This is a genomic window from Pseudogracilibacillus sp. SO30301A (assembly GCF_037072025.1).
GTDB lineage: Bacteria > Bacillota > Bacilli > Bacillales > Amphibacillaceae > Pseudogracilibacillus.
Genome location: NZ_JAXHDD010000017.1, coordinates 1 through 57,671, shown reverse-complemented (window position 1 = coordinate 57,671; position 57,671 = coordinate 1). Strand labels below are relative to the sequence as shown.

Annotated in this window: 58 protein-coding genes, 5 pseudogenes and 1 riboswitch; of the genes and pseudogenes, 43 read left to right on the top strand and 20 right to left on the bottom strand. The window is 33.8% G+C overall.

The window, feature by feature from the left end; all coding sequences use genetic code 11:
- The first annotated feature begins 102 nt into the window (after positions 1 to 102).
- The 4 genes and pseudogenes from SPD89_RS10440 to SPD89_RS10425 all read left to right on the top strand — a co-directional run bounded on the left by SPD89_RS10440 (position 103) and on the right by SPD89_RS10425 (position 2,438).
- Positions 103 to 964 (top strand): annotated as a pseudogene (locus SPD89_RS10440) (hypothetical protein).
- Positions 965 to 1,413: 449 nt separating this feature from the next.
- Positions 1,414 to 1,650 (top strand): thioredoxin family protein, encoded by a 237-nt coding sequence (locus tag SPD89_RS10435; RefSeq protein ID WP_336261887.1) that lies wholly within the window; start codon positions 1,414 to 1,416, stop codon positions 1,648 to 1,650.
- A 170-nt stretch (positions 1,651 to 1,820) separates the two neighbouring features.
- Positions 1,821 to 2,117, top strand: a complete 297-nt coding sequence (locus tag SPD89_RS10430; protein ID WP_336261886.1) for a hypothetical protein — start codon at positions 1,821 to 1,823, stop codon at positions 2,115 to 2,117.
- 21 nt (positions 2,118 to 2,138) lie between these two features.
- Positions 2,139 to 2,438 (top strand): hypothetical protein, encoded by a 300-nt coding sequence (locus SPD89_RS10425; protein WP_336261885.1) that lies wholly within the window; start codon positions 2,139 to 2,141, stop codon positions 2,436 to 2,438.
- Between the two features lie 75 nt (positions 2,439 to 2,513).
- On the opposite strand, the gene SPD89_RS10420 is transcribed toward SPD89_RS10425, so the two are convergent.
- The 4 genes from SPD89_RS10420 to SPD89_RS10405 form a co-directional block, all read right to left on the bottom strand.
- A complete protein-coding gene (locus SPD89_RS10420) occupies positions 2,514 to 3,617 on the bottom strand; it encodes an MFS transporter (protein ID WP_336261884.1) in 1,104 nt (367 codons plus the stop codon).
- Positions 3,572 to 3,769, bottom strand: a complete 198-nt coding sequence (locus SPD89_RS10415; RefSeq protein ID WP_336261883.1) for a hypothetical protein — start codon at positions 3,767 to 3,769, stop codon at positions 3,572 to 3,574. Before SPD89_RS10415 ends, SPD89_RS10420 begins: the two co-directional genes overlap by 46 nt.
- Positions 3,770 to 3,870: 101 nt before the next feature.
- Positions 3,871 to 4,419 carry a thioesterase domain-containing protein gene (locus SPD89_RS10410; protein ID WP_336261907.1) on the bottom strand — a complete coding sequence of 183 codons (549 nt, stop codon included), beginning with the start codon at positions 4,417 to 4,419 and terminating at the stop codon, positions 3,871 to 3,873.
- A 24-nt stretch (positions 4,420 to 4,443) separates the two neighbouring features.
- Positions 4,444 to 4,878 carry a phosphopantetheine-binding protein gene (locus tag SPD89_RS10405; RefSeq protein ID WP_336261882.1) on the bottom strand — a complete coding sequence of 145 codons (435 nt, stop codon included), beginning with the start codon at positions 4,876 to 4,878 and terminating at the stop codon, positions 4,444 to 4,446.
- On the opposite strand from SPD89_RS10405, the gene SPD89_RS10400 reads away from it, so the two are divergent.
- Entirely contained in the window at positions 4,822 to 5,136 is a 315-nt protein-coding gene (locus SPD89_RS10400) for a 4'-phosphopantetheinyl transferase family protein (protein WP_336261881.1), read from the top strand. The genes SPD89_RS10405 and SPD89_RS10400 overlap by 57 nt on opposite strands.
- Before the next feature lie 301 nt (positions 5,137 to 5,437).
- Entirely contained in the window at positions 5,438 to 5,587 is a 150-nt protein-coding gene (locus SPD89_RS10395) for a hypothetical protein (RefSeq protein ID WP_336261880.1), read from the top strand.
- Positions 5,588 to 5,737: 150 nt separating this feature from the next.
- On the opposite strand, the gene SPD89_RS10390 is transcribed toward SPD89_RS10395, so the two are convergent.
- Entirely contained in the window at positions 5,738 to 6,316 is a 579-nt protein-coding gene (locus SPD89_RS10390) for a TetR/AcrR family transcriptional regulator (RefSeq protein ID WP_336261879.1), read from the bottom strand.
- 296 nt (positions 6,317 to 6,612) lie between these two features.
- On the opposite strand from SPD89_RS10390, the gene SPD89_RS10385 reads away from it, so the two are divergent.
- From SPD89_RS10385 to SPD89_RS10370, 4 genes are all read left to right on the top strand, one after another.
- Positions 6,613 to 7,287: an alpha/beta fold hydrolase gene (locus SPD89_RS10385; RefSeq protein ID WP_336261878.1), complete on the top strand. Its 675-nt coding sequence runs from the start codon at positions 6,613 to 6,615 to the stop codon at positions 7,285 to 7,287.
- A 103-nt stretch (positions 7,288 to 7,390) separates the two neighbouring features.
- Entirely contained in the window at positions 7,391 to 7,966 is a 576-nt protein-coding gene (locus tag SPD89_RS10380) for a TetR/AcrR family transcriptional regulator (RefSeq protein WP_336261877.1), read from the top strand.
- A 57-nt stretch (positions 7,967 to 8,023) separates the two neighbouring features.
- Positions 8,024 to 9,232, top strand: a complete 1,209-nt coding sequence (locus tag SPD89_RS10375) for a YhgE/Pip domain-containing protein (RefSeq protein WP_336261876.1) — start codon at positions 8,024 to 8,026, stop codon at positions 9,230 to 9,232.
- Positions 9,233 to 9,289: 57 nt separating this feature from the next.
- Positions 9,290 to 9,688 carry a DNA recombinase gene (locus tag SPD89_RS10370; protein WP_336261875.1) on the top strand — a complete coding sequence of 133 codons (399 nt, stop codon included), beginning with the start codon at positions 9,290 to 9,292 and terminating at the stop codon, positions 9,686 to 9,688.
- A 112-nt stretch (positions 9,689 to 9,800) separates the two neighbouring features.
- Here SPD89_RS10370 and SPD89_RS10365 read toward each other — a convergent pair whose 3' ends face one another.
- Both SPD89_RS10365 and SPD89_RS10360 read right to left on the bottom strand, forming a co-directional pair.
- The gene (locus SPD89_RS10365) at positions 9,801 to 11,189 is read right to left on the bottom strand and encodes a sensor histidine kinase (protein ID WP_336261873.1); all 1,389 of its coding nucleotides are present in this window, start codon (positions 11,187 to 11,189) and stop codon (positions 9,801 to 9,803) included.
- A 2-nt stretch (positions 11,190 to 11,191) separates the two neighbouring features.
- Positions 11,192 to 11,902 carry a response regulator transcription factor gene (locus SPD89_RS10360; protein WP_336261872.1) on the bottom strand — a complete coding sequence of 237 codons (711 nt, stop codon included), beginning with the start codon at positions 11,900 to 11,902 and terminating at the stop codon, positions 11,192 to 11,194.
- A 161-nt stretch (positions 11,903 to 12,063) separates the two neighbouring features.
- On the opposite strand from SPD89_RS10360, the gene SPD89_RS10355 reads away from it, so the two are divergent.
- The 5 genes from SPD89_RS10355 to SPD89_RS10335 all read left to right on the top strand — a co-directional run bounded on the left by SPD89_RS10355 (position 12,064) and on the right by SPD89_RS10335 (position 15,792).
- Complete coding sequence (locus tag SPD89_RS10355; RefSeq protein WP_336261871.1) at positions 12,064 to 12,984, top strand: ABC transporter ATP-binding protein; 921 nt, start codon at positions 12,064 to 12,066, stop codon at positions 12,982 to 12,984.
- Entirely contained in the window at positions 12,981 to 13,736 is a 756-nt protein-coding gene (locus SPD89_RS10350; protein WP_336261870.1) for an ABC transporter permease, read from the top strand. Before SPD89_RS10355 ends, SPD89_RS10350 begins: the two co-directional genes overlap by 4 nt.
- Before the next feature lie 17 nt (positions 13,737 to 13,753).
- On the top strand, positions 13,754 to 14,485 hold the full coding sequence (locus SPD89_RS10345; protein ID WP_336261906.1) for an ABC transporter permease: 732 nt from the start codon (positions 13,754 to 13,756) through the stop codon (positions 14,483 to 14,485).
- 21 nt (positions 14,486 to 14,506) lie between these two features.
- Positions 14,507 to 14,866 carry a YxeA family protein gene (locus tag SPD89_RS10340; protein WP_336261869.1) on the top strand — a complete coding sequence of 120 codons (360 nt, stop codon included), beginning with the start codon at positions 14,507 to 14,509 and terminating at the stop codon, positions 14,864 to 14,866.
- 590 nt (positions 14,867 to 15,456) lie between these two features.
- The gene (locus tag SPD89_RS10335) at positions 15,457 to 15,792 is read left to right on the top strand and encodes a MarR family winged helix-turn-helix transcriptional regulator (RefSeq protein WP_336261868.1); all 336 of its coding nucleotides are present in this window, start codon (positions 15,457 to 15,459) and stop codon (positions 15,790 to 15,792) included.
- 64 nt (positions 15,793 to 15,856) lie between these two features.
- On the opposite strand, the gene SPD89_RS10330 is transcribed toward SPD89_RS10335, so the two are convergent.
- Together SPD89_RS10330 and SPD89_RS10325 are read right to left on the bottom strand one after the other, a co-directional pair.
- On the bottom strand, positions 15,857 to 16,006 hold the full coding sequence (locus tag SPD89_RS10330) for a hypothetical protein (RefSeq protein WP_336261867.1): 150 nt from the start codon (positions 16,004 to 16,006) through the stop codon (positions 15,857 to 15,859).
- A gap of 594 nt (positions 16,007 to 16,600) precedes the next feature.
- Positions 16,601 to 17,494, bottom strand: a complete 894-nt coding sequence (locus tag SPD89_RS10325; protein WP_336261866.1) for a LysR family transcriptional regulator — start codon at positions 17,492 to 17,494, stop codon at positions 16,601 to 16,603.
- A gap of 338 nt (positions 17,495 to 17,832) precedes the next feature.
- Positions 17,833 to 17,930: riboswitch (guanidine-I (ykkC/yxkD leader) on the top strand.
- Positions 17,931 to 18,003: 73 nt separating this feature from the next.
- On the opposite strand from SPD89_RS10325, the gene SPD89_RS10320 reads away from it, so the two are divergent.
- From SPD89_RS10320 to SPD89_RS10300, 5 genes and pseudogenes are all read left to right on the top strand, one after another.
- The gene (locus SPD89_RS10320) at positions 18,004 to 18,354 is read left to right on the top strand and encodes a DMT family transporter (RefSeq protein ID WP_336261865.1); all 351 of its coding nucleotides are present in this window, start codon (positions 18,004 to 18,006) and stop codon (positions 18,352 to 18,354) included.
- On the top strand, positions 18,354 to 18,668 hold the full coding sequence (locus SPD89_RS10315) for a DMT family transporter (protein ID WP_336261864.1): 315 nt from the start codon (positions 18,354 to 18,356) through the stop codon (positions 18,666 to 18,668). The genes SPD89_RS10320 and SPD89_RS10315 overlap by 1 nt, the downstream gene beginning before the upstream one ends.
- Before the next feature lie 650 nt (positions 18,669 to 19,318).
- Positions 19,319 to 20,131 carry a nucleotidyltransferase domain-containing protein gene (locus SPD89_RS10310; protein WP_336261863.1) on the top strand — a complete coding sequence of 271 codons (813 nt, stop codon included), beginning with the start codon at positions 19,319 to 19,321 and terminating at the stop codon, positions 20,129 to 20,131.
- 77 nt (positions 20,132 to 20,208) lie between these two features.
- Positions 20,209 to 20,556, top strand: coding sequence for a DUF4260 domain-containing protein (locus SPD89_RS10305; protein ID WP_336261862.1), 348 nt, complete (start codon positions 20,209 to 20,211; stop codon positions 20,554 to 20,556).
- A gap of 143 nt (positions 20,557 to 20,699) precedes the next feature.
- Positions 20,700 to 20,879: pseudogene (locus SPD89_RS10300) on the top strand (NAD(+)--rifampin ADP-ribosyltransferase); the annotation flags it as partial.
- Here the strand turns inward: SPD89_RS10300 and SPD89_RS10295 are convergent.
- Positions 20,873 to 21,159 (bottom strand): annotated as a pseudogene (locus SPD89_RS10295) (M24 family metallopeptidase); the annotation flags it as partial. The pseudogenes SPD89_RS10300 and SPD89_RS10295 sit on opposite strands and share 7 nt — an antisense overlap.
- An 859-nt stretch (positions 21,160 to 22,018) precedes the next feature.
- Between SPD89_RS10295 and SPD89_RS10290 the strand changes: the two are divergent.
- The 5 genes from SPD89_RS10290 (at position 22,019) to SPD89_RS10270 (ending at position 28,261) form a co-directional block, all read left to right on the top strand.
- Positions 22,019 to 22,672, top strand: a complete 654-nt coding sequence (locus tag SPD89_RS10290; RefSeq protein ID WP_336261861.1) for a DUF4097 family beta strand repeat-containing protein — start codon at positions 22,019 to 22,021, stop codon at positions 22,670 to 22,672.
- Between the two features lie 141 nt (positions 22,673 to 22,813).
- Positions 22,814 to 23,503: a CPBP family intramembrane glutamic endopeptidase gene (locus tag SPD89_RS10285; protein WP_336261860.1), complete on the top strand. Its 690-nt coding sequence runs from the start codon at positions 22,814 to 22,816 to the stop codon at positions 23,501 to 23,503.
- Between the two features lie 975 nt (positions 23,504 to 24,478).
- The gene (locus SPD89_RS10280) at positions 24,479 to 24,940 is read left to right on the top strand and encodes a DUF6323 family protein (RefSeq protein ID WP_336261859.1); all 462 of its coding nucleotides are present in this window, start codon (positions 24,479 to 24,481) and stop codon (positions 24,938 to 24,940) included.
- 215 nt (positions 24,941 to 25,155) lie between these two features.
- Positions 25,156 to 26,595, top strand: a complete 1,440-nt coding sequence (locus SPD89_RS10275) for a DUF6179 domain-containing protein (protein ID WP_336261858.1) — start codon at positions 25,156 to 25,158, stop codon at positions 26,593 to 26,595.
- 760 nt (positions 26,596 to 27,355) lie between these two features.
- The gene (locus SPD89_RS10270; protein ID WP_442961118.1) at positions 27,356 to 28,261 is read left to right on the top strand and encodes a DUF2268 domain-containing protein; all 906 of its coding nucleotides are present in this window, start codon (positions 27,356 to 27,358) and stop codon (positions 28,259 to 28,261) included.
- Between the two features lie 308 nt (positions 28,262 to 28,569).
- On the opposite strand, the gene SPD89_RS10265 is transcribed toward SPD89_RS10270, so the two are convergent.
- Positions 28,570 to 28,755 (bottom strand): hypothetical protein, encoded by a 186-nt coding sequence (locus tag SPD89_RS10265; protein WP_336261857.1) that lies wholly within the window; start codon positions 28,753 to 28,755, stop codon positions 28,570 to 28,572.
- A 141-nt stretch (positions 28,756 to 28,896) separates the two neighbouring features.
- On the bottom strand, positions 28,897 to 29,241 hold the full coding sequence (locus SPD89_RS10260) for a hypothetical protein (protein WP_336261856.1): 345 nt from the start codon (positions 29,239 to 29,241) through the stop codon (positions 28,897 to 28,899).
- 789 nt (positions 29,242 to 30,030) lie between these two features.
- Here SPD89_RS10260 and SPD89_RS10255 point away from each other — a divergent pair.
- Positions 30,031 to 30,708, top strand: coding sequence for a hypothetical protein (locus tag SPD89_RS10255; RefSeq protein WP_336261855.1), 678 nt, complete (start codon positions 30,031 to 30,033; stop codon positions 30,706 to 30,708).
- A 324-nt stretch (positions 30,709 to 31,032) separates the two neighbouring features.
- On the opposite strand, the gene SPD89_RS10250 is transcribed toward SPD89_RS10255, so the two are convergent.
- On the bottom strand, positions 31,033 to 31,581 hold the full coding sequence (locus SPD89_RS10250; protein WP_336261854.1) for a flavodoxin family protein: 549 nt from the start codon (positions 31,579 to 31,581) through the stop codon (positions 31,033 to 31,035).
- A gap of 127 nt (positions 31,582 to 31,708) precedes the next feature.
- Between SPD89_RS10250 and SPD89_RS10245 the strand changes: the two genes are divergently transcribed.
- Together SPD89_RS10245 and SPD89_RS10240 are read left to right on the top strand one after the other, a co-directional pair.
- A complete protein-coding gene (locus tag SPD89_RS10245) occupies positions 31,709 to 32,608 on the top strand; it encodes a LysR family transcriptional regulator (RefSeq protein WP_336261853.1) in 900 nt (299 codons plus the stop codon).
- A gap of 66 nt (positions 32,609 to 32,674) precedes the next feature.
- A complete protein-coding gene (locus tag SPD89_RS10240) occupies positions 32,675 to 33,079 on the top strand; it encodes a hypothetical protein (RefSeq protein ID WP_336261852.1) in 405 nt (134 codons plus the stop codon).
- A gap of 64 nt (positions 33,080 to 33,143) precedes the next feature.
- Here SPD89_RS10240 and SPD89_RS10235 read toward each other — a convergent pair whose 3' ends face one another.
- Genes SPD89_RS10235 through SPD89_RS10210 form a run of 6 tightly spaced genes read right to left on the bottom strand, consistent with a single transcriptional unit; the run spans position 33,144 to position 37,580 of the window.
- A complete protein-coding gene (locus SPD89_RS10235) occupies positions 33,144 to 33,749 on the bottom strand; it encodes a hypothetical protein (protein WP_336261851.1) in 606 nt (201 codons plus the stop codon).
- Positions 33,750 to 33,804: 55 nt separating this feature from the next.
- Positions 33,805 to 34,260 carry a hypothetical protein gene (locus SPD89_RS10230; protein ID WP_336261850.1) on the bottom strand — a complete coding sequence of 152 codons (456 nt, stop codon included), beginning with the start codon at positions 34,258 to 34,260 and terminating at the stop codon, positions 33,805 to 33,807.
- Between the two features lie 20 nt (positions 34,261 to 34,280).
- Positions 34,281 to 34,700 (bottom strand): DUF5082 family protein, encoded by a 420-nt coding sequence (locus tag SPD89_RS10225; protein ID WP_336261849.1) that lies wholly within the window; start codon positions 34,698 to 34,700, stop codon positions 34,281 to 34,283.
- A 24-nt stretch (positions 34,701 to 34,724) separates the two neighbouring features.
- The gene (locus tag SPD89_RS10220; protein ID WP_336261848.1) at positions 34,725 to 36,170 is read right to left on the bottom strand and encodes a T7SS effector LXG polymorphic toxin; all 1,446 of its coding nucleotides are present in this window, start codon (positions 36,168 to 36,170) and stop codon (positions 34,725 to 34,727) included.
- Positions 36,171 to 36,175: 5 nt separating this feature from the next.
- Entirely contained in the window at positions 36,176 to 36,466 is a 291-nt protein-coding gene (locus tag SPD89_RS10215; RefSeq protein WP_336261847.1) for a hypothetical protein, read from the bottom strand.
- On the bottom strand, positions 36,453 to 37,580 hold the full coding sequence (locus SPD89_RS10210) for a hypothetical protein (protein WP_336261846.1): 1,128 nt from the start codon (positions 37,578 to 37,580) through the stop codon (positions 36,453 to 36,455). Before SPD89_RS10210 ends, SPD89_RS10215 begins: the two co-directional genes overlap by 14 nt.
- A gap of 924 nt (positions 37,581 to 38,504) precedes the next feature.
- Here SPD89_RS10210 and SPD89_RS10205 point away from each other — a divergent pair.
- From SPD89_RS10205 to SPD89_RS10155, 11 genes and pseudogenes are all read left to right on the top strand, one after another.
- Positions 38,505 to 40,418 (top strand): beta-N-acetylhexosaminidase, encoded by a 1,914-nt coding sequence (locus SPD89_RS10205; RefSeq protein ID WP_336261845.1) that lies wholly within the window; start codon positions 38,505 to 38,507, stop codon positions 40,416 to 40,418.
- A 20-nt stretch (positions 40,419 to 40,438) separates the two neighbouring features.
- Positions 40,439 to 41,464 (top strand): lactonase family protein, encoded by a 1,026-nt coding sequence (locus SPD89_RS10200; RefSeq protein ID WP_336261844.1) that lies wholly within the window; start codon positions 40,439 to 40,441, stop codon positions 41,462 to 41,464.
- Between the two features lie 246 nt (positions 41,465 to 41,710).
- Positions 41,711 to 43,339, top strand: a complete 1,629-nt coding sequence (locus tag SPD89_RS10195; protein WP_336261843.1) for an extracellular solute-binding protein — start codon at positions 41,711 to 41,713, stop codon at positions 43,337 to 43,339.
- 130 nt (positions 43,340 to 43,469) lie between these two features.
- Positions 43,470 to 44,420, top strand: coding sequence for an ABC transporter permease (locus SPD89_RS10190; protein ID WP_336261904.1), 951 nt, complete (start codon positions 43,470 to 43,472; stop codon positions 44,418 to 44,420).
- Positions 44,421 to 44,432: 12 nt separating this feature from the next.
- Positions 44,433 to 45,328 (top strand): annotated as a pseudogene (locus tag SPD89_RS10185) (carbohydrate ABC transporter permease).
- Between the two features lie 30 nt (positions 45,329 to 45,358).
- A complete protein-coding gene (locus SPD89_RS10180; RefSeq protein ID WP_336261842.1) occupies positions 45,359 to 45,976 on the top strand; it encodes a YesL family protein in 618 nt (205 codons plus the stop codon).
- 46 nt (positions 45,977 to 46,022) lie between these two features.
- Positions 46,023 to 47,159: an amidohydrolase/deacetylase family metallohydrolase gene (locus SPD89_RS10175; protein ID WP_336261841.1), complete on the top strand. Its 1,137-nt coding sequence runs from the start codon at positions 46,023 to 46,025 to the stop codon at positions 47,157 to 47,159.
- Positions 47,110 to 48,198, top strand: coding sequence for a DgaE family pyridoxal phosphate-dependent ammonia lyase (locus SPD89_RS10170; protein ID WP_336261840.1), 1,089 nt, complete (start codon positions 47,110 to 47,112; stop codon positions 48,196 to 48,198). Before SPD89_RS10175 ends, SPD89_RS10170 begins: the two co-directional genes overlap by 50 nt.
- Positions 48,199 to 48,204: 6 nt before the next feature.
- Complete coding sequence (dagF, locus tag SPD89_RS10165) at positions 48,205 to 48,942, top strand: 2-dehydro-3-deoxy-phosphogluconate aldolase (protein ID WP_336261839.1); 738 nt, start codon at positions 48,205 to 48,207, stop codon at positions 48,940 to 48,942.
- 1 nt (position 48,943) lies between these two features.
- Positions 48,944 to 49,960 (top strand): sugar kinase, encoded by a 1,017-nt coding sequence (locus SPD89_RS10160; protein ID WP_336261838.1) that lies wholly within the window; start codon positions 48,944 to 48,946, stop codon positions 49,958 to 49,960.
- 7 nt (positions 49,961 to 49,967) lie between these two features.
- Positions 49,968 to 50,678 carry a GntR family transcriptional regulator gene (locus tag SPD89_RS10155; RefSeq protein ID WP_336261837.1) on the top strand — a complete coding sequence of 237 codons (711 nt, stop codon included), beginning with the start codon at positions 49,968 to 49,970 and terminating at the stop codon, positions 50,676 to 50,678.
- 974 nt (positions 50,679 to 51,652) lie between these two features.
- Here the strand turns inward: SPD89_RS10155 and SPD89_RS10150 are convergent.
- Positions 51,653 to 52,063, bottom strand: coding sequence for a hypothetical protein (locus tag SPD89_RS10150; protein ID WP_336261836.1), 411 nt, complete (start codon positions 52,061 to 52,063; stop codon positions 51,653 to 51,655).
- Between the two features lie 143 nt (positions 52,064 to 52,206).
- Here SPD89_RS10150 and SPD89_RS10145 point away from each other — a divergent pair, with 143 nt between their 5' ends.
- The 4 genes and pseudogenes from SPD89_RS10145 to SPD89_RS10130 form a co-directional block, all read left to right on the top strand.
- Positions 52,207 to 52,875, top strand: a complete 669-nt coding sequence (locus tag SPD89_RS10145; RefSeq protein WP_336261835.1) for an ABC transporter ATP-binding protein — start codon at positions 52,207 to 52,209, stop codon at positions 52,873 to 52,875.
- Positions 52,868 to 55,327 carry an ABC transporter permease gene (locus SPD89_RS10140; RefSeq protein WP_336261834.1) on the top strand — a complete coding sequence of 820 codons (2,460 nt, stop codon included), beginning with the start codon at positions 52,868 to 52,870 and terminating at the stop codon, positions 55,325 to 55,327. The genes SPD89_RS10145 and SPD89_RS10140 overlap by 8 nt, the downstream gene beginning before the upstream one ends.
- Positions 55,328 to 55,622: 295 nt before the next feature.
- A pseudogene (locus SPD89_RS10135) lies at positions 55,623 to 56,110 on the top strand (ATP-binding cassette domain-containing protein); the annotation flags it as partial.
- Between the two features lie 509 nt (positions 56,111 to 56,619).
- A partial coding sequence (locus tag SPD89_RS10130) for a hypothetical protein (protein WP_336261833.1) occupies positions 56,620 to 57,671 on the top strand: 1,052 nt, incomplete at its 3' end.

The window sequence follows — 57,671 nt, the reverse complement described above, 5'->3', positions numbered from 1 at the left end:
AATAACCATCATCGCAATAAAATTATAAAGCTATAACGGAGTGGATTAATATAAAATTGTTTTAGCCACTTAGAACAAAAAGATAAAGTATTTGCTGGGGCTATTAAGCAAGAACTTTCAAGACAACAAGATAAAATAGAACTGATTGCATCAGAGAACTTTGTTAGTCAAGCTGTAATGGAGGCGACAGGGACTGTAGTGAATTTTTCTGGAAAACACTATCATTTCTTTATCCCTCACGGTGTGATCAGATGATCAAGTGCGTAAACTTGCTCATAAACATCGGCATGGCATATCCACAGACAATCGAATTTAAGTTATTTGCTCAAATTTCAGCTGAAGTCGGAGCTATATTTTTTGTGGTTATGGCACATAATGCGGAAATTGTTGCTGCAGGATTGCATCCCAACCCTTTACCGCATGCACACTATGTTACGACGACAACACATAAAACATTGCGTGACCAAGAGGTGGTATCCATCGTGTGTCGTGAATCATGGGCACAAGCAATTGATAAAGCGATATTCCCTAGAATATTGCAGCAAAAGCTGTTGCGCTAGGCGAGGCGTTGCAACCCGATTTCAAAACATATATTGAAAGAGTTCTTGAAAATGCAGAAGTATTGGCAGAGACATTAATAAGTGAAGGACTAAACGTCGTTTCAGGAAGAACAGACAATCATATGGTGTTGCTCGATGTGCGTAGTATTGGATAATGGGAGAAAATGCAGAAACAATGCTCGATGAAGTCGGGATTACGGCAAATATAAACTCCATCCTCACGATTCGACAAGTCCGCTTGTAACAAGTGGAATTCGATTCGAACTCCTGCTATGATGACGAGAGGATTAGGATCTATGGAAATGAAAGAAATAGCCCAACTTATTGTACTTGTATTACAAAATCCAAATTGCTCAAATGTTAAAGAACAAGTTTTAAGAAATGTACATGAAATTACGAATTAGTTTCCTTTATACGAAGGTCTTCAATAATTTGATGCGGTGTAAATTCGGCACGCCATTTTTGAAAAAATACATCATCTTTTATGCCCAACTGGCTTAAGTTCAGCTGGGCATTTTTGTGTTTCTATTTTTTAAAAAAACTTCTTCTATATTTTTTTATTTAAAGGTTATGGTAGGAGAAATTTTCAACTGCCTTTTTTGGTTGAGAAGGGGAGTGATCACATTTAACATGTCTGGTGTAGAAATCGGTCAACTACTCGATATTCCATTTTGTGATTTTTTTGATTGTTAATTAAGACATAACTTCGATAGGAGGTAGAGTATGTTTTTGAAAAAATCAATTGGTTTTACCTATGGATATCATAGGTAAATTGGTATTGTTTACTGTTATCGCACCTTCTATACTTAATTTAAGTAGTAATGATACAAAAAATTATGGGGGAGATGCCTAAATGTCAAAAGCAATATTTTATCATGCGGGTTGTCCAATTTGTGTAGATGCGGAGCAAATGGTTCTTGATTATCTTGACAAATCAAAAATTACTACAGAAGTGGTGCATCTTGGCACAGACAAAAATCGTATTGAAGAGGCAGAAAAGAAGGGTGTGAAATCAGTCCCAGCATTGGCGATCGATAATAATATATATCATATCAACTTTGGTGCAAGTTTAGATGACGTTAAGGGATAAATTCTAAAGAAGGTGCTTTTTGGGCACCTTCCACCTTTTTTAAATAAGGGTAGAACTCGGACTTGGATTAGCTGTTTCTACCTTATAATATAAAAATAAGAAATAGGTACATCGCAAAAAGCTCTAAACAATTAATTCTTGCCATTTTTGTTCAATTCTTGGAGATAGGTTTGTTACCTAATTGTTTTATATATTTAAATAATGGTTTAAACATATATTATCCGCATCTAACTGAGTGGAACAATTGTCTAGCACGGGAAGTGACTATTGAACCAACTTTTGAACACGCTACATCCTACGGAGGAATCTTGCCTCTTCTTGATTATGTAAAGAAAATTCGATTGACTGACCATTTGGAGGATTATCTCAATGTTAGTAAACAAGGTGGAATCTTTCCATTACCTGAAGTTGCGATAGCTCTTATTTTAGGGCGCGTTTTAGGGATAGAAAGAATCTATCATTTTTAAGAAGTCGAGCAGGAAACCCTATTGAAACGCTTTTTTAAGTGGGAGAAATTGCCTGACAATACGACCTATTATAACGACCTACAACGGTTTGAAACTGCCGAAGATGTACATGGCTTAAAGGAAACAAATGAGGAGTTAACTAAACGGGTTTTATCCGAACAAAACCGCGTGATCCTTGATTTTGATTCATCAGTAAATACGGTTATGGAAATCAGGAAGGCGCTGAGGTTGGTTATAATTCGACTAATCCTGGAAAGAAGAGCATGCATCCCCTTTACGTTTTTGAAGGCTCTAGCCGTTTATGCTTATATGCAAAGCTAAGAAACGGAAAGGCCTATACATCTGATGGCATGATCGAAGCCGCAGAAGAAAGTTACTCCTCCCTAAGTTATTAATTTAATTTAAATATAATTTCCTTCCGAATAGAAGTGTTACTAAAAAGATAAGCGAAATTATACTTCCTGAAACAATTAGTAACGTTAAAAGTGTTACTCCTAAATGAAACAACCCTGATACCATCGCATGAGATACAGGAATCAATCCCATTGAAGCGGTCATTAAAAGGCTCATTAGACGACCTACTTTATCAATTTCCACTCTTTCTTGAAGCAAAGTATACATATATATAATCCCGGCTTGATCAAACACATTAGTAATAAAGAAAAGGATGATTGCGGGAATTAACAGCTGAACAAATCCGAGACCGATCACACAGATTCCCACAATGAGGAAAAAAATCATCGACAACATTGCTCTTTTCTTTTTTATTTTAATTAAGGCCGTCAATACGCCGCCAAGTAATGCTCCAAATGCGACCGATGTTTCTAAATAACTTAAATCCATAGCAGTCCCATGAAGTGTTTGATCAACAAAAATAGGTATCGTTACTGCTAATGGACCTACAAAAAATAAGTTGATAATGACAGCAAAAATGATAAACATTTTAATAAAAGAATCTTGTTTAACAACTTGAAGTCCTTCTATAAAATCTTCACGAACAGACCTTGATTCTTTTGCATCCCCACGTTTAATTGGATCATTAACAAAATAAATGAGACTTGCTGCGATTAGCAATAAAATGCTAAGTGTTGAAAAAACTGCTGCAAATGAACCAAATGTTAGTATTAGTCCTGCTAACATTGGTCCGAGAAGTAAAGCAATTTGTTGGGTGCTTAGAATAATTGAGTTAGCTTGAGTTAGTTGCTCTTTTTTTACAATCGTTGGAACTAATGATGTGTTAGCAGGCCAATAAAATGCATCTAAAATCCCAAAAAGTAAAGCGAAAATTAGCAATAGCCAAAAAGGAAGGTATTGTACTAACAAAAAAACGACCATCAAAAAAACCAATAAGCTTCGGATAATATCTGATGTAAATAAAATACGTGTTCTCCGTACCCGATCAGCCAAAACCCCCCCCAATGACATAAAGAACAATCGCGGCAGTGCTGTAACCATTAAAACAATTGATAATGACTCTGCCATACCCAAATGGCGAACCACATACCAAGATTCAGCCAATAAAAAAATGAAGTAGCTAATCCAGTAAAGAGTGTAGCAATCCAAACAAGAAGGAATGATTTCTGTTTGAACAAAGAAGTAGACTCTTCCCCCACTTTCTCTTGTTCTAATTTTAATAATGTTTTCTTGCCCATTTTTTTGGCTACCCCCTCTATATTTATAAACGAGATACTATTGTTTTCACTTCTTTTAGCATTCAGATGGAAATTAGCTCCATCTGAATGCTTAGCCTCTATTAAACTTTTATTGTAAATTTGTTAGCAAGGATATTATTAAGTAACTCTGCATTCTTTTTAAGGTGTGGCTCTATTAACATTTCATAATGTGTTCCACTTCCTTCATACAGACAATAGTCTTTATCATGCTCTTCCCAATGTTTAAAGTTTTCAGTTTCAGCAGTTTTTATAGCTTTCAATTGATGGATCGTAGCATCAACCATTTCAGTACTAAAGCTGTTATTCCAGTAAGTTAAATAGTTTTTAACATTTTCCAACAATTCCTCTTTTAATACATCATCAAAATATTTTTTATATACTTTTTGTGACGTAAAAAAGTCTACAGTAAACTGAGCTTCATTTATAATATCTTGTTCTGTTTCCAACCACTTTTTCATTCGTGCTTGAGCATCTAACATAATAATATCTGAAACAACATAGCCAGACTGTTCCATATATTTCGCAAGTTCAAAAGCTAATGTACCTCCAGCGGAGTAGCCCATAAATATATAAGGACCTTTCTTTTGAATACCTATAATGAGCTCCATATATTTCGCTAGTCGATCTATATGATCAATAAAATCTATACCGTATTATGTATGAGAATCGATATATGATGCGAGCTCGGAAAAGACAGTTCCATATCCAATAATTGGAGTAAAACAAAATATATTCCTACTTGTTACTTTATTCAATACAGTGATTGGCTCTGTTTTAATTGTTTGCAAACTTGTGTGTAAGTAACTTGCCATTTCAGCAATAGTTGGTTTTTGGAAAATAAAACGTAATGGCAGTTGTATATTTATTCTCTCCCGTATTTTACTTACTAATTCTAGAGCTTTTAATGAGTTCCCACCTGATTCAAAGAAAATATTTGTTATGCCAATTCCTTGGATTTTTAGAATTTCTCCCCATATTGTTACTACTTTTTTCTCTATTTTTGTTTTGGGAGCAATATAATCTCCCGTTGGATGATAGAGTTTTTTTCCAAGGATGAATACGTTTTTATTAATAGTAGACCTGACCAAGACAAACTCTCAACATTTTATAAATATTGGACTCTCAAGGAATCATACGTAAAAGCCATCGGAAAAGGTTTATCAATACCATTGAATTCTTTTACAATAGTAAACGATAACAATATATATTTTATAGAAGAAGAGCAAAACTCCAACTATTATTTATATCAACAAAAATTCAATTTTAATTATGCATTAGCAGTATGCACTCAAAAGCATATAGGAGATTTTAAAATAACCTATTTTAAATACAATAATTTAGTTTAATTCACAAAAGTTGAATCTACGTCAATATTCTATTTTATTTAATAGTTACATAAGTATAAAAATCATATTAAAATTTATTAATGCCAGAAAGATTAGATTCAAAGAAATTAATCACCGCTAACAGGTATGACGGTCAGTCATTAATTAGATTATTACATGAATTAATAAAAATAGTCAAGTTTTCTCCTTGACTACTTTGCAGAATATATAGTTTTTCTCTTAATTAACATATTGAAAAGTTGAAATTTATCCATCGTATATCCAACGTCAAAACGGAAGGGAAAAACACCAGGTTCGGACGATGAATCAACAAAGTTTTGGTTATTCCATCAAATCGATCCAGGCACGGATGCGGATGAAGGAAGAAAAGAATACCCAACTCAAATGGAGGAAATACCAAGACCGTTATGAAAAACGTTTAAAACAAAATGGACAACAAATGGCTTGTTAAATTTTTTTTCGACAAACATTCAATCAGCCTATTATTATGAACTTTTAATGTCGACTATTGTCGATAATCCCGTGATTTGTTACTGAACCGAAATTACTAAACTTCTCTACACTGACTGGATCAGTTTAGATGCAATAATCAAGTTTTTCATTAGTTAGAAAGTGACTTACTTAAAATTAGATTAATATTATCAATATAATCATCTATTGAAAGTGTCGAATGATAAATAAAACATTCATGTGCAACATGCTCCACCATTCCTTCAATTAATGATGCAATTATTTCCGTATTCAAATCAGCTCTAAATTCTCCAGATTCTTGACCGCTTTCGATTAAATTTTGTAAGAAATTACAATAAGGTAAACGAATTTCTTTTTCCACTTTCCACTGGTCTGTTTTAAAAGCACTAACTGCATTGAAAACCGGGAAAACATCATTATAGTTTTCCATTACATTAAAAGCGACTTTTATAACTTGAATTAACTCTTCTTGTTTACTATTCTGAGATCCGATAACCTTTTCTGTTTCAAGAAGGATCTTTTCCCGCATTTCTCGAACTAAAGCAATCACTAAATCTAATTTAGAGGGGAAATATAGATAAAATGTTCCTTTCGCAACACCTGCTTTTTGCACTACCTCCGAAACTTTTGTAGCGTCAAATCCCTTTTCTGCTAAAACACTACGTGCAGCAGTTAGAATTTCCATAAAACGTTCAGGTTTACCTACCAATTTTTTAGCCTCCTAAGCATGGTCTTTATCTTTATGAAGTTTATCATAAAAGATATAATATTGAAACCAAGTTTGTATTCATGGGAATACCTCTATCTCATCATTAAAATAGTAAAATAGGACTAATTTAGAAATACCACTTGACTAATTATTTTAAGTAGCTATAATTTGTCTTAGGTAACTGACCGTCAGTCATAAATGTGAATAAGGAGGAGAAAATTCATGGAAGTATTTAAAAAAGGCGGTAATGGTACTCCGGTTGTTTTTATATCTGGATTATTTGCTGGAGATTGGATATGGAAAATACAATTTCATACTTTTCTAGAACAGACTACACTATTATCCAGCAATCAGAAGCACTTGCTGCTTATGGAGGAAAAATTAGTGATTTACGTGAGCAATTATTAGAATTTTTTAATGAATCGATTGATGCTAAGGCAGTTGTTGTAGGTAATTCCATGGGTGGTTTACTGGCGTTAGAATTAGCTGCTTTGATTCCAGAAAAAGTAGAAGCGATAGTTGCAAGTGGAGCTCCTGGAATGGGTAGTATGAATCTTGATATTGGTCCACCTAAAAAAAGTAATAAAGAAGAAAGCAAAGAGTGGTTTCGGGATTTAAAGAAACAATTATTTGTTGATCCAAGCTGCGTTTCTGAACAACAACTTGAAAGTTTATCTGAATTTTTTAGTAATAGACGTAGTTTTTTAAATATGATTCCATTAGCTAAAGAGTCTGATAGATATGACGCTACAACTATTTTACCCAAGATTGAATGTCCAGTATTACTTTTATGGGGCGATCAAGATAAAGTTTCTCCGATTAATCCATGGGAAAATGTCCCCGAGCTTAATTCAAAAATTGAGATTGAAATGATCAAAGATAGTGGTCACAGTCCAATGATAGAAAAACCAAAAGAATATTGGAAATCTATTGAGGGGTTTTTAAAAAGTACAAGAATACAAGCTATGTGATTAAACATAGTAACAGTCGGTCAGTCAGCTTATTATATTTTCTTTACTAACTTAATTTATGGAATTAAAGGATTATTTGTATGAATTCGGAGGGGGGAGCTATTTGAATCTTTCAACAAAAGATAAAATTGTGGAAGCTATGGTAGAACTCGTTCATGAAAAAGGTTATAAAGGAGCAACCACAAGGGAACTTGCTGAAATGGCCGGTGTGAATGAAGTTACTATATTTCGAATTTTTGGTAATAAAAAGGGAATTGTTGATGCAATTATACAGAAATATGCTCTAATTGATTTATTCGAATCAATTTTTCAAGAAAAAGTAGTTTGGGACATTGAAAAAGATTTAAAAATGTTAGTAAGAGAATACCAGACTTTATTAGAACAAAAGAGAACAGTTATTTTGCTTAGCTTAAAAGAAGCAGGGCAATTTGCGGAACTGGATGAATTATTAAAACGAATTCCTCAAAGATATACTGAAATTTTAACGGATTATTTTACTAAAATGATGAAAAAAGAAAAAATGAATAAAGTTGACTCTTATGTCATAGCAACTAACTTTTTATTTATTAATTTTGGTTATTTTTTAATGAAAACAAAAATTAACACTGAAGCAGTAGAATTATCAATTGATGATTTTATTAATAAAAACATCAATTCCTTTATAAAAATGCTTCAGTAATTTTTTAAACAATATGAAAGTATGTACTCACTTTAACTGTATGAGGAGGAATTAAAAATGAAAGTTCTTCAAAGTTTTTTAAAAGAAAAAGAGACCCTATTAGGCATTGCTGCTGCAATTGCTTTTCAACTTATTTTCGTTATTGTCTGGTTAACCGGTTATGATGGTGTTTATGATCGAACAGATCAATTTTCCATTGGTATTGTAAATAATGATTCAGAACTCGGGGAAGAAATTGTAACGGAATTAAATGATAGAGATTTATTTCAAATAACAGTTTATGAGAAATTAAGTGAAGCAAAAGAGGAGTTAGATGAGCGTAACGTGAATATGCTTATTCACCTTCCAGACAATATGATGGAACAACTTCAAAACAGTGAAACGGTATCAATAAATTATTTTATTAACCAATCTGCCCCTACATTAACGAAACAAATGATGGAAACGGCAGCTAATACGTTAAATAATGAACTTAATCAACAAGTTCGAGAAAATATTAATGCTCAAATAGCGGATAAAATTCCACCATTGATAGCAGCAGAAGCTCCAAATGAAGAAATGGAAGCAATTATCAGGGAGGTAGCGAGTCAAGTAGTAGATTTGGTACAGGAAAATACGCAAGTGAATCCTTTGAACGCTAATATAGAAAAAACAAATGACAAAGAGGGATTTGCTATTACTATGGTTCCACTGTTAATTGTATTGGCATCTTATATCAGTGCTATGTTAATTAGTCAGTATTTACAGATTACAAATGGAAAATTAAAACAGGCGCATGGGCGGTTTTCCCTTTTCTTTGGCAGACAAATTATTAATATTCTACTAGCTCTTGGTATTTCACTATTAACCGTTTGTCTCATGTACCTATTTAATATTGATCTAGATTATAGTTTTATCTCTTTATGGGGATTCCAAGCAATATTGCTTTTTAGCTTTTTAGCTATCTCCCAACTTTTCGTAATGTTATTTGGAAACCCTGGAATGATTTTTAATATTGCGTTAACTGCAACACAATTGGTCAGTTCGGGGGCTATTGTACCCCGTGAATTATTACCATCCTTTTACTTTGAACTCGGAAAGTTACTACCTGCAACGTATGGAGTAAACAGCTATTTCAGTTTAATTTATGGTGGAGGAAATCTTGGTTCTGACTTAAAACATTTGACCATTATTATTGGTGTTTTGTTAGCTCTTGCTTTTACCATACAAATTATATTTTCTATAATAGACCGATTCAAAAATCAAAAAGCAACAATAAATAGTTAATCCCCCTACCCTTACAAAATTTATTTTTATTAGTAGAAGGAATCTAAACACATTCTTTTGGCTAAAAAAGAACCCTTCCTCTCAACCTTGCAGAAAAATATTGCTACTATATTTAATGAAGAAAATGATAATGCCACCGATGGTATTGATGGCAAATTGGAAGAATTACAACAACAGCTTCTTATCCAAGCAAAGTCTAAAAATGGCTATGAAGATGTGGCAGATGAAATTTGCCGCCTTCGAGAATTGAAGCAAAATGCACTGGTTGAGAATGCAGATCGTGAAGGAAAAAGGCAACGAATCACTGAAATGACTGACTTCTTGAATGAACAATCCTGCGAGTTGGAGGAATATGATGAGCAGTTAGTAAGGCGTCTTATTGAAAAGGTTACGGTGTTTGATGATAAGCTCACTGTTGAATTCAAGTCTGGGATTGAGATAGATATAGAATTATAAAATGAATTTAACCGCCGATTCAGGAGAAGTAACTTAAATCGGCGGTTTTCTAATTCTAAAAATTGATTTAAACTTTAGTGAATTAAATGATATTATCAAACTTCAACTTTTCTTAATCGGACATTATTGAGGGCAATACAATTTCTACTCTAAATCCTTTTCCAATATCACTATATAAAAACAAATGTCCTTGGTGTGCCTTGGCAATTCTTGCAACCATTGGTAACCCTAATCCGTGCCCGTTTTTGCGAGGATGTTTTCTTTTGGATGAAAATGGCAACTCCAGTAGGTCAGGAAGCTCATTTTGAGAAATTCCCTTCCCGTTATCAGCTATGATAAAACTACAGGTGTTATTACCTTCATTAAAGGATGTTAGCAGCCGTATCTGGCACCCGTCAGGATTATGGTTAATACTGTTTTGTATCAAGTTAGTAATAGCACGTGTCAATAATCGTTCATCTCCGTTGACTTGAGCGTTTTCATCTAAAGTCTCTATTTCTAGCGTAAAACGTTCATCTAATCCATTATTTAAAAATTCGGATGCTATTTGTCTAGCTAATGCTGATAATCGAATTGTCTTTTTATCAAGGGGCTGCATTTCATATTCTAGCATTGAAACAAGGTTTAAGTCATTTACAAGAGATCTCAGTTTTTCTGCTTGCTGCCGTATAATACCTGCTTGTTGCCTTTGTTCTGTTGGTATATTGCTATTTTCCTCCAAATCACTTGCATAGCCAAGTACCATAGAAAGAGGGGTTCGAATATCGTGTGAGATACCAGCAATCCAGTTGGAACGGGCTTCATCTCTGCTCTTTAAACTCTCGCTTTTTTGTTGTAATAAAGTTGAAGCGCGGTTCACACTTTGTGCAAGATTGGCTAAAACTCCTTTTGGCTCTATATATACCCCTCTATCCTCAGAAAGACCTTGTATGGCTTGAGTTAGTGGGCGGATGGAGCGAATCAATCTAGAGCCGATGAAAAGCGACAAAAGTAATGCCAATGCAATATTTCCAACGAGCAAGGAAGCTACTTTTAGTGGCAAGGAGGAAACCCAACTTATTGGAAGGATGTACTGATACTTTGCCAAACTATCTTTGGGATATCCAACAACTACCAGTCCTTCATCGTGCTCCCATACAAAAACGGGATAATCCATCAAGTAGTTTCTAGTAAATTTAGCTACATCTGCTAAAGAATATGTTTCGGGGAGTTCATCGGGGAGCATATAATTCCACACTACGTGTCCTGTATCGTCAACCAGCATTGCCCATGCGTGATTCTGATTTAGCATATCTGCTGTGGAAGAATCCAGAGAATAAGCATTGGACGATGGATGCAGACCCTCCGCTACGTTTTGAACAATAGCACTTGGAGATTGACCTTTATTCATACCTTTAAATACCCAGACACCTAACAACATATAATTTAAAATTAGCAGCAAGATGGAAATTATCATGGTTGCACTAATAAAGCGCCTTAAGATTCGTACCGTGCCCTCCATATTCACCCCTCCTTGACCATCAACTTGTATCCTAATCCTCTGACAGTCAGTAAATATTCCGGGATGGATGGGTTATCTTCTATCTTTTCACGGATACGGCGGATATGCACCATAAGTGTGTTTTCATAGCCATAATAATCATCACCCCATGCGGTTTGACAGAGGGCATCACTGGTTACGATTCGGTTCCGATTTTCATAAAGCTTAAACAGCAATGCATGTTCTTTTGCTGTCAAAGAGTATTCCATGCTGTCATCACGAACAATACCACCTTCAAGATCAATAATGCGTCCCCCTAATTGGAAGACAGGGCGTTTTTCCTGTTTTGGGGGTAAATAAACTCGTCTGAGGATTGCCATTAGCCGGAGAGTTAGTTCCCGTGGCAAAAACGGTTTTACAATGTAGTCATCCGCACCAAGCCCAAGCCCTAATAAACGATCCTCATCCTCACCTCTTGCTGATAAAAAAAGTACGGGCATATCTGAAATTTGACGCAAGGATGACAAAAGGGCGAAACCATCCCCATCTGGCAACATAACGTCCAAAATCGCAATATCAGGTTTTGTAGACATACAAACATCCAATGTCTCTGCACAATTGGAGGCTTGATGAATGCGCGTAAATCCCTCTTTACGTAAGAAACCATCTATCATATTCCTTATTTCACGCTCATCATCTACGATGAGAATTTTTTTGTTCTTTAAATCATCCATGTAAAATCACCCACTATAATTATACTACTTTTTATTTAATTTCAACCTAATAATATTCCTGTTTATATGATTTAAGGTTGCCGTAAGGTTATTGTCAGTTTGAAGAAAGGTTGCCTTGTTATGCTTTAACCTAAGAACACTACTTAAACAGATTGGAGAAAATGAATATGAATCAAATTATTTCTACGCATAATCTTTCAAAACGATATGGCGATACCTATCGAGTGAAAAGTGTAAATTTAACAGTAAATGAAGGAGATATTTATGGTTTTCTTGGTCCTAACGGGGCAGGAAAATCTACTACATTAAAAATGATTTTAGGATTAGCCCGACCTACTGATGGTAAAGTAACAGTCTTTGGAAAGGATTTAGGAGCAAACCGTCGTCTTATTTTAAACCAAACCGGATCTCTTATAGAATCTCCATCCTACTATGGACATCTCACGGGGCTAGAAAATATGCGTGTTATTCAGAGACTGCGGGATGTGCCGGATAAGAATGTAACAGAAGCACTGAAAATTGTTCGTTTGGAAAAACAAAAAGATAAAAAAGTAGGGCAATATTCCTTGGGCATGAAACAGCGCTTGGGTATTGCTATGGCACTCTTGTCTTTTCCAAAGCTTTTAGTTCTGGATGAGCCTACAAATGGTCTTGACCCTGCCGGTATCGGTGAAATCCGAGAACTAATTAAATCTTTGCCGCAGCGTTATGAAATGACAGTGCTGATTTCAAGTCATCTGCTTTCAGAAATTGAACAGATGGCAACCTCGGTCGGCATTATCAACGATGGAATAATGATGTTTCAAGGCAGTATGGAAGTTTTGAAGAACAAAAACCGTCCAACTATTATGGTAAAGACACAGAACAATAAGCTGGCACAGGAACTGCTTTTTCAAAAGGGGTTCTCTCCCACACAGCATGGAGACTTTTTGGTGTTTGAAAGCCTGACGGATGGGCAAGTAGCACAGGCAAATAGAAACTTAGTTTCAGCTAATATTGATGTGTTGCGCATTGAAGAACACAAGAAGAATCTGGAGAGTATTTTTCTGGATATTACAGGAAAGGAGCGTAACTTGTTATGAAAGCTATTAGCCTTGAACTGTACAAATTGCGCCATAAGCATCTGTTTTTGATGGTCACACTATTTTTAACCGTGGAAATCGCCTGGGCATTCATGGCAACCAGTATGTCGATTTCCCACAATCCAGATAATGCCGGATGGGAACCGCTTATTGCGATGTTGTCCTCTATGAATGGCCTGTTTTTACCTATTCTTACAGCTATATGCGTATCCCGCATCTGTGACATGGAGCATAAAGGAAACACATGGAAGCTATTGTTAACAGTTTCTATTAGGCGGAGTACGCTTTATGCGGCAAAATATATTTCTACATCTATTATCATGTTGGTAGCATGTTTACTGCAAGTCCTTGCCATCACAGCATTTGGAATTGTCAATGGTTTTGAGCAACCTGTACCATTACTTCTACTGATTCGATTCTTTATAGGGACAGTTTTAACCAATATGATCATTATAGCATTACAGCAATGGGTATCGATGGCAGTAAAAAACCAGGCTTTCGCACTATCTCTCGGCATGGTAGGTGGATTCATTGGCATGGCAGCGGATTTACTTCCGTTAGGAGTTCAAAGAATCTTTGTATGGTCATACTACACTGGTTTAAGCCCTATTACACAAAGCTATACAAATGAAAAAATGCAGTTTATTGTACGAGATTTGAATTCATTACTGCCTATGATGGTGGTGCTGATTGCGGCAGGAATTGGCATCTATCTGGCTGGATGCGTTCATGTATCAAGGCAAGAGGTATAAGGAGGGATGATGTGATTATGTTAAGACGATGTATTTCTGCCGAATGGGTGAAGTTACGTCATTCTCATATATGGATGATACTAGTGATTCTCCCCGTTATAAGCGTATTGATTGGCAGTGCTAACTTTTACATGAATCAAGGTGTATTAAAAAAAGAGTGGTACAGCCTATGGTCGCAAGTTGGTTTGTTTTACGGAGAATTTTTCTTTCCGATTCTTATAGCTATTCTTTGTGCGTATATGTGGAGACTGGAACATCTTAATAAAAACTGGAATATGATTATGACCGCACCCGTATCAGCGACTAGTATCTTTCTAGCTAAATTGATAGTAATCGGTGTGATGTTGATTTTTGTTCAGATATTCTTTTTTATATTGTATTTTTTAGGTGGGAAATTGGCAGGTATAACCTCTGATCTTCCTGGAGAACTAACTGGATGGCTACTTCGAGGTTGGATAGCCGCCCTTACAATCAGCGCCCTGCAATTAGCACTATCCATGCGTATCCGCAGTTTCGCAGCTCCTATTGGTATTGGTTTGTGTGCTGTTTTCTTTGGTCTTGGTATGTATGTCACACATTTGGGAATGTTTTTTCCACATTCATTGTTAACTATTGGGATGGGGGTACTCACTCAAACAAGCCTTTCATCTGGGGAGAGTATTTTATTTATCATAATGAATCTGGTATACATTGTGGTTATTAGTACAGTTGCAATACATCGGATGCGTAAATCTGATGTAGTAGCTTAAAACGTAAAAAGGAGTATTTTCATGAAAACTACAACAAAATTATTAGTTTCAGGTTTAATTATTATTATTTTAGTGGCGTTTTCAGTTTTCCTTTTTAATCATGATCAGCTTACACCGAAAAACCCAGAAGGGAAGACTGTATATTACACCATGATAGTCAATGATGACATAAAATCAAATAGTCAAAAACGGTATGAATATACATTAGATGCTTATAATGAGAAGGGTGAAAAGGAACCTCTTACTTTTACCAGTAGCAAGCAACTACGAGAGGGTGCATATTTAGAGTTGTATGTTGCATCGTTTCGTGGGGTTACCTATTGGCAGGAGATTCAGTTAAATGACTTGCCTGACCAAGTCAAGGATATCTATTCAAAATAAAAGCTAAAATACACTATAGAGGAAAATCTATGTGAGGTATGTTTTTTCTATAAATGATCTAAGATAGAAGGGTAAGCTTGCAATCTTAAATGTAAGCACCAATTACGGCAACCTAAGCCAAAAATCTATTGATATGTTCCCGTCTACCGATAGTGTAAAAAACGCAATGGATATGTTTCCGAGAACGGACATACTCAAATGACATTCATTCTGTCCTCTCGTGCCATGTGGAATTGGTAGCATACTTGGAAAAAGAATAAAAATTTTTGTTATGAATGAACAAGCAAGCTAGAAAGTCGTATTTTGGACTACTAGCTTTTCTTTATTTTAATATTGATTATAAGATTTAAGCCTATAGACAGGTAGGGGAGCCAGTCTCTCACCCCTGTTTTGACTTCTTGCTGAATTGAGTCTATAAAGAAAACATATTACTATGATACAAACAATGGTTTAAAAAATAGTTGCTTTTATATAGTATATATGAATAATGAAAATTTCTTTTTTACAAATCAAAGTGAGCGTATCGGTAAACTGACTTTACAACTGCAACGTTTGAACGAAACCTAAGGATGTTTGGGGATGCTGGAACATTGACGCCAAGTGAGCTCCATACAGCTGATGCGATAGGATTAGCTGGAGCTGTGCGCATGGGTCAGCTAGCAGAAAGATTGGGGATAACGAAGGGTGCAGTGACGCAATTAATTGACCGATTAGAAAAAAAAGAGCTCGTTTCGAGAACTTCTCATCCGTCCGATTCTCGTGCTGTACTTATCTCATTAACTAAGAAAGGAGAACTAGCTTTTCAAGCACATGAAGCGGTGCATCAGCAATTTTTTCAAAAGCTTAGCAAAGAGTTAGATAATAAAGAAATTGCTATCTTTGAAAAAGGCTTAAAAATCTGGTTCAGTAACAAATCGCGGGATTGACGACGTTATTCGACATAAAAACTTCATAATAACTGGTTGATCTAATCTTTGTCGAAAAGACTTTTTAACAAGCTGTTTGAGATTCATTTTGCTTTAAGCGTCGCTCATAACGATCTTGATATTTTCTCCAATTGAGTAAAGCAGTCTTTTCTTCCTTTATCTGCATCCGTGCTTGAATCGAGTTGATGGAATAACCAAAACCTTGTTGATTCATTGTCCGAACCTGGTTGTTTTTCCCCTCCGTTTTGGGTTGGATATGCGATATATAAAGCGATTAAGGATTTCGGGCAACCAGTTCCAAATCGTTTTCAACAGTTCTTGGAACGGTTCCAAGGAAAGAATCAAGCACCTTTTCCTCCCAGTCAACCAGAAGTTCCAAAGCTTCTTCCAAATCGTTACACCGATACAAAGCGCGAAGCTTTTATGGTTCGAGTTTTGGGGAAGGCCCCCATTGTGCTACCTGCCGTCTTGCAACTATTGAAACGCTACTTGAGGGATGTTTAATGGAACACGTTACAGAATTTGGAATATACGCAATGCAGTACTTGATAGATTTCATCCTTATCCTATGTACAAAATAAAAGAGGACTTGATCTTTTTAATTGGTATTGAATGCTGTGAACCGATTGCCGCAAAAATCAAAAGTAGGTGCAACTAGGACTACTCGAGCTTGGTGTAGGTACTATGTCATTCATTTAGTATCGAGTTCATTAATAATTTAAGAGAAATTGACCAGTCTGTTGACTTCGCTGATGTTGTGCTGAGAAAGTATTGAAAAGCAGAAAAGCACAAGAATTATTTCTGATAACTAAAAGCGTTCATCATTAATTGTTGTAATCAATTGTTCCATAAAAACACGGCTAGCCGCACATAAATGTTTATTCTTTCGATAAGCGATTCCAATTTGTGTGGTGATCACCGGATCTTGAATAGGAATCGTTTTAATTTGAATATTATCAATATAATCTAAGTAAGCTTTTGGTAGTATTGTGACACCGACGCCTTTGCTTACCATTTGGATGATAGATTCCATCGTCGTCATTTCAAGTACTGGTTTTGGTGCAAAATTCAGTGAACGACACTGTTCATTAATAACTTGTCGTAAGAAATAGGTTTCAGGTAATAAAATAGATGGTGTATCGTTTAAAATTTGAAGTGTAACAAATTCTTTATAAGCAAAAGGATGATCTATAGGTACAGCAAGAGCAAGGTTTTCTTCGTAAATCGGAATCGCTTCCAAATCTTCATGTTCGATAGGCAAAAAAACGATCCCCAAATCAAGTTCATTTTGCAATAGTCCTTTGTAAATATCACCCGTTCGTAACCCTTGTACAGAAAGTTCCACATTAGGGTAAGCATTATGAAACCCGATAACTGTTGGAGGAAGCAAGTAATTAACAACTGTGAGTAGAGAGCCTATTTTGAGGGTGCCTCTCTCTAATCCCTGAAGTTCGCTAATTGCCGCACGTGCCTGAGAAATTTCATGAAACACATTGTAGCTGTGATGGAGCAATGTTTTCCCTGCATCAGTAAGTATATTTTTTTTGCCAATGCGATCAAACAAAGGCATCCCTACTTCATGCTCTAACAAGCTAATTTGTTGACTTAGAGAAGGTTGGGCAATGCCTAGTTTCTCGGCTGCACGTGTAAAGTGTAGCTCTTGACATAATACTATAAAGTATTCCAATTGTTTTAGTTCCATTAGATTTCCTCCCCAAGTACTTATATTTAATAAATAGGTAATATCTATCATTTTATATTAAATTATTACAAAATTCTAATTGATAAAATTAATTGAAGAAACAATTAAAAGGAAGTTCTTTATATTTAACCATTTGGATGTGATATAATTAAATTGTTAATTATATTGGAATATGATACGATATACAAAGTAGCAGCACCTCACTTATTGGCTTGTTTTTTGTGGTAAATTAACAATACCCTATATTTGAGTGTGCTGCTATATTAAATTAGCTGAAAATATTTAGGTGAAATGGTTTTAAATGCCATCGCGATAGCGATTTTGTTCAATGAAAAATATAAAACGTTTTCTAGGGTTCCGCGATCATATGATTGGTCTGGTCCGAGAGAAAACTCACAGCTATGCTGTGCCACGGAGGGATAAAAGCCTGGGAGATAACTGTTAAACAGTTTCTCTTAGGCTTTTTTATTTTTTCTTTTACGTGAATACTAAAAAATGGGGTAATTTCGATGAGTAAAAACTGGATTAAGTTATTTGTTGCAGCCTTATTAGAAGTTTTTTGGGTAATTGGATTGGCTCATGCATATGATTTTTGGACTTGGACTGCTACAGTAATTCTGATTATATTAAGCAATTATTTAATGATAACAGTAGCACAAGTACTTCCTGCTGGAACGGTTTATGCAGTTTTTGTGGGATTAGGTGCAGGAGGTACTGTTATTGCAGAAATTATATTCTTTGGAGAACCATTCAAATGGGGAAAAATTTTTCTAATAGCAGTACTCTTATCAGGAGTTATTGGATTGAAATTAGTTACAGATGATAAAAGTGACAAGATTGAGAAAGGAGTTAGATCATAATGGCTTGGTTAACTCTAGTTTTAGCAGGTCTATTCGAGACTTTTGCTGTTGCTATGATAAATCAATTGTCTGTAAAACGTAATTGGCAAACAGTTTTTTTAATAATTTTTGGGCTTGGATCAGCCCTTGGTCTTCTAAGTTATTCATTGCAAACAATTCCTATGGCAACAGGATACGCAATTTGGACAGGGATTAGTGTTGTAGGCAGTTCCTTAATTGGAATGATATATTTTGGAGAATCAAAAGATTGGAAGAGAATGCTCTTTATAACTTTAATATTAGGTTCTGCAATCGGATTAAAACTTATTACTTAATTTAATATCGACAAATTGTATTAAATTACCAAGTCATTGGGTTTAGGTCTTGTCTTAGCCAATGGAAGAGTACTTGCAGAAGACAACAACCAAGTTGCGGAAAGTATCATACGCATCACTCGGAATTTGCGTTGATGCGATAAATAGCTAATAATATGACATTTGAAGAAAGAACTACGGTTACAGTATATACATCTGAGGATCATTGCGCTATATGTGCAACATGCTCTTGTAAATCAAGAATGTACCAATGTTCCTCTTACTTCGTTTAAACTATTATTCTTCTTCATGATTCATCAAAAAAACATTTCAGCAAATTGATAGGAATCGTAGTTGCTTTTACTTTAAGTATACTCATTTGGAATTTTACAATCTATATTAATGACTTATTTTCGGGAAAAGAGCATATAATCGCATCAGACAATTAGGTATTGCTTTAATTACGTCTATATTACCGGTTGCTCTCATAGAAATTGTACGTATAATAGATTGATAAGATATCTTGGAGACAACATGGAAAGTGTCTATTCGAACGAATATTCTTTCATTTTGTCTAGTGCCCCAACCTTGTTTGATTACCAGTAATCGAACTACTTTAACTACTTCACAAAGACTAACAGCCACCAATTGATTAAGAGAACAAACAGGAGGTGATTACAATAGGAAACTTATATGCAGGTTATGGTCTAGACTCGAATGGATTTATTATAAGCGATGTCAGTAAAGACAAAATCGATGATGTCTATGTACCTTGCATTCAAGAATCTATTGAGAGGCTTAAACATTTATTTCCTGAACCATTGCATAGTGTTTATGTATATGGTAGTGTTGCCCGGGGAGAAGCGATTATAAAAAAATCCGATTTAGACCTTATCGCAATGTTCTATACCAAACTTAGCCCTGTTAAGTTAGCCGAATTAAAGAAGATTGCTAAGGAACTATCCGAAAAATATCATACGTTAGTCCGGGAAGTTGGTATAGCTGTAGCATATTATGACTATGCGATTGACCCAGCAAATTATTATGAAAATGCATTTCTTAAAGAACTTTGTGTTTGTGTGTACGGAGAGGATATAGGTGAACGATTTGGCTCTTATAAACTTACATCCGATATAGCAATCCGTTTTAATGGAGATATTGATGATGTTCTTAATCGGACGTTAAAAAGGTTAGAAACAGCCTCTAAAGAAGATTTCAAAAGAGGGACACAAAATTTTGCACGTAAACTCATTCGGACATACTATTCAATGGTAATGGTACGTTCGCAGATTTGGACCACACGACTTCACGAGCAAAGTGAGGTGTTTAGTCGCTATTTTCAAGAAAAGGAATCAATAATTCGTACTTTGTTAGTTTGGATAGAAGAACCTCCTACAGACTACGAGATTGTGTATGCATTTTTTAAGAGAGAGGGTGAATGGGCTAGTGTGAACTTTTCAAATGAAGCCAAAATTCCTTATTAAATAAATGCATTATTGTTGACGATAGTCATGTTAAAAAATAAATAAGAAAAATCAATTCTAGAAAGTGGTGAAGATCCTTGAATAAAATTTTATTGCATCTTGAGGGACTAGCTATTTTGACAATAAGTACTTATTTTTACTTTTATCTGCAATTTAGTTGGCTTATGTTCATAATTTTATTATTCGCACCAGATTTGTCAGCACTTGGATACTTGAAAAATAACAAGGTTGGCTCGATAGTGTATAATTTATTTCACACATATACTATTCCAGTAGCAATCATAATCTTTAGTTTACTGATACAAAGTCATATTATTTTAATGATTAGTTTAATTTGGGTAGCTCATATAGGGATGGATAGACTTTTTGGCTATGGGTTGAAATTTCCTGAAAAGTTTCAAGATACTCATCTAAATCGCATCTAAATCATTTTCAACAGTGGGTACAATGTTTGAATAAAATTGAGCTAGAACGGTCAATAAGTTGAAAAAAAATAAGTGGGCATGAATTTGTTCTGAAGAAGTCCGAATGTGAAAAGGGTTACTTCATATAAAGTAATGGGTGCGTTGCCACACTAGAGGCTACTAAATGGGGTGCTGAATTAGCTCAACATCTAAATCAAAAGAAAGAATTTATATTGTAGACCATTAGGTGATTATGAAAATGATCTGAACGTAACGATAAAAGATTTCATGGAAACCCAACACGGTCTTATAGGTCTAAATCTCCTTTAAAAATAATACCTGACACATCAATATTAACAAGGTCTCCTTCTCGAATAGTTCGTTTCTTCGGAATCCCGCGTGCTACCTCTTCATTGACGCTAATACATGTATATCCAGAAAAATTATATTCACCTTTTGGTGCTGATTGAGCTTCTGCTTTTTCAAACATCTTCCAGCAATTTCATCGAGTTCTTTTGTAGTAATTCCAGGTTTGGTACAACGGACTAATTCATCTCGAATTGCCCCGCAAATTTTACCGATTTCTCTTAATCCATTAAAATCTTCTTCAGTCTTTGCAATCATCTTATATGATAAGTATTCCATTTAGATTCTAATATAAACGGAATAGTTTTTTTAGCAAAATTTCACTAATAATTTGTGAAGTCCTTCATCCTATTTTCAATCAATTTACTGCGGGCATATGGGGCAAAGAATACACCAATCCCTCGTCTTTTTTCCACAATGTCTTCATCTACTAAGTTCCCAACCCTTTTTGAGTAAATAGATCACTTAAATGGAATCCTGTTTTATGAGCGTATTAATAATAAAAAAAGTCCTTTTGAACTACCAGAAAACACCAAAAGTTTGTACTGAAATTCCACACATTGGGTCGGCTAAAGGAATGAATATGATTCCTTTTAGGATATGTTTATTTTTAACATGTATTTCTTAATCCTCATCCTTCTATGATGGATTGGTTGTTTTTTATCTTAATTAGGAAGAGGGGGACAGAAACGTGAGCTCAAATCAGAAAGAAAGTGGTTTATATGCTGAATCGATAGAAACTCAACTGCACATTCTTTGCCTTTAGAAAATAGAATTTACTGAATTATCCCTTACTTATTTACCAGATACACCTTACAATTTCCACAAGAATTTCCTAATTAAATTAATGATTTACTTATTACTTGAAAGTTACGTGACGTCATCTTGTAAACTTTTAATAAATTCATTTAATAAGGTTGGTGATTTCAATCAAAGAGGTAATAAAAGCAGAGGGACAATGACTACATTGCGCGATTATGACAACATAGATTAGTCTCTCTAGACGAAAGATAAAGGATTTACAAAGAAGTCACGGTTCAAATTATCCTGGATGAAGCTTGTTGTAAATCTAAATATATTAACAAAATGTAATATTCTTAAAAAAGGGGGAGTTTAATTGAAAAACTTACTATCTGTAATATTATTAGTCTTTCTTATTCTACTGTCGGGTTGTAATGCTAATGGAGAAGATAATGAATCAATTGATCTTAATAAGGTTGATACAATTTATATACATAATGGTAGTGTTAATGTACATTTAACAATTACAGAAGATACAAATTTAGAAGTATATCACGGTAATTATAAGCTTGACGTTAAGCAAGATATAAGTGAGATTATTTTAAATGTGAAAAAAAGTTGGTATCAATTTGGACCGAGAGTTAATTTAAATAAAAAATTTAAAATAGCCATTCCAAAAGATTTTTCGGGGAAAGTAATTTTGGAGGGAGGTTCGAGTAATATCACTTCAGACAAATTACAGGCAACGGACTTGGATATTAAAACTAGAAGTGGCGATGTCACAATTGAATATGACAATTTTCAAAGTAATCTTGAAGTAAACACTGTTAGTGGTAATGTTGATATTTCTTTAAACAATGATTCACCCAATATCAACTTGAAAGTAAATACTGTAAGTGGAAATCAAATGGTTGCAATTCCTTTAGACAAAATTAATGTGCAAAAAGAAAAAAGAATTGAAGGAACAGCTAGGGATGAAATCGATAATGTTCATGTAGAGACAACATCAGGAAATATTTCAATTAAGTGATTTAGTTATTCTCTTTATATTGATCTAGGCGCTAATTCATTTAATTAGTTCATTATTATTAGCTAGGTCATAGAAACTTCATTGCTTATTTTTAGAAAATCTGAATGTGGTATTTATATTCCTATTACAGAGGTGAATAAAATGAATTCTGATAATCGGACTTACGGGGAATGGAGTGGTTTAGATATCTGTATTGTGTTCGTTGCTTGGCTTATTCTCAGTACTGAAACACTATTTAATGGGGCAGGAAGAATATTTGATAAATTGTTTTCTTCTCCAGTAATTGCGGATTACATGGGAGCAATTGTTATTCATTTAGTCCAATTGATCATCGTAGGAGTTTTCGTTCTTTCTAAACACCAAATTTCTTGGGAAAATTTCGGATTTCGTTCGATATCAAAGCAAAATATGAAAAAATTATTTATATGGAGTATTATCGGATTAATACTTAATGCTACTTTTTTAAGCTTAACTGCACTTATGTGGTCTGGGGAGGCTTCTAAAACCGATACTATTCAAAGCACAGGATTCTTCTTATCGATAGTAATGGTGGCAATTATTGCCCCAATTGTGGAAGAAATTGTTTTTCGGGGAGTAATCTATAAATATTTTCGAGTGAAGTTAGGGGTTCCAATAGCAATTTTATTAAATGGTTTTTTATTTGGTATTAGCCATGCTCCTTCATGGGAACTGGTATTAAATGCAGCGGTCATGGGGGTGTTTTTTGCATATATTTATGAACGTTCCGGGACTTTATGGATACCTATTATTGTTCATGGCATTACAAACGCTACTGTAACAACTTTGTTCTTTTTATTTGTTGGAACATAACATATTTTCGATAGTTATCTAAGTACCTCGATGATATTCTTTGACGATTGGATTTTTGTATAGATTGAAGTTTCGCTTTTATAACATTTTACCGACATGTATTATCTATTAATCGTAATGCTTATCTTTCCTTTATTAATTAAACTGAAAAAAGGAGAATATGAAATATGTTTATTGCAGTAATTTACGGGGGAACTAGGCTAAAAGGCAATACAGAATTACTAAACCCTAAAGATAGGTTTTCTATTTCTGGTTGGTACATTAGAAACTATTCATGCTTCACAGTATGGAAAGCCAGAAGGAATTTTAGGAAACAGCAGGCGAATTAATGGCATCGACAGCTGTTCAAAAAAATAATTGGACAATCTCATTATTAAATATTCAAAGTACGGATAACGTCTTAGAAATATATGAAAGGGGCAACTGAAGAAACATCTAAAAAAATAGGAAAGGACATTGGTCGTTATTTAGAACAGGCAGGGTTTTCTAATATTAAAATGGAATTATGGTTTCTTTCTCGTTGGAACATGACCCATTAGTTCAGTTGCTTTTTATCAACTTGGTCATATACGGATGCTAGGAATCGTTGTAGGCCTAGGTGTAATTGGATTTCTTTGGTTTACATTAGGAGATATGAGCGCACAGTATGAATTGACGTTAGAGAAAGATAGGAACTTGATGATTGTTAAACTAAGTGAATAGAAAACCTGTTTACTTTAAAGTCTGTAAAACAAGATGCTTGTAATTGTATGCAAACTATTTTAATAGGTGGGTAATATGTGACAAAGTACGTAGGTATCCTGTTTTGTGTTTGAATATTCAGACTTTAATGAAGAGAAGTAGACGTTGACAAACGACGAAGAAAAGAGTAAAATATACACTTGCATAAAAATGAATGCACATAATTAATCATAACATTTTTTGAATCAAAAGTCAATGGTTTATCAAAATATTTTTAAAGGAGGAAATGTGTATATGTTTTTACCAAAAATGTTACATTCTCTAGATGCTACGATATTAGAACAATATACGGATGAAATAGAGGAGGTAACCCAAAAAGCAAAAGAATTTGGGCTTGTATTAACTCGGGATGAAATAAAAAATTTAATTGTTTCTAGAAATCAAGTCCTCCATAGCTATGGTCGAGTGGAATTAAGTGTTGATGTAACAAAAGAATTAGCCGAGGTTTTTTGTGCTTCTCCCTATGTTGATGATAAGAATTATGTATCCACTCTATATGAGCTGCAAGAAATATTTTATTACTTGAAAAATGAGACGGAAGATAAGATTGGCGACTCTCAATTGATTGGTATTATGAAGGATTACTTTGATGATATTTGTAGGGGTTCATTGGAACTTTTAAAAAGCAAACTTGATGAATTTGCGGAACGATTTAGAAGTGATGCCCGATTTAGGAAGTCTTTGCTTGGCAGTTAGGGAAGTATAATACTTTCCTACTGCATAATGTAACTTAGGCACTCGCGATTAATGCTTGCACTCTAAAGCATAAGTGCAACATCACCTCTGTCTTTCGCCAATCTGAGAAAGGCTGACTAAGAATAGGCTTTGCGCCTAACACCGACATACCCCTAGTGATGAGGGCATGTTTTCTTTAACGAAGGCCAAGTTTTCTAAAAAGGGGATGAACGATAGTGGAATCAGAAAAACGATCCAATGATCACTCTTTAGTGACACAAGGAAAGATGAAACAAGCTCATCTGATACAAAACCAATATACGATATCCATTTTGAATGAAGGGTTACGAGTAGGTTTACTAAATAGTGAAGATGTATACGGGACACAAAGGCAATTGATGTCTATATTAAAGAATTTGATTAGACGATACACCCAGGGAGAAAGTTCTTCTGTAACGTCTGAAACAGCTGTCAGTATATTATCTTCTGTTTTATATGCTGTAGATGCGTATCTGTTACATTTTAACGATCCAGAAAAAGCAATCGACGTCTTAAAAAACGGCAATATAAAAAACGGATATGACCAAGATATAGATTTGATCCGCCATTGTTTTGAGGGAACAAAACAACTCTATAAAGAGATCAACAATAATAAATTGGAGGTTGCAGTAGAAGCTTATAATATAACGATTGATGAATCAATCCCTGTGTTTCTAAAGAAATATGGTATCATTTTCGATGCACATAATACGATGGCAAGTATTGATTATCCGTTAGCGATCGATGATATGAACATTCAAGGTGTTTATTACCTTAAGCAATATGTAACACATTTAAAAATGGAAAACCAATTTTGCCTTTTGTTTAACAAAGATGATCTTCAACAGATTTTGGTTAACTATGGGAGAATATGTGGGTTCGACTATCGAATAGAACTATTCAATATATTTGAGTTAGTATTTAATAATGCAATTTTTTCCGTTTTATTAGGAGGACACGCCAGCCAAATAAACATCTCAATAAATCAATATAAACATTTAGAAGGTTTGTTTAATAATTTGGATGATAGTCAGATGCAGTCCGTTATTTTAAAAGCCGTCGATCGATTAAGCCATTATTTTAATATTAATGATCCACAGATGAATGGTTATTTGAACCAGTGTGGAATGAATCTAGTTCACAGGGTTAAAAGCGTTGTAAAAAATAACCGCCTTGATACAGTGGTGATCGTGGAAAGGGAACTGAAATCAAAATCCATAGTAACAACATTCAAAGCATCCGATAGAATGAGTGATATTCGTTTTCGGTTATTAATTGAAAAAATCATGAATTGTGAAAAGACAGTAGATAAGGTGGACATGATTCGGAAAAATTTTCATTCCCTTCATGATTATATCGATATGCTGAATACCGACTGTTTATTGAATGCTGAATATGAAGAACTTTTTAAGACTTTTGGCGATGTAGAAATTGCTATTTTGACAAAAATAGTGTTCTATGAGGAATTACGAAATGATTCAACGGATTTATCATCTCTCTATATCGAGGAAAAGAAGTATGAAAACGAATGGCAGAACCATTTTATTGAATTTATTAAAAGTATCGATATGAATAGAATGGGTGCCATTGAGAAATATGTTTATGATATTGATTATGAAGAAATTAGTTTTTACTAACATCGAATTGTAAAATAACTATAATAGCCTAGAAAATCAACTTTATACCCTAGACGGGCTCCAAATGGTTTTATTATTCAGTGCTTTGGCTCTTTATATAGGGATTGGATTAGGTGCATTTGTGGGGGATTACTCAGTACAAGTTTCGTAGACTATGTGGGCTTAATAAGTGGTATATTTATCGGCATTGCACTTATGATTTTTATTATTGTACAACAATTTTTTGTTAAAAAACAGCAAGCTTAACTAAGTGAATATTCGATCGTTTTTTTTAGGAATTAAAATAAACTTCCGAACCTAAATCTCTTTATTGCATAAAAGATTTCGTTTTTATTGGAAACTGAAGACTGCCCCTTTTTTAAAAATTGACATTAACGTAGCGTTATACCTTACCCTTGTAATAGGGAGGTGAATTACACTGTTTGCAACAGGGGAAGTCTCTAAAATGACTGAACTAATTGTACGTTCTTTATGATATATTTATTGAAAGCAAAAAAGAATGACAAAGATCAATTGGTTTTATTTAAGTCAGACTTAGAAAAAATGGTTCAAATCCTTGCTGCAAAAATGACAGGTTATAAACTTAAAAATTTAATAGAACGGCTACTTCATTAGTTATGATAAAAAAAGACATGAACCAAATGGGTGCAGAACTAGAAAATGTATTAATTTGGACTTAGTTTGCCTCTGAAGAAAATCTAAAAAAACATAAAGCTGCTTCTAAATTACATCACATATATTTGCGAAAGAGGTGATTGGAATGAGTATGACCTATAAATTGATTAATACAATAGAACAATACGAAGAATTACTTGCGATTACAGAATTAGAAGAAAGAAAAGAATACTTTCGTTACAAAATGATGGCCCCATTTAAGGAAATGTGGAATTCAATAAATGTTCCTATGAAAGCAAAACAGGAAAATGGTTATGACGTTTTAATGGCTACGAAAATGCTAGGTTATGCAGATATTTCTAACGATAAACAAATTCAACAAGGACTATCTATCTTAAAAGATAATAACGCCTTTGTGGTAGCAGATACTACTATCAAAACCTGTATAGAAAAAGCTAATATGGCAGGCTTGAAAGTGAAAGCCGATGAAATAAAATTTGGATTGTATGTTGCGGATCCATATAAATTGAAACTTCAGAAGGGCTATACAGGGTTTGGGGGTATTCCTGGGTTTATTACTGTGAATATTTTCCCGAATGATTACAATTTACCTAAAATTCCTGCTGTTATTGCGCATGAGTTCCATCACAACATTCGTTTTTCATATTTTGATTGGGATCATGGAAATGTAACAGTAGGAGATTATCTTGTCATCGAAGGACTAGCTGACTCGTTTGCAAAAGAACTATATGGAACAGAACAGTTAGGTCCATGGGTGACTAGTATGGATAAAGACGATTTAGAGTATTCGATCTATGTTATTGGAGATGCTTTAAACATAAAAGGATTTGCAGAAGTCAGTAGTTATATGTTTGGTGATGAGATTGCTAAACAAGAGGGATACCAACCTGTAGGTCTTTCTTTTTGTGCTGGTTATGCAGTAGGTTTTAAGGTTGTTCAATCTTTTATGAAGAAGCATAATAAAACGATATATGAAACTACGTTGCTTTCTAGTGATGAAATTATTCATGGATCTGGCATATTTTCATGAAAATTTAGTGAAGAATAAATTCGCCATTTTGTGTACATGAACATAGTCCAAAATATTACTCTGAGACTTCTAAGCAATTTGATTTTAATGGTCTGTTAAAAATGTCAATAATGATATAGCATCCCCACCAAAAACTATAAATGTCATTGAAAACCTTGATATATAAATGTAGGTTTTACAATTGCTACCATTAAAGTAGAGTAGTAGAAGGAGAGTTGCCTGTTTTCCAGCTCTCCTTTTCTATTTTCATTGCATTGTTATGCCTGATCTTTCGAATTGTCGTCGGCTTGTTCTTCTGTTTGATCCTCTTAGTCTATCTCTTTTGTTGCATCATCAAATGCTTCATCTTGTCTTTCCTCTGGGCTGTTATTGGTATCAGAAGCATTCGATGATTGATCTTCATTATCGTCGCTTGAACAAGCTCCTAAAGCGAACAACATACTTGCAAATAATATTAATGATACTGCTTCATGCTGAAACCTCATTCCATACATGTATTTTTTCCTAATACTACATTTAAATACTTTCATCTAGTTTGTCAACTTTGCTTTGAGAGCAAACTATTTAATCCATTAAATTAAAAGGTAAAAATAACAATGTGGGGATTAGAGAAGTTCAAGAAGTAGATTATTAATTTATTTATCAATTCTTTTTATAAAAAAGAGCACAGAAGCAAGCACGACCACTCCTATAATAGAGACATACATGCCATTAACATCATCATTGGAGACACTATAGATGATATTCATCAATAGGAGTAACAGGACAAGTATAGCAATAATATTAACGATTTTTGATCCTACTATAAACAAAGAGGAAACTAACATAACTATGCCTTTAAAAATATCTATCAAAGCATCCATTAAGAATGAAGTAATCTTATAAAAGATGTTTTCTTCTCTTTTTCGGTTTGCCACAGCCCGTTCTTTTTGTAATTTTCTTTGTTTAGCTAATTCTTTTTTTGTTTTTCTTTTTCCCAAGTTGTCTCCCTCCCTTTAACAGTGCATTGCCAATAGTCTTTTGAATAATTAGGAAAAGGGACGTTACTATTACTTTTCCTTGATTAATTCTAATCTGTGCCTAGTTTCGTATTCTCTTTTTTCGCTGATTCTGTTCCTACTCCAGTAAATCATGATGTCCCGTTTATTGTCAAAAGTTTTTCAAGATACGTTAAGAGGATGTTCAAAAAGTCCATTAAAAATGACACTGCGAATTTCTTCGTTGCATGTTTCTCCGCCGCTCATGTATCTAAATGCATACATTCCGCTGCTCGAAACTGCGCCACCTCGAACTTCTTGGTCCTTTTTATCCTCCTTTTTGAACACGCACGTTAAGGAACAGTTGGGAATCTGGACTATATACAAATGAACAAACAGAGTGAGGTTACTAAAGCTATTGTTAAATAGAAGGGCATAATTTAGTCTTTACTTAAGTACTCTCCATTTTTTCTTAGTCGATCACAATCCACAAATTAGTCATAAGAACCCTGTTTTATCAGGGTTTTTAGGACACCAATAATCTTTAAATATTTCAGTTAGTGTTTTTAAAATTCGCAACTCAATTAATTGTAATATTACCAGAAACGGTTAAAATGTTAACACTTAAAGGAACCATCACCTGATTTATTGTTTAATTTAGATTACAATTATTGTGACTAGTAGAAAACAATAAAAAGAAATAGTAGAGTAGATAGTAAAGCATATTTTAATTTAGTATTATTTTTTAAAAATAAATAATACATGATAACGATGAAAGTGAGAGATACAACCATGAAAAAGATACTATTAACAACAGTGATTACTCTACTAATTACAGGTATGTTTTTAATCGCATGCAGTGATGAGGGTGACTCTGCGGAGGGAAATGAACAGGATACTGAGAGTGAAACAACGGATCCAGTAGAGGAAACAGAAGGTAATATCGAAAATTCTACTGAAGAAGCAAAGGATATTGAAGCAGAAAATGATGATTCTTCAGATTCAAGCGATGGTCTTTTTAAAGTGATGGAAGAAGATCAAACAGATTTAAAGATTGGAGAAACTGCTACTGTCCAAACGTCAATTGGAACATATAAACTTACAGTCAATGCTGCAGAAATTGTTGGATCGGAGTTAGATGGCGTATCAACAGAACTTGAACAATTAATTGTGTTAGATTTAACTTTTAAAAATGTAGATGATAAACCATTGAACGCTGAAGACATTATGTCTAGTCTTGGAATCACCGATATGCTTGAAGGCTCAAATAATCATAATAATGCCGAAGCCTATGAAAGTATTGACGACTTTGAAGGTGAATTAGTTCCAGGAGAAGAAAGAAATACGCAATTCATTGCAGATGTATATACTGCTGAAGAATATTATTTCAGACAAAACCCAGGTGTTGTAGCGGCAGGAACAAGTAATGATGTAATGTGGACAATTACTGCTGAAGAAGCTAGAAAATAATGCTGGTGTTGAAAAAATAAAGAAATAGCGTGCAATATATAAAATGAATTGGCACGCTATTTTTTGTTCAATTATAAATTGTTTCTTAGAAAGGGTGGTTGCAGACCATTAGTTCTTTTAACTCTTTTCATTATTTTATCAAATGGATGCATAAAGTATTATAAACCTTTTAGAAATCAAAACAGAATCAAAACAGCCATAGCAAATTGATTTAAAAACAACTTAGGTAACTTGATTGGATATAGTATTCAATTGCTCTCTTTTCATACTAAATAGAAAATTTTTAACTAAGCATATGGCTAATCCTTTTAATATGGCTTTAAACTAGAGGTACGTTTGTAATGTATCACGAAGGTTTTTCGCCGTAGAAACTGCTCTTGGATCCTTAGTTACCTCATCTGTTCTGTTTGCATCCCCGATAATATATCCCTCAAATTGGATTCCAATAAAATCAAAAATATGTTGAAATTGTTGAATCATAGGTAACCCTTTAATATATGGATTATCTCCACCTACCGCAATGACAAAGGCTTTTTTTTGCTTCATCTGTTCCTTAAAATGCGGATAATTTTTATCCCTTAATGTTTGTGACCATCGGTCGATAAATTTTTTCATGGTTGCTGTCATGCTATACCAATAAATGGGGGTTGAAAAAATAATAATTTCATGCTTAAGAATGCGATCGATGATAGAGTTGTAATCATCATTTATTTCCGGAAATCCCTCTTCCGCATGTCGTTTATCGATAATAGGTTTAATGAAATATTTTTTTAGATACACCTCTTCCACCGATAAATTTTGTGTTACTAATTTTGTTAAAGTCTCTGTATTTCCATTTGGACGGCCACCACCGTGTATAACTGCGATTGTCATTGTTTATTCCTCCATGTTGTTGAATTGAGATTCCTCTAGTAATTATTATATAATGTACGCACGGAACAATAAAACGGATTATTTCGATTAAATCAATCAATAATATCGATTAGTGAGGTGAATATATTTGGATATCAAGCAACTGATTACTTTTAAAATAGCTGCTACTAATTTAAACTTTACTAAAACCGCAAAAATATTAAATTTTGCACAATCAAGTGTAACAGCTCAAATAAAAACGCTTGAGGAGGAAATTGGAAAACCTTTATTTGACCGTTTGGGTAAAAGACTGATTTTGACAGATGCCGGTTATCAATTCAAAGTGTATGCTGAAAAAATAATTCAATTAAGTGAAGAAGCCATTACATCAGCAAATGGAAAAGAAATTTCCGGTATTCTCACGATAGGTGCGCAAGAAAGTCAATTGACTTATCGGTTACCTGCGATTCTTCAAGAATTTAAGGCAGCATTTCCAAAAATAAAATTAGTATTTAAACCTGCACATTCAGATGATATGGCGAGAAGACAATTGATGGATGGGTTATTGGATGTCGCTTTTATTATGGATAGAAGAAAGCCTGAGGGTTCGCTAAAGGTGGAGGAACTTATTAAAGAAGATTTAAAATTGGTAGTAGCACCAACCCATCCGTTTCATTCGAATTTTTCCACGCGAGATCTGAAGGATGGGACACTCTTACTAACTGAGTCTGGCTGTTCTTATCGAAATATGTTCAAAGAAGCACTGCATTCTTTGGAGATATATCCATTGGATCAAATTGAATTTGCAAGTATAGAAGCCATTAAACAATGTGTGATTGCAGGATTGGGTATAGCTTTACTACCTGAAATGGTAGTAAAAAATGAACTTGAAGAGGGGAGAATGAAAACATTAGCGTGGAATGTTGCTTTATCGCCACTTTATACTCAAATTGCTTGGCATAAGGATAAACGGATGACACCTCCGTTAGAGGCTTTTATAGAATTAACCCGTGAAACATTTAAAGTGTATGAGGGAAATATAAGATGATTCCATAGAAAGGAGTGTATAATCCAGTATGTTTTAAAATCATTTTAATAGAAGGGAGTTTCAGCCATGGAAAATTGGGAATTATACTTTTTTCCGATTTTTTTCGGATTACTTATTTTTGCTGTCATCATTTTTTTCGTTATATATATTGTGAAAGAATCGAGAAAAAAGATGCACATTTCTACATATTTCGGTTTAAAAAGTGCAAAAGTGAAGTTTAAAATATTTGATACCTCCGTTATGCATAGTCTATTTGTATTTCCCAAAAGACAATATGAGGTAGTATATCGATTAGAAACAGAGGAAGGGAAGATTGCTTTCACTTTAGATGATCGACTAAAAGTAGAAACCAATTCTAGAAAAGAAGGTAGTGAAATTATCTCGTTTAGACGTTTTAAACCGATAATTTTTTTTGAAGGAAATAAAGCTAAAAAAGGGGAGTGTTCGGTAAAAATATATAGAAGACGCTAAAGGGAATGCAAAAACAGCCTCTCTACATAACATAGAGGGCTGTTTTATTCATAAGGAATATTTTTTATTCTGTCTCAAACTCGAAATCTTCTATTTTAACCACTTGATTATTTTCATCTATCTTTTTCAAAACTTCATCTTGTTCTGGTGTAATGGATAAGACTAATGGAAATGTACTATTAGGTTGTAACACGCCAGCTGTTTCTTCATCCATTGTAACATGTTGATTCTCAAAAACATATTCTCCATCTTCTGTTCCGAGAGTGTAATTAAATGATAAGTTTTTAATTGGATCAGGTAAACGATTAATTGCTAATAGAAGAAGTTTCGCATTTTCTTCGTCATCGTAAATTGCATTAACAACGAACACACTGAAATCATTCGCTACCCCCATATCCGGGTTATCTTTTACTATTTGATCTAACTCACTATAAATATTATGACCTTCTATTGTCTCTCCGTTTTCTTCATCTGCTTTTAGTAATTGTAGTGTGAGTGTCTCTCCATTATCATCTGCTTCGTCTTCAGCTTGATCATCATTTTCCTGTTGTGCTTCTGATGGTTCTGTTTTATCTCCAGTTGTATTTTCGTTCATATCATCTGTATTGCTACATGCTGCGGATACGATGATTAGTAGTACCATTAGTAGCATAAATCCTATTTTTTTCATTGAGAATTCCCCTTACTTTTTATTCTGTTCGTTACTTATGATGCTTAGACACCTTTTATTCAGTAGGATAAGCTATTTTTACATTTGCCAAAGTACCTGAAAGTTCCGTAGCTTCGTACACTTGTTTTTCGTTTGTTAATCCTTGAACTGGGACTTTCATATGTAAGATAAAGCCCTCATTCGGTTTAATTTCTCCTAAAAACGACGGTGGTAATTGTAGGGCGACACCTGCCAGCTTTGCGTCAGGTTGGTCTTTAACTTGGAATGAGAGATCCGCTTCTAGTCCACTAATAACGTGTTCTGCTTTATTAACGAAAACACCAACAACATTCAACGATCGCTCTATATGAGAATATAAACCTCTAATTAATACAAAATTAACTGTACCTTGTTTAAACAAAAAATCTCTCTCATTGAAAAACTTCTGAATGTCTTTTACCTCTCGTTGTATGTCAGACCTTTCGGCTTGCGCTTGATGGGCATTCGCTAATACAATGTTTATTTTTTTCATGCATATCTCCTTCAAAATGATTAATTTATGAGATTTTCGATTTTAGTTGTTAACCAATTTAACGATGATTTAATACTTCCAATGATTCCTTCTGTACTATACACTTCATTTTGCAAACGCATTAACTCATTATTCAGTTCATCTAAATTTGTATCTATGTTTTTAATATATGTGGTCATCCCATCATGAATTAGATTAGCTGCAAGTAAGCGTTCATATTCTCCAAACAACTGCCCTTGCCAATATTCATGAAATTGAAAAGTTTCCATCGTTAAATCTTGTTTTAGTTGATTTGCATCAGTTTTCAATGTAACGAATTCCTTTTTCAACGCTTCTAGTCGATTGATTCGGTCTTCTAAAGAGTTTAATTCTACATAACATACATTAAGTTCCGATTGTTTGGCAGAATATTGTTGTTGTAATTCGGCTCTTTCGCCCATCTACAAACTCCTCCTTAATCAATATTACCATGGCCATTTCAACTGTATAGTAGGTACAGATAACGAAGCTTTCAATCCAATAAATAATTTCAAATCAACATCTATTTCCGTTGCCCGAACATTTAACAAATTATTTGAATAGACTGTCTTACTTTGGAAATCAACGCCAGCGCCAACTTGTGGACCAATATTGACGCCTCCTTCTATACCTAACATCGATTTCTTATTAGTACCTTTTCCGTCCTCATATGAGTAACTAGGACTATCGACTTCAAATAGAGACAGACCGCCTTCAACACCTGCAGTTGCACCTTGAGCCTTCCCTCCGAGACCAATTTTAATATCGCCATCTTGATCCTCTGGTAAGGTGAAACGTGCATGCCCTTTCGCTGTTAAAGCTTCCGCATGACCTGAAACATATCCATTAAAGTTATCCGTTCCCACCATCGCTGATCCTTCTGCCTCTATTACCGCTACTTTTCCTTCAGCATCAAAACCGTCAGATCCAAAGTGGAAGTTGCCATCCGCTCCCAAAACTTGACCAGAAGCATCTAAATTTCCATACCCACCTAAAGTTTCCCCTTGTACACTTCCACTAAGTAACGCTGCTTCCCCTTGCCCATCTATACTAAATGGATCATTAGTTTTACTAAATATAGTACCAGACTTAGTTAATTCTCCCTCTGCTCCAACAGCATAACCTGAAGCAGCTATATAATTCGTATCACTTGTTCCAGCTACCCACTGTCCTTCTGCCATAGAGGCATGACCTGCATGATATACAAATGGATCATCATCTTGCATTTCTTGAAACGCATGATTATTTTCTACCGTGTACCACTCTTGATTTGGAATCTCATTTAATTTACTATATTTTATACCATTTTTATCTCGAAAAGTTTCACTTAATTCAAAAATATGTGTCTGCAATTCATAAACTCGGGTAATTAAATGATCAAGGTCTGCTTTTAAACTACTATCTGTTTCTTCCAACCCTGTCTTCGTTTTTTTAATATGGTCAAATATCTCCGTATAAGCAGTAGTAACATCGCTCGTACCTAAACTTGTCGTACTAATAAATTCAGAAGCTTTATATAATAGCTGTCCCGCCGTGTCATCTATATCTGTGAAACGGTCATTCATGCGTTTCATTTGTTTGTGAACATTATCTAGTGTCCCTGAACCTACAATACCATATGAAGCTGATTCAAAGTTAGAGAATTCCCTTTTCATTTTTTCCGCTACTTCAGTAATTTCTGCAATCACATTAATAATCTTTTGCGTTAAGTTAATATGAGAAACATTGATATACTCTTTCAATACATCCCCGGCTTTTCCGCGCAGATTAATCGTTTTAGAAAGCACCAAGGCTGTTTTATAATGCTCATAAACTGATAAAGATAAATTTTCTTTATATGTAGTTAATTGTTCTACTAATTTAGTTAACTCATCATTTACTAATCTTGGCATAGTTATCAATTCCCATTTATTTCATTTGAAAGATTCGTATCTTTTGTAACCCATTTTTCTTTTAGTGAATTCATTTCTGTAACATCTTTATTTGCTAAAGCTATATATTGATCTATTATACTTTGAAAAGTATTAATAATCGCAATCATCTGATACATTGAATCTAATATCGACTTCTCATTCACATTGATGACATCCTCTGATTTTACTGAAGCTATTCCTTCAATCTTTCCTTTAAATTCATCTACTTCGGCTGTAAATTGATCTGGATTAATTAAAATCTCATGAGACGACAAAATCTTTATCCTCCTTGTAATAACATACGAAGCCTTCTCGTATTTTATAATCTCTAACTTTTAAAAACTGATGTATGTAATTTGCGTCTATTTGTTCTAAATACGATAGACAATCAAAGTAATGTACTTGATTCACAAATAAACGACCGACTTTTTCCATGAATTGTTCTGGTTCTCTCTTAAGCTCTTTGTATAATCGTTGATAAATTCTTTTTTTGGAATCACGGACATTCTCATCTGAAATCAAGGCTCGAAAAGAGTCCTTTCGATGAGTTCCTTTTTTTTCATATACAATACTAGCATCTAATGGATCTACTTCTATCATGTAAGAGTCCTTTAGCATTAGATCTCCAATCAGATTTAGTACGACGTATTCCATTGCTAAGTCTGTTAATACTGGAACTCTTTCAAACTTCATACTTCCGCACCAATAGTTCCCTTTGCTTTGTTTCATATATTCTTGATCTTGAAGAAAATGATAGTTTTTTACATCAAATAAATTTGTCGTTGGATATTCTGATACGGATGGGATAGTGAGTTGTCGTAATTGTTTTTCATCCGCTTTCCCGTGACAGAATATAAACGTGTTATTAGGAACAAATAAATATTTTCTCATCGTTTGCACGGTTGAACTAGTCATATCCAATAAATCCTGAGATAGTTGTTCTAGCTGAAATGATTTATTTTGGTGGGAAAACTCTAGCATTTTCATCCGTCCACGGAATTCTAAATCTTTATAATTCTTTTTATATCTTTCAATCGTTGCCTGTTTCTCTGATAAAAGTTGTTGTTCATCAATCTGTTCACAATACAATTCATTTATAATAAACTGTAACTCTTTTACATACGTTGCTTTTGACGTCTTCCAAATAAAACTCGTCGATCTCATCGAAACAGTAGATGTTAATTGAATATCGTATGTATTTCGCACTCTCGTTTGGATATAATTTCCGAATATTTTCGCTGCTGCAGAGCCAATAAATAGATTGTCGTCATTAACGCGTATCCATCTAGGAGCAAAACCAACCCCGATTGTAACAGACGTATATATATCCTCTTGCAAATTTGCTTCATTGATACAAATTGTCAGATCTTCTAATTGAAATTGACGCAAACAGATCCCCCTCCCTTTATTTTTTCTCTATTGAGGATGTTCAAAAAGTCCGGTGATAATGACACTTCGCATTTGCTTTTCCGCTCCTTGAAAAAGGAAAGCAGTTTTCTGTGTGCTAGATGCGTTTCCTTGGAAAGAAGATCACTTTTCCTGCGTACCAGATCTTTGCTCATGTATCTAAATGCATACATTCCGCTGCTCGAAACTGCGCCGCCTCGAACTTCTTTGTCCTTTTTATCCTCCTTTTTGAACATGCACTTTAAAGAGCTATAGTTATTTAGTAATATTACCTTTTACTTTTGTGCGTTTATCATCCTACCAAAAGAATTTTGCTATTTCAAACGACTATATGCAGATTGAGTAAAATTGATTATTTATAACTAAATCGATAAATGAACAGCTGGTTCCTTTCCGTATAAAGAACTAAGAAATAACCATTACATATATAACTATTGCACTGTAATGTAGTGTTGAATAAAATTTGACGTTTACTTGGTTCTCATGTAATATTTTGAATTAATTGTTCCTAAATGTACCTTTAAGAGGATGTTCAGAAAGTTTGGTAAAAATGACATTTCATTAGGAGAACTTCGACTAAATATCGACAAGTCTGTGTCGAACGTCGAAGTCGCCACATTCTGTGGAAGCTCGTTGACTTGTTGCTCCGCTCTTCGGAAAAGAAAACCGCTTTTCCTTCGTTCGATGCGTATTCAGGGAAGCTTTCCTTGTGCTCGAAACGGCGCCGCTTCGAACTTCCGACGCACAGGACGTGCTAGTGTTGGCGTTGCAACAAATTTTTCGGTGGGACGAACTAAGCGCGAGTCCCAGGACGTCAGCGCTTTTAGCCGTCTTGATCCTTTTTATCCTCCTTTTTGAACACGCACTTTAAGAACAATGAAATTTAAGAAAAGAAGGTGGAAAAGGTTGAAGATTAAATTGACAGGAGATTTTACCGAAGTACTCAATGGAATAAACGAACTGCAAAAAAACATTCAGTTTGAGATTTCGGAGTCGGCAGATATTGAGTTGATTTGTAAGCGTACACAAGAAGAACATGATATCTCCATTGTTTACGAAAATGGGAAAGGTGAGATTGCTTATAGACATATAAATCAATTCTTTCGGGCATTCAGTATGGTAATCGAAAAAGTTCAAAAAGGAGAAACTGATTTTTCGATTAAGGAGAAAGGACAATTTAAAACGGTTGGTCCGATGTTTGATGTTTCCAGAAATGCTGTTATGAGGCAAGATAGTTTTTACGAAATGATTCGAATGCTTGCGATGATGGGCTTTAATTCTGCAATGTTATACATGGAAGATACGTATGAAGTGAAGGAAGAACCGTATTTTGGTTATATGCGGGGAAGATACTCACAGGAAGAACTGAAGCAATTGGATGATTATGCACACCAATTTGGAATTGAACTTATACCTTGTATTCAGACACTTGCTCATCTAGAAGAGTTTTTAAAATGGGATGCAGCTTACCGTTATAAAGACACTAGAGGAGCTTTACTTTTGGAAAGCGAAGAAACGTATCAACTACTTACAAATATGATTCACTCGGCTTCAAGTCCGTTTAGAAGCAAGCGTATTCATATCGGGATGGATGAAGCGGAAGAACTTGGTCGGGGAATATTTTTAAATAAACATGGATATAAGCCGAGGTTTGAATTAATGGCAAAGCATTTAGATAGCGTTTTACAAATAACAGATGAGTTTGGATTAGAAGCAGTAATGTGGAGTGACATGTTCTTAAAACTTGCTTCTGAAACAGGGGATAGGTATAGTAAGACGACTGAAATTCCAGATTATATTATTGAACAAACGCCAGAGCAAATCCAATTAATGTATTGGCAATATAATGCAACGGACATTGATCACTACAGACAAATTATGGAACAGCATAAAGCATTTAATAAAAAGCCTGCTTTTGCAGGAGGTATCTGGATTTGGAATACGTTTGCAACAAATTATCAGTTATCTTTACAAGCGAGCAATGCGGCGTTACAAGCTTGTAAAGAAAAAGAAGTTGAAGATGTTTTTGTAACGCTTTGGGGTGATGACGGCATGGAAAATAATCCATATACAGCCCTTTTAGGATTACAATACTATGCAGAGCATGCGTATACGGATGAATTAGACGAAGAAAAGCTTTATGAACGAGTGGCGTTTTGTACAGGGATATCTGCGGAGAAGTATTTGATGTTAAATAAATTAGACACACCTCCTGGAGTGGAAGAGGGGAATCTTGAACAAACAAATCCATCCAAGTTTTTACTATGGCAAGATGTATTGTTAGGGGTTTTTGATAAACATATTGAAGATCTTAATATGGATCGTTATTATGAGGAACTTGCAACTCAAATTCAACATAGTAGAAATAAAGCTGATAAACTTGATTATATTTTTGAAGTACCAGAAAAGCTTAGTAGAGTACTAGCTTTAAAAGCGGGAATTGGTGTAAAGTTAAAAGCTGCTTATGATAAACAGGATCAAGCTGAATTAAATAAAATCGCCAATGAAATTATTCCAGAAATTATGACTCGAGTGAAAGAGCTTAGAAGTGCACACCGTTATCAATGGTTAAAAATGAATAGACCGTTTGGATGGGAAGTAATCGATATTCGTTATGGTGGTTTATTAAACAGGCTTGATACGGCAACTATGAGGGTGAATGATTATCTAAACGGAGAAATTGATGTTATTGACGAACTTGAACAGGAACGCCTGTATTATTCGCCAGGGGTAAAAGATTCTACTAGTCTAGGTTGGTGTAGCTATTATTACCGTATGGCATCACCGAATGTATTCTTCCATGTACTGCCAATCTATTAATGAAGGAGTAAGTGAAAAAAATGTGTCAACAGCAATTTGATCTTTTCGTCGGGTGTTATGGTACCGAGACAGAGGAAACGATTCATTGGTTAAATTTTGATGCCCGATATGGAAAATTGAGAATAATAAATTCATTCAGTGGGATAGAGAATCCATCCTTCCTAGCAGTCAATAAGAAGAAAAGTCACTTATATGCTATTAGTGAGAAAACAAACGGTGAGGTAGTCAGTTTACAGTGGAGTGAACGTCTAGGAACACTCAAGGAAGTAAAAAGACAGCCAACTAACGGTGGACCATGTTATCTGGAAAACGGTGAACATGCTTTATTTACTGCAAATTATAGTAATGGAAGTGTAATCGTTCATTCCTTAAAAGAAACTGGAGAAATTGGAAACGAAATAAGTTTTTATAAAACTAACTCGCATCAGCAGTCGGCTTCCAAAGTACATGCAATAAGGAATATTCCTAATACACCTTATTTTATTGCAACAGATTTAGGATTAAATAAACTAAACTTTTTTAAACATAATCATGCAACAGGAGAATTAACGTTTCTTTTTGAAGAGCAAGTACCGGATGGATCTGGACCACGCCATATCGCTTTTCATCCAACGTTAAATGTTTTTTATATTGTGAATGAACTTAATTCAACGATTTTAACGTATTTGTATGATAAAGATCTGCAACATATAAAACTGTGTCAAACATTGCCGACGATATATGATAATTTCCAACATGCAAATTATGGAGCAGATATTCATGTAACGAAAACTGGAAAATTCGTATATGCTTCTAATCGGGGCCATGATTCGATTACAGCTTATAAAGTATTAAATGATGGGACTTTAGCATTCATTTCTCATACTAAAACGGAAGGGCAGTGGCCAAGAAATTTTACAATAATGCCTGATGATACATATGTTTTAGTCGCAAATGAACAATCCAATAATATTATGGTCTTTGAAATTCTAGAAGATGGTAGTTTACAACGAACTGGTCATCGATTTCATGTAAACAAACCAGTTTGTTTACACATAGTAAAATAAAAACATCGTTTTCTAGAAGAAAAAATAAAAATTTTCATTTATTTTTCAGTATTAACATTATAATGTTATAAGATAATGTTGATTTATTTTCAGAATAATAGTATTATAATATTCAAGATGAAATCGCTTACTGTTTTTCGCACTTAGACTTCATTTAAAAATTAGATGCAGGGGGGATGAGAAAGTCTTATTTTAAAAATAGAGAGAAGGTCGCACGCTAAATAATAATTTTAAGGAGGGTAATTTGTGAGATTTAAAAAGAATTTACTTATATTAATTGCTTTATTGGTCTTATTAGTCTTAGCTGCTTGTGGTGGAAATAAGGAAGCTGGATCAGATGCTGATGATAACGGTACCTCCGGAGACAGTAATGTAAACGCAACTGGTATGCCGATTGTTGACGAAGAAATAGACATGAAAATTTTCGCAAACAAACCTGCACAAAACGAGGATAATGATTGGAATGATATATTAATTTGGAATCATTATCGTGATATGACAAATATTAATGTGGAGTGGGAATCAATTAATCCTGATGCACTTGAGGAAAAAAGAAACTTATCACTTGGTAGTGGTGATTTGCCGGATGTATTTTTCTTATCACAATTGACGAATGCTGACTTATTAAAATATGGCGGACAAGGAACTTTCTTACCGCTTAATGATTTGATTGAAGAATATGCACCAAATTTAACTGAATTGATGGAAAATGATCCGAGTATTCGAAAAGCAATTACTTTCCCGGATGGGAACATTTACTCCATGCCATCATTAATAGAAGACGACTTTTTATCCCTACGTTTAAGTGCACGACCATGGGTCAATGAGGACTGGTTGAAAGAATTGGACATGGAAATACCTGAAACAACTGGGGAGTTTTATGAGTATTTAAAAGCAGTAAAAGAACTAGATCCGGTTGGTGACGGAAAAACAGTACCATATGGTGGTACTGATATTGCGGAGTTAGTGCAATGGTTAGCCGGTTCGTTTGGCGTCATGAATCATGGTCCGTCGAACACGAATATCGATTTAGATCCTGATGATCCTAGTAAAGTTCGTTTCTATGCAGTTACGGACGAGTATAGACAATTATTAGAATATATTCATATGTTATACGATGAAGGTTTAATCGAGCAAAATATCTTTTCAATCGAATGGGGTCAGTTTTTAGCCAATGCATCGGAAAACTTATACGGAAGTATGATTTTCTATGATCCTATTGAACTCTTTGGTGAAGAAATAGGTTCACAATATAATAGTCTTGCTGCTTTAGAAGGACCTGAAGGATATAAAGACTATAATAAACTTTCATCATCTGTTTGGGAAACATCAAGTTTTGTTATTACAAGTGAAAATGAAAATCCAGAAGCGGCGGTTCGCTGGATGGATTACTTCTATAGTGAGGAAGGCGCCAAGCTTTACTATATGGGTGTAGAGGGAGAAACATATGAAGAAGATGGCGGAGAAATAAAGTACATGGATCATATTTTAAATCCAGAAGGGGATATGACGTTCGAACAAGCTATAGCAAAACAGTTAACTTGGTTAGGCTCTATTAGTGGAATTATTAAAGCGGATTACTTCCAGGGAGGAGAAACTGCACCTCAATCGATGGAAGCGGCTGAGAAAATTGAACCCTATATACCAGATGAAATATGGCCAAGATTTACATTTACAGCAGATGAAAACAAAGTACTTGAAGCAACTGGAGCCGATGTAGATAAGTATATTGAAGAAATGCGTGATAAATTTATTAGTGGAGACGTAGATTTTTCAGAATGGGATAGCTATGTGGAAACAATTGAAAAAATGGGTGCTTTAGATGAATTAACGGAGGTTTATCAAGCGGCATTCGAAAGATATCAAGAAAATTAAATGGTAATAAAAAAAAGGGGGGGCTCCCCTCCCCTTATTTATTTGGAAAATTTTATAGTCTAATAGACTTGTGTAAGAGGGGGCTTGCAATCAGATGGAATTGCAACAAAAAAAAGAAAGTCTAAATCGAATGGAATTGCAACAACAAGAAAAGGAAAGTATAAAACGTAAAAGTAGAACGTATGCAATCAAAAAGAGTTTGTTAAGAAATTGGCAATTATATGTATTTCTTTTACCTGCTTTAACTTATTTTTTTATTTTTCATTATATTCCAATGTATGGTGTACAAATTGCTTTTAAAGATTACTTTGCAAACTTAGGTATATTCGGAAGTCCTTGGGTTGGTTTTGAGCATTTTGAGCGATTTTTTAATTCATATTACTTTTGGCGTTTATTAAAAAATACCATTATTTTAAATGCATATGGTTTATTGTTATTTCCACTTCCAATCATTTTTGCACTATCTTTAAATGAATTAAAAAATGGAGCCTTTAAAAAGTGGACACAAACATTAACCTATGCACCACATTTTATCTCTGTAGTAGTTGTTGTAGGGATGCTAATTGCATTTTTAGATCCAGTTACAGGATTAGCTAATCATGCGATTCGGTGGTTAGGTTTTGAATCGATTCCATTTTTAACTAGTCCAGATTGGTTTAGACACATATATATATGGTCTGGTCAATGGCAGACTCTAGGTTGGAGTACAATTATTTATTTGGCCGCTTTAGCTGGAATAAATCCTGAGTTACATGAAGCCGCTAAAGTTGATGGTGCAACAAGATTACAAAGAATATTACGCATTAATCTACCAGGCATTATGCCGACAATAGTTGTTTTATTTATATTAAATATGGGGAATTTCATGCAAATAGGTTTCGAAAAAGTGTTGTTAATGCAAAATACATTAAACTCCGAAACATCAGATATTATTCAAACATTTGTTTATGAAACAGGGCTATTAGAAGGCCGCTATAGTTTCGCTGCAGCTATTGGGTTATTCGAATCAGCAATTAATATCGTTTTGCTCATTACCGTTAATCAGATAGCTAGAAAGGTTAGTGAGAATAGTCTATGGTAAGGAGGAAAAAGGATGCGTAACTTTAGTTTGTCTGATAAAGCATTTGAAAGAATCAATTTTATTTTTGTATTAATGATCACTTTAATGATTGTTTATCCACTTATATTTGTAATTAGTGCTTCCATAAGTGACCCACATGCTGTAAATACAGGGAAAGTGTGGCTTTGGCCTGTCGATGTTACATTTGATGGTTTTATACGAGTCTTTCAAAATAAAGCAATTTGGATTGGCTATAAAAATACAATTATTTATACATTATTAGGTACAGCTATTCACTTGTTTATTTTATTGCCATGTGCGTATGCATTGTCAAGAAAAGAATTAATGGCAAAAAAGTTTTTTTATGGTTTATTTTATTCACGATGCTTTTCAATGGAGGATTAATTCCTACGTATCTTGTAGTAAAAGGATTAGACATGATAAACACCATGTGGGCAATTGTGGTCCCAGGGGTTGTAGGTGCTTGGTCCATCCTAGTTGCACGGTCCTTCTTTCAACAAACGATTCCTGATCAGTTAGTTGAAGCTTCCAAAATTGATGGAGCCAGTGACTTTTACTTATTTATTAGGATAGTATTGCCTTTATCGTTACCAATCATTGCAGTTATGGCGTTATTCCATGCGGTAGCTTTATGGAACCAATATTTTAATGCATTGATTTACTTATCAGATGAAGAATTATTTCCTTTACAATTAATCTTACGACAGATTTTAATTTTAAACGAAGTTAGTGCTGATAGTGCCGCATCTGCAGCAGGTGCTGCTCAATCATTTGCTGATCAAGTAAAAACTGCATCACTTGTTAAATATGCTGTCATTATTGTGTCTGCTTTACCATTATTAATTGTCTATCCATTTTTACAACGCTTTTTTGTAAAAGGAGTTTTAATCGGATCTGTGAAAGAATAATGTTAAGGATATGAATTAGGAGGAAACATCATGCACGGATTTATCGCAGGGTATTATAAATTTAGTGTTTGGGCAATGAAATTAGCGTATGTAAATTTACTGTGGACTATTTTTACGTTACTTGGCTTCGGTGTCTTTGGATTTATGCCTGCAACAGTTGCAATGTTTTCTGTAATAAGAAAATGGAATATGGGGGAAGAGGATATTCCGGTTTTCAAAACTTTTTGGGATTCTTACCGGAAGGAATTTTTTAAAGCAAATGGGCTAGGGATCATTTTATTTATAATTGGCTATATTCTTGTGATTGAATTTCAAATTTTAAGGCAGCAAGAAAATATCATATATTTCATCGTAAGCTTTGGTGTATTAGCTATTTTTATTTTATATGCCATCGTTTTAACATATTTCTTTCCGATATATGTTCATTTTAATTTAAAAATAACAGACTATTTAAAGTGGCCGTTCATTATCGGGGTTGTGCATCCGATATTAACTTTATTTATGATGGGCGGATTCGCTGCAATAGTTTATGTAACTTATATAACAATACCTGCTATTTTATTTTTCTTTGGAGGTAGTGTCACAGCTTATTTCATCATGTGGGGTGCTTCAAAGACCTTTGAAAAATACGAAATAACTGAAGCTTAAACATACTAATTGAATTGATTATAGCGGTACTAAAGGGGCACTAGACATGAAACAGATTATTAAAAATGCAAGATTACCAAACGGTCAAAAAACAGATATTGTCATAAAAAATGGAAAAATAGTAGAGGTTGTTTCCGATTGGACTGGGGAAGGAGAGATTATTCAACTACCTAAAAATGTATATGTTTCACCAGGATGGATCGATTTACATACTCATTCTTTTCCAAAATATGAACCGTATTGCGCTTTTCCAGACGATATTGGATACAAAACTGGTGTGACTACAGTCGTCGATGCGGGAAGCTGTGGCTCGAATGATATTGGTGATTTTTTTAAGATGTCTGAGCAATGTATCACTCGTATATTCGCTTTTTTAAATGTATCTTCAGTAGGCTTAAAAGTAAGAAACGAATTAGCTGATATGTCTAGATTATCTTTAGAGGAAATTTTAAAAGCAAATGAAAAATATTCTGATTTTATTGTCGGTTTAAAGGCGAGAATGAGTGCTAGTGTTGTTGGGAACAACGGTACAATACCATTAGAAATTGCGAAAAACTTTTCTAGGAAAATTAAGAAACCGTTAATGGTTCACATTGGGAGTGCTCCGCCAAAATTAGTCGATATAATCAGTCTGTTAGAGCAAGGCGATATTATCACACATTGCTATAATGAAAAAGCAGATAATCATATGTTTAACGATTCTGGCTTAATCAAAAATAAGATTAAAGAAGCAATTGATCGAGGTGTTTATTTAGATGTTGGGCATGGCACTTCCAGTTTTTCTTATCCAATAGCAAAAAGAGCAAAAGCGGAGAATATTAATTTCCATAGTATTAGTACGGACATTTATGAACGAAATAAAGTAAATGGTCCAGTTTATAATATGGCAACAACTTTATCGAAGTTTTTAGCTTTAGGATATTCATTGGAAGAAGTAATACATTCTGTGACGGAGATGCCTGCTAAAATAATCAATAAACGAGAAATTGGGGCGCTTCAAAAAGGTGTACTTGCAGATTTAACTTTTTTTACAGTGGAGAATAGTGAAGTAATTCTTAACGATTCAATGGGAAATGAATTACTCGCAGAAAACCTGGTGAAACCATATGCCGTTATGATAGGTGGGAAATATTATGAATGTAACTCAAATGAATTTAAAGAAGGTTATAAATGCCAGCGGTAAAATGAGTATACTAGGTGTCTCTACTATTTCAGATGACGTTTTGGAGGCAATGAAAATAGGGGCTTCGAATTATTATGAAATGGATCAGTTATATGAAGAATCAGGTAAAATTGTCTCGCAATATATGGGAACAGAAAATGCTGTAATTACCAACTCAGCATCAGCGGCAATTGCTCTTGCTGTTGCAGGCTTTGTAACGAAAGGAGATACTTATTCAGTAGAACGTCTACCATCATTACCCTTAACGAAAGAAATTATTATAATGAAAGGGCATATAATTGATTATGGTGCTCCAGTTAGTACGATGATACAATTAGGTAGAGGATTAGTAAAAGAAGTCGGATATGCAAATGGATGTAGTTTACAACAAATAGAGGCAGCAATTACAGAGCAAACTATCGGGATTATGTTTATAAAATCTCATCATACAGTTCAAAAAAATATGCCTAATTTACAAGATGTAAGTAAACTAGCTTATCAAAATCAAATTCCATTCATCTTAGATATAGCTGCTGAAGGCAACATAGCCGGATATGCTGAATTAGCGGATGTAATCATTGTGAGCGGCTCCAAGGCAATTGAAGGACCGACATCTGGAATTTTAGCGGGTAGGAAAAAATATGTTACGTTTGCAAAACAACATTTACAGGGAATAGGTAGAGCTATGAAAATTGGTAAAGAATCAATTTTAGGTCTATTAAAAGCGTTGGAAAATTTTACTGAACATAAAATGTCCGAACAAGAACAGCTGCTAATTTTAAAGTGGTTGATGGAGTTAGAAAAAATTAATGGTGTAAAGGTATCTGTTCATCAAGATGAATCAGGTCGTGAAATTTATCGTGCTCGAATTCATATCGATGAAACATCAACAAAATTATCTGCAGTAGAACTGACTAAAAGCTTGCGAAATGGGAATATCGCTATTTATACGAGAGATTATTATGCAAATATCGGATACTTTGATATTGACCCACGAGCATTATCAAGACAAGATGTTGAATATATTGTTACTAGAATAAAACAGTTATTAGGGGTTTGAGTTATTATGATAGATAAACGTTTCTACAATAATAAAATTTGCTTAAATGTTCTTGCAGGCAATGTAGATAATGCAAAAGAAATTTACGATATTACAGAAGGGCATGTAGTGATAGGTTTATTAGCTGCAAAATATGAAACTGTCGATCAAGCAGTGAAAGAAATGATCATATATAAAGAAGCAATTGATGGTGCTATTTCAATTAGTTTAGGTGCTGGTGATCCGAATCAATGGAAGAAAGTAGCGCATATTAGCCGAGAATTGGATGCCGAACATATTAATCAAATCTTTCCGGCAGTAGGGTATACGAGGGCAATGGCGAAAAATGAATCATCATTTATTAATTGTCTTGTAAACCCGTTAGATAAATTAGGGTATGTAAATATAGCAACAGGACCTCTTTCAACAAAAAAAGATCCTACGAAAGTTCATCTTTCAACTGCGATTGCACTTATTCGAGAAATGGGTGGAAATTCGGTTAAATTATTTCCAATGAATGGACTGCAAAACAAAGAAATGTATAAGGAAATTGTGAAAATTTGTGCTGATGAAAATTTTGCTATTGAACCAACAGGAGGGATTGATCTAGAAAATTTTGAAGAGATTGTTGTTATTGCTCTTGAATCAGGAGTGAAACAGATAATCCCACATGTATACTCTGCAATTATCGATGGTAGCACAGGTAAAACAAATGTAGAGGACGTCAAACAACTATATGAAATAGTAAAAAGAGTTGGGATATAATATGAAAGATAAAATTAAAGCTTTTGGAGAAGTTATGATGAGGTTGGAAGTACCAAATTATTTAAAATTGGAACAATCTCGATCACTAAATGTTTCTTACTCTGGCACTGGTGTTAATGTATTAAGTGCTTTAAGTAAATATGGACATCATACATCACTTATTACGAGGTTACCTGCCAATAGTCTTGGCGATGCGGCCATTGCCTCGATTAGATCATCAGGAGTATCAACAGAGGATATCGTTCGCGGTGGAGAATATGTAGGAATGTATTTTCTTGAAAATGGATTTAGTGTCAGACCATCAAAAGTAACGTATTCGAACCGAACGGAAAGTAGTTTTTGTACTGCTTCATTAACAGATTTTAATTTGGAATCTATCTTACACAATACAAAAATGATTCATTTTTGTGGAATTGCTTTGACAATATCGGAGCGAACGAGAACTAATGCACTGCGGGTTGCAGAAGAAGCAAAAAAGCTAGGAATACCAATTGTATTCGATTGTAATTATCGTCCTAAATTGTGGGAAAGTCAAAGACAAAAGGCAAAAGAAATATATGAAGCAATGTTACAGCTCTCAGATATTTGTTTTATGTCTGAAAAAGATGCAATCCTCTTACTCGGTATGGAAACGAATGAATTGGATCAACAGAAGCAAATTGAAGATGTAATGCCAAAGGTTGCAAGGAAATTTCACATGACTACAATCGCCGGGATCATTAGAAAAAATGATCAAAATGAAAATGAGGTTGTCAAAGGGTTTATTTATGATAATAATGGATTTACTTATTCTAGAAACTACATTTTCAAAATAGTTGATCGAATAGGGGCGGGCGATGGATTTACAAGTGGTGTAATGCATGGAATGTTAAAGAAGTTGTCTTTAAAAGATACAATTGAATTTGCAACTGCTTCAGGTGTTTTAGCTCATACTACATATGGCGATGTGCCAGTATGCTCAAAGGAAGAAGTGTGGAATTTAGTCCACAAAAAATTAGAGGCAAATTTAGAAAGGTAGATAGATGATGAAATTAACCCTAAAAAAAGGTCCACTTTATATACAGTTGGAGGAAATATTAAAAGAACGGATTATTAGTGGGAAATATCCGAAAAATACGTTAATTCCGTCAGAACAAGAGTTAAAAGATGAGTTTGGTGTAAGTATTATAACCGTTCGCCGAGCAGTGGAACAACTCTCACAACAAGGATATGTTGAAAAACGCAGTGGTATTGGGACAACTGTACTTGAAAATAATGCTATTTCTAAATTATCAAAGGGACAGCGTTTTTCAGAGTACTTATTGGATGAGGGTAATGAGTTAAGCAAAGAATTTGTTGAACTATCTGTTATTGACGGGTCTAGTCATTCTATTTTGAAGGATTATTTTGATGTGAAAATGAATTGTATAGAACGTCTTTACAAATTAAATGGTAAACCATACATTCATTTTAAACATTATATTCCACAAGATATCATTTTACCAGATAACCATGAGCATTTGCAAAACTCATTATATGAAATTATGTACCAACAAGGTGTTAGGTTTCACCGTTTTAAGGATGAATTTGGTGTTGGAACTCCGAGTGATGATATTGCTCAAATGTTACAAATCGAACAAAAGCCATTATTACAAAGATTTCGATTTTCATTCGATTTAAATGGAAATTTGGTCGAATATTCTGAGGCCTATTATAATACGGATGTTCATCGTTACGTTGTAAACTTTGATATGTAAAGCATATGAACAATATATTAAAACCGCTGGAGCAATGGATTTAAAAATTTTGGGGTTGGGCTTAAATGGACATATTGGATTTAATGAACCAGGTTCTGCCTTTGAATCTAAAACGCATGTCACTTAATTAGAACGGTCTACAATAGTTTTTTAAAAGAGTGGAAGATGTCCTTACGAAAGTGATCATGATGGGAATAGGAACAATTATGAAAGCTAAACAAATCCTTCTTCTTGTTCATGGAAAAAAGTAAGCAGATATACTGAAAAAAGCAATTTATGCGATGTAACGGAAGATATACCTGCATCTATCTTACAACGGCACTCAAATGTAAGATTAATTACGGACATTTCTATCTGAAATAATGTCTGATTTATCTGGTATGTTTTAATTTTTATCATGGTAAAAAAGATATTACTGCAGTGGGTAATTAATAATCCTTAACGATTGCAATATCTTGAGTTACTATATCTACTCGATTAGTCTTTGGAATTCCCATTTCAAGCATTTGACTCATAGCAACCATTCGTTTAGTCAAATATTTCTCATTATGAAATGCAAATCATGAAAAAACAAGCAATGAATTAACCCCCATGAAAATCGTAAAAGCTGAACAGATATTCTGCTCAGCTTTTATGTTATTCAGCGAATATTTGCATTGCCCTACACATGAATGTTGCCAATCCTTCAACGTATTGCAAAATCCCTTATGATTTTACGATAGATAAAATTCTAATCTTTCACTTTTTAGCACATTAACTAGAGATACCATTAAATTAGAATTATTCAAAGCATCTAAAAAATTCCCTACTTTTTTAATTTCTCTATTGTTATTGAAATCCAGATGAAAATTTAGAAAAGACACTTTCTTACTATCCTCATGAAGTTAGAGCATAATTTATTCAATTTTGTTACGCTTACAGAAACTTTCTATCCTTCTTGATAAAAATATAACCAACTAATAGAAATAGTAAGACTAATAGACTTTTGCATACTGTTTAATAGTTCCTGAACCTTTGACAGTAGCACCATAAGTTTTTCTGGTAGTTTTGTATACATTAACAGTATAGTCCCCTTTTTTTACAGTTCCAAAAGATATTGAATAGGAAGATCCATTTGCCAGTGTTGGAGTAATAGAGTACGAGGATAATCCTCTATTTAAAGATACTTGATAACTGTCTTTAGTTTTTATTATGTCGCCTGTATAATATGTATTTGCTTTTACTGTAGTTGTAGTTTTCTTTTTAGCCAACGAATGTTTTGTTGACCTCTTTACAGAAGAATTAATGCTAAATGAATAGCTACCACTATATGCATTTGTAATAACTGGAATATTTAACGCTAGCATTATTAATAGTGGTATTAAACTTTTTCTAAACCTTTTCAATTTAATCCCCTACCTTTTTATATTTAATATACTTGAGTTCCATTTGTGTCAAATATATACATTGATAGGAAAGATTGAGTTTTAAAAAATAAAGTGGTTTAATAAATGAAAAACGCAATATAATTGAGGGGGATTTTATATCTGTGTTATTAACTGCAAAGAGTATTAGCAAAACTTTTTCCAATGTGCATACAATTATAAAACAAGCAAATATTTCATTAGAAAAAGGAAAGGTTTATGTTATTGAAGGAAAGAGCGGTTCGGGAAAATCAACCCTCCTAAGTATGTTGGGAGGATTAGAACCTCCGACTTATGGAAAAATCATGTTCAAAGGAAAATCTTTTTATGATTTAGAGGAAGATGAACAGGCAACTATACGTGGAAAATCATTTGGTTTTGTCTTTCAATCTTTTAACTTAATACCAGAGTTAACAGTAAAAGAAAATATTGAACTGCCAATACATTTCATCACAGATAAGAATCTTATTTTGAACATACAAGACCTAACCAAGGTTTTAGAAATTGATAAAAAATTAAATCATAAACCAGCATATCTATCAGGAGGAGAGCAGCAAAGAGTAGCTATTGCTAGAGCTCTAATAACAAATCCAGAAATTATTTTTGCAGATGAACCTACCGGTAATCTAGATTATAAAACAACTAAAATAATTGTAGACTTGCTGTCTAAGCTAAACATAGAGCGCCAAATTACCTTAGTGATTGTAACACATGAAAGAGGACTAATAAATATACCACACACTAAATTCGAAATGAAAGATGGACAACTTAGGGTGGTACATCAGTATGATTAAATTAGGATGGAAACTCTTAGTATCACGAATGAAATGGTTTATGTTAATGTGTGCTACAATCTCACTTTTACTAGCTTCTATCACATCGATTTTTACAGCATCGATATCAATCAAGATGAGCTTAAAAGAACATGCTTATCAAGACTACGGCGAACAAACATTAGTTTTATTAGAAAGTGATCAATCGTATGCATCATTGAAAAACAAAAAGGATGTTGAAGCGATTGGTCAATTTAAATTATTAGGTACGGTAGATTTACATGATGGACATACTGCTACTGTTGGAACTATGAACAATGATGCTCAAAAACTCGGAAAATTAGAAACTACCGAAGGAAATTTTCCGTCTATCGAAAATGGTATTGCTATCGAGGCTACCTATTTATCACTTATAGACGAAAACTGGAAGCTAGGGGAAAAGAGAAAACTTATTATAAATGGTAAAAGTACAGATGTAACGTTAACTGGTATTATCAAAGATTATTCTGCGAAATGGACAGTCCCAATAGAGGTTGAAAAAGGAATAAATGATTTTCCTAATATAATAATATCTGAAAGTAATAGTCTAACAAAAAGTAGTAATACAAGGTTTTTAATTAAGTTAAAAGGGAGCATGAAAGAAAAAGAGCAAAGAGCACATACTTTTATTGAAGAGAATGGACAAGATGGGTTTATAAACGAGCAACTATTTTCCTTGGGCTTACAAAATTACGAGCATATTACAATGGTTTCTTTTATCTTTCAGATTTCTATATTAATCACTTCCTTTTTATGTATGTATAGTATTTTTTATTTCTTTTATAATGGGCAACAAAAAAAGTTTTCATTACTTGCAGCAATGGGAGCTAACGAGAAAGATTTATTTAAAATACTCCTTTCGCAAAATGTGTGTATTTTTTTTAGTAGCTTTATTATATCCATACCATTTATACTGCTCTTTCATTATGTGATCATTAATAAAACGTATCAATTTAGTCATTATTCTTTTTCCGACTCCGCCCAGACTTTTATTGTAGTGTTGATTTATATGTTGATTATTTTTTTAATTACCATTTGGAATGCTGTACATGAAATAAAACGATTAAAAAAATACACAATAAATGAGACCTTAAAGGGCGAACAAATCCGTCCATATAAAGAATTGAAATTTACTGATCGATTAAATAACTTTACTGTGAAACAAATTTTTTCTCAAACCCTGACCTATCCAAAACAATCATTATTAATAATATTAACAATAACTTTCTCAATCTTGATAATAATTTTTTCCATCTACGTTGAAAAAGAAACTATTGGTTTATGGGATGATAAACGATATCAATATTATTTAAATTCCCAAGAAATATATAGCTTTGATACAATCGATAATTTAACGGTTCTTACAAAACCTGGATTAACATTCTCAGCTAAAGATGTCGAAGACCTAGAAAATAAATCAGGGATCACTTTTGTCCAAAAGACACCTTTTCTAGTAGATTTACATCCACTATTAAACGAAAAATTCGTATCCTATTCTTTAGAAAATTGGATTAATCAACAGGAAGAAATACCGTTAACATATGATGGAAAACAAATCATTCCCAATGTTAAATATCTCTTACTGAATCAAAACGAGTTTTTAAAGCATTTTCCAGAAAAGGACTACAAGGAATTTAAGGATAAGACTATACTATACATCCCAAGTACGATTGATGATTCGAATGAGGGATTAGTTAATGAATCGATTACCTTTGTCAGAAGAACACATAACGCAAATGGGAATTATGAAACAAACAAATGGGAGTATAAAATTTTAGATGTTTATAATGAACCATTTATCATTGAATTAGATGATACTTATCAAATAGTAGAAGAAGATAATTTAATAATTCTTCTTGATGAGCAAACCGCAATGGATAATGGGATTTTTCAAGGATTTAATGAGCTTGATATTTATCTGGATGAAAAAATTACTTCTGAAAAGACAGAAGAAATTGAAGCAAGTATTCATAAACTGAATGCGATCACTCCAGGAAGTCTATACCAACATATTCCTTTAGATTTTTCAAACAGATCCAGAATTTCAGTTTTTATTGGTGTATTAGGTAAGTTATCTTTTGTTACATCAGTGATTTTATCTATATTAAGCATTACAGTGGTAGTATATAGTAAATATCACCTTAAAAAGAAAGAATGGGGAATATATCTTTCAATGGGTATGAAGAAAAAAGATGTCTATTTTTTACTTTATTACGAAATGATACTTTATTTTATCATTGCAAGCTTATTAGCACTTTGTGTATTTTCCTATACTATCTTGTTAACTCACACAGAGTATTCACTCATGTATTACTTACAATATATTTCTTTAACCGCGATATTCATTTTTTTTCTTATTTCTGTCGCAATGACTGTGATAATTGCTTTAATAAGAAAACAGTCCATTTTTTCACTATTAAGAGAGAATGAATAAGTTAATTCTGAGTTTGTGTAGCGAACAAAGCCGGCGCCTCGCCCATTTTATGATGGAGAGGTACCATTCGCTTAGAACAAATATTTCTCATTATGAAATGCAAATCATGGAAAAAACAAGCACTGGTTTAACCTCCCATGAAAATCGTAAAAGCTGAACAGATATTCTGCTCAGCTTTTATGTTGATCAGCATAGATTTGTATTGTCTCACACATGAATCCGTTTAAATGACTTTAAATTGTTGTAAACCTTTGACTGGCAAGGATTGTAACAGTTTGTCTCTATATACTCTTCTAATGGAGCAGGAAAAACTACATTAATGAAAATATTAGCAGGGTTGGAGCCATTTCAATCAGGTAGTATGTATTTGGTTGACCAGTTGATTAGTACAAAGTCATATGTAAAAAAGATTGACACCATTGGTTACTTAGCCCAAGACTTTATGGTATATCCAGATTTGACCACATATCAAGTACTGGCCATTTTGCAGTTCTACAGGGAATTAAGGTTTCAGTAACAGCAGGAATGATTAAAGACGTACTAGAAAAGGTGAATTTACAGGAACATGAGAAGAAAAAAATGAAGGAATTGTCTGGTGGGATGCGAAGGCGGGTTGGTATTGCCCAGTTGTTACTTCGAAAGCCATCTGTATTAATGTTTGATGAACCGACAGCAGGGTTGGACATTGAAGAAAGGGTTCGTTTTCGAAATTTGTTAAAGACACTAAGTAAAGAACACACTGTAATTATTTCCTCACACTTAGTAGAGGATATCGAATTCTTAAAAAGTGTAAATCGTTATCTATAATGAAGATGCGGTTCTATTTCTATTAGTTAGGAGTTATCGATCAATGTAGAAATTGGGAATTCTCTATAAAAATAGTAATAGTTGTGTCAGATTGGGAATTAGAAGAGGCTAGAATTGTTGTAATTTTATTTTTAGTAGTGAATTTTTGGGGGTTTTTAGGGTAGTCCCTAAAATTGCGTTGGAATATTAGGGATTCCCTTAAAATTTTTGTTGAAAAATTTAGGGTTTTTTTACGGAAAATACTGTAAAAAAATGTGTTATGATAGGGTTGAGCTAGAAAGACAATAAAAAGTTACTTGACAAAGGGAGAGATAAGTTGGAGACGGAGGTAAGCGAATAGATAAATTTTTTGCTTTTTGTTGGTATTCGACCTCTTCGTTAATATTTGTTGAAAAGACGAATGAATTGGAAGTTAAGGCATATGCACAAACCAACATATTTCAAAAGTTTTGAGATACAACCTTATGGAATTGGAGGTGATATAAATGAAAAGAATCTTAATTGTGTTAGTAATTATTGCTATTTTTTTCAATTTTCAATCAGCCCTTACGAAATATGATGATTTAATTTTAGAAAGATTCATTGATTATAATATTGATGAACAAAGTTTTACTTTCGCAATTAGTGGAGAATTAAATACAAGTGATATAAATGAATTTCAGCAAAACTTTGAACAATTGCTAGATAAATATAAGATTAATAGTTATCAAAGGCTATACGTAGATAATGAGCAAATACTATGGACGCATACGAACGATAAGAGTTATCTTAATAATGTTGCTTTTACAGAAGGAAAACTTTCAGCTATCAATAAAGGTGATTATTATTTTAGTAATGACGGAGATAAAAAAGGATTGATCTTTAATCCTATAAGAGATGAAAACTATAAAATCTATCATTTAGGGGATTTTAGTAATAAACATAAATCTATTTTTCATCCATACGAACTAGTTACATATGAAGAAGATCGTGACCTAGTTTTTAATAGCTTTGTTGATGAATTTCAAAGTTTATATCCTAGTTTTTCTGTTGAGGCTTTTTCAAGTGAATCGCATATTGAACCAATTACAGTAGACTATGAGGACGTCATATTAGCTATGCTAATGAGCTTAATGGTGGTTTTAGGTTTAAATATTATTATTATTAAACAAACCAAGAAAATTCAAATATTAAAACTAGAAGGTTATAGCAATTGGCAAATATATAGAAGTCAGATTTTGAAATATTTAGGATTAATTTTATTAGTTGAACTAGTGACCAATACAGTTATGTACTTCTATTATATTGATACTAGCTTTGAAAATGCCAAACCGTTTTTAATATATCTAATTGTGCCTGCACTTATTTTTATTACAAGTTTGTTTATATTCAGTATCATTTCGTTTATTACAATTTCATTAATCAATATTAACTCGGCTATGAAAGGAAAATCTTCCTTAAAGAATCAAATAAATTTCAATTATATGATAAAAGTTGCCTTAATTGTATTTACGACTTTCATTGTTTTGAACGGTATCAATTATTTAGAACGATATAT

What these genes read in the sequence shown, in the direction of transcription:
- SPD89_RS10270 (WP_442961118.1), top strand. Translation starts at nt 27,356, where the DNA reads ATGAGTATGACCTATAAATTGATTAATACAATAGAACAATACGAAGAA.
- SPD89_RS10395 (WP_336261880.1), top strand. Translation starts at nt 5,438, where the DNA reads ATGAATCAACAAAGTTTTGGTTATTCCATCAAATCGATCCAGGCACGG.
- SPD89_RS10360 (WP_336261872.1), bottom strand. Translation starts at nt 11,902, where the DNA reads ATGGATGATTTAAAGAACAAAAAAATTCTCATCGTAGATGATGAGCGT.
- SPD89_RS10285 (WP_336261860.1), top strand. Translation starts at nt 22,814, where the DNA reads ATGAATTCTGATAATCGGACTTACGGGGAATGGAGTGGTTTAGATATC.
- dagF (WP_336261839.1), top strand. Translation starts at nt 48,205, where the DNA reads ATGATAGATAAACGTTTCTACAATAATAAAATTTGCTTAAATGTTCTT.
- SPD89_RS10180 (WP_336261842.1), top strand. Translation starts at nt 45,359, where the DNA reads ATGCACGGATTTATCGCAGGGTATTATAAATTTAGTGTTTGGGCAATG.
- SPD89_RS10155 (WP_336261837.1), top strand. Translation starts at nt 49,968, where the DNA reads ATGAAATTAACCCTAAAAAAAGGTCCACTTTATATACAGTTGGAGGAA.
- SPD89_RS10170 (WP_336261840.1), top strand. Translation starts at nt 47,110, where the DNA reads ATGAATGTAACTCAAATGAATTTAAAGAAGGTTATAAATGCCAGCGGT.
- SPD89_RS10340 (WP_336261869.1), top strand. Translation starts at nt 14,507, where the DNA reads ATGAAAACTACAACAAAATTATTAGTTTCAGGTTTAATTATTATTATT.
- SPD89_RS10315 (WP_336261864.1), top strand. Translation starts at nt 18,354, where the DNA reads ATGGCTTGGTTAACTCTAGTTTTAGCAGGTCTATTCGAGACTTTTGCT.
- SPD89_RS10375 (WP_336261876.1), top strand. Translation starts at nt 8,024, where the DNA reads ATGAAAGTTCTTCAAAGTTTTTTAAAAGAAAAAGAGACCCTATTAGGC.
- SPD89_RS10235 (WP_336261851.1), bottom strand. Translation starts at nt 33,749, where the DNA reads ATGAAAAAAATAGGATTTATGCTACTAATGGTACTACTAATCATCGTA.
- SPD89_RS10320 (WP_336261865.1), top strand. Translation starts at nt 18,004, where the DNA reads ATGAGTAAAAACTGGATTAAGTTATTTGTTGCAGCCTTATTAGAAGTT.
- SPD89_RS10355 (WP_336261871.1), top strand. Translation starts at nt 12,064, where the DNA reads ATGAATATGAATCAAATTATTTCTACGCATAATCTTTCAAAACGATAT.
- SPD89_RS10350 (WP_336261870.1), top strand. Translation starts at nt 12,981, where the DNA reads ATGAAAGCTATTAGCCTTGAACTGTACAAATTGCGCCATAAGCATCTG.
- SPD89_RS10435 (WP_336261887.1), top strand. Translation starts at nt 1,414, where the DNA reads ATGTCAAAAGCAATATTTTATCATGCGGGTTGTCCAATTTGTGTAGAT.
- SPD89_RS10225 (WP_336261849.1), bottom strand. Translation starts at nt 34,700, where the DNA reads ATGGGCGAAAGAGCCGAATTACAACAACAATATTCTGCCAAACAATCG.
- SPD89_RS10220 (WP_336261848.1), bottom strand. Translation starts at nt 36,170, where the DNA reads ATGCCAAGATTAGTAAATGATGAGTTAACTAAATTAGTAGAACAATTA.
- SPD89_RS10280 (WP_336261859.1), top strand. Translation starts at nt 24,479, where the DNA reads ATGTTTTTACCAAAAATGTTACATTCTCTAGATGCTACGATATTAGAA.
- SPD89_RS10200 (WP_336261844.1), top strand. Translation starts at nt 40,439, where the DNA reads ATGTGTCAACAGCAATTTGATCTTTTCGTCGGGTGTTATGGTACCGAG.
- SPD89_RS10240 (WP_336261852.1), top strand. Translation starts at nt 32,675, where the DNA reads ATGGAAAATTGGGAATTATACTTTTTTCCGATTTTTTTCGGATTACTT.
- SPD89_RS10330 (WP_336261867.1), bottom strand. Translation starts at nt 16,006, where the DNA reads ATGAATCAACAAGGTTTTGGTTATTCCATCAACTCGATTCAAGCACGG.
- SPD89_RS10230 (WP_336261850.1), bottom strand. Translation starts at nt 34,260, where the DNA reads ATGAAAAAAATAAACATTGTATTAGCGAATGCCCATCAAGCGCAAGCC.
- SPD89_RS10160 (WP_336261838.1), top strand. Translation starts at nt 48,944, where the DNA reads ATGAAAGATAAAATTAAAGCTTTTGGAGAAGTTATGATGAGGTTGGAA.
- SPD89_RS10175 (WP_336261841.1), top strand. Translation starts at nt 46,023, where the DNA reads ATGAAACAGATTATTAAAAATGCAAGATTACCAAACGGTCAAAAAACA.
- SPD89_RS10265 (WP_336261857.1), bottom strand. Translation starts at nt 28,755, where the DNA reads ATGTATGGAATGAGGTTTCAGCATGAAGCAGTATCATTAATATTATTT.
- SPD89_RS10400 (WP_336261881.1), top strand. Translation starts at nt 4,822, where the DNA reads ATGATAGAGTTTTTTTCCAAGGATGAATACGTTTTTATTAATAGTAGA.
- SPD89_RS10325 (WP_336261866.1), bottom strand. Translation starts at nt 17,494, where the DNA reads ATGGAACTAAAACAATTGGAATACTTTATAGTATTATGTCAAGAGCTA.
- SPD89_RS10385 (WP_336261878.1), top strand. Translation starts at nt 6,613, where the DNA reads ATGGAAAATACAATTTCATACTTTTCTAGAACAGACTACACTATTATC.
- SPD89_RS10190 (WP_336261904.1), top strand. Translation starts at nt 43,470, where the DNA reads ATGGAATTGCAACAACAAGAAAAGGAAAGTATAAAACGTAAAAGTAGA.
- SPD89_RS10255 (WP_336261855.1), top strand. Translation starts at nt 30,031, where the DNA reads ATGAAAAAGATACTATTAACAACAGTGATTACTCTACTAATTACAGGT.
- SPD89_RS10345 (WP_336261906.1), top strand. Translation starts at nt 13,754, where the DNA reads ATGTTAAGACGATGTATTTCTGCCGAATGGGTGAAGTTACGTCATTCT.
- SPD89_RS10415 (WP_336261883.1), bottom strand. Translation starts at nt 3,769, where the DNA reads ATGGGCAAGAAAACATTATTAAAATTAGAACAAGAGAAAGTGGGGGAA.
- SPD89_RS10140 (WP_336261834.1), top strand. Translation starts at nt 52,868, where the DNA reads ATGATTAAATTAGGATGGAAACTCTTAGTATCACGAATGAAATGGTTT.
- SPD89_RS10365 (WP_336261873.1), bottom strand. Translation starts at nt 11,189, where the DNA reads ATGGAGGGCACGGTACGAATCTTAAGGCGCTTTATTAGTGCAACCATG.
- SPD89_RS10250 (WP_336261854.1), bottom strand. Translation starts at nt 31,581, where the DNA reads ATGACAATCGCAGTTATACACGGTGGTGGCCGTCCAAATGGAAATACA.